General features: G+C 53.0%; 45 protein-coding genes and 2 rRNA genes (1 of these 47 running past the window's edge). 25 read left to right on the plus strand and 22 right to left on the minus strand.

The annotated features are described in order from the left end of the window. From P8N76_26520 to P8N76_26535, 4 genes are all read left to right on the plus strand, one after another. A 23S ribosomal RNA gene (locus P8N76_26520) occupies positions 1–401 on the plus strand; the annotation flags it as partial. Between the two features lie 101 nt (positions 402–502). Next, a 5S ribosomal RNA gene (rrf, locus tag P8N76_26525) occupies positions 503–610 on the plus strand. Between the two features lie 286 nt (positions 611–896). After that, positions 897–2,228: a DUF1080 domain-containing protein gene (locus P8N76_26530; GenBank protein MDG2385254.1), complete on the plus strand. Its 1,332-nt coding sequence runs from the start codon at positions 897–899 to the stop codon at positions 2,226–2,228. A gap of 277 nt (positions 2,229–2,505) precedes the next feature. After that, positions 2,506–2,706, plus strand: coding sequence for a carbon storage regulator (locus P8N76_26535; GenBank protein ID MDG2385255.1), 201 nt, complete (start codon positions 2,506–2,508; stop codon positions 2,704–2,706). Here P8N76_26535 and P8N76_26540 read toward each other — a convergent pair whose 3' ends face one another. Further along, positions 2,707–3,642, minus strand: coding sequence for a hypothetical protein (locus P8N76_26540; protein ID MDG2385256.1), 936 nt, complete (start codon positions 3,640–3,642; stop codon positions 2,707–2,709). It lies immediately after the preceding gene. Between the two features lie 70 nt (positions 3,643–3,712). Then, positions 3,713–4,591 (minus strand): UDP-N-acetylmuramate dehydrogenase, encoded by an 879-nt coding sequence (murB, locus tag P8N76_26545; protein MDG2385257.1) that lies wholly within the window; start codon positions 4,589–4,591, stop codon positions 3,713–3,715. Positions 4,592–4,771: 180 nt separating this feature from the next. Between murB and P8N76_26550 the strand changes: the two genes are divergently transcribed. Both P8N76_26550 and P8N76_26555 read left to right on the plus strand, forming a co-directional pair. After that, positions 4,772–6,031 carry a CinA family nicotinamide mononucleotide deamidase-related protein gene (locus P8N76_26550; GenBank protein MDG2385258.1) on the plus strand — a complete coding sequence of 420 codons (1,260 nt, stop codon included), beginning with the start codon at positions 4,772–4,774 and terminating at the stop codon, positions 6,029–6,031. Continuing rightward, on the plus strand, positions 6,028–6,981 hold the full coding sequence (locus P8N76_26555) for an aldose 1-epimerase (GenBank protein ID MDG2385259.1): 954 nt from the start codon (positions 6,028–6,030) through the stop codon (positions 6,979–6,981). The genes P8N76_26550 and P8N76_26555 overlap by 4 nt, the downstream gene beginning before the upstream one ends. A gap of 105 nt (positions 6,982–7,086) precedes the next feature. Here P8N76_26555 and P8N76_26560 read toward each other — a convergent pair whose 3' ends face one another. Next, a complete protein-coding gene (locus P8N76_26560; GenBank protein MDG2385260.1) occupies positions 7,087–7,506 on the minus strand; it encodes a hypothetical protein in 420 nt (139 codons plus the stop codon). Between the two features lie 437 nt (positions 7,507–7,943). On the opposite strand from P8N76_26560, the gene P8N76_26565 reads away from it, so the two are divergent. Further along, complete coding sequence (locus tag P8N76_26565; protein MDG2385261.1) at positions 7,944–9,698, plus strand: peptide MFS transporter; 1,755 nt, start codon at positions 7,944–7,946, stop codon at positions 9,696–9,698. Positions 9,699–9,785: 87 nt separating this feature from the next. Here P8N76_26565 and P8N76_26570 read toward each other — a convergent pair whose 3' ends face one another. The 6 genes from P8N76_26570 to P8N76_26595 all read right to left on the minus strand — a co-directional run bounded on the left by P8N76_26570 (position 9,786) and on the right by P8N76_26595 (position 18,750). After that, positions 9,786–12,506: a serine/threonine-protein kinase gene (locus P8N76_26570; protein ID MDG2385262.1), complete on the minus strand. Its 2,721-nt coding sequence runs from the start codon at positions 12,504–12,506 to the stop codon at positions 9,786–9,788. Between the two features lie 252 nt (positions 12,507–12,758). Next, positions 12,759–13,802 (minus strand): Gfo/Idh/MocA family oxidoreductase, encoded by a 1,044-nt coding sequence (locus tag P8N76_26575; protein MDG2385263.1) that lies wholly within the window; start codon positions 13,800–13,802, stop codon positions 12,759–12,761. Next, positions 13,799–14,605, minus strand: coding sequence for an acyl-ACP--UDP-N-acetylglucosamine O-acyltransferase (gene lpxA / locus P8N76_26580; GenBank protein MDG2385264.1), 807 nt, complete (start codon positions 14,603–14,605; stop codon positions 13,799–13,801). Before lpxA ends, P8N76_26575 begins: the two co-directional genes overlap by 4 nt. A gap of 148 nt (positions 14,606–14,753) precedes the next feature. After that, positions 14,754–15,632 carry a UDP-3-O-acyl-N-acetylglucosamine deacetylase gene (gene lpxC / locus P8N76_26585; protein MDG2385265.1) on the minus strand — a complete coding sequence of 293 codons (879 nt, stop codon included), beginning with the start codon at positions 15,630–15,632 and terminating at the stop codon, positions 14,754–14,756. 76 nt (positions 15,633–15,708) lie between these two features. Continuing rightward, positions 15,709–16,422, minus strand: coding sequence for an OmpH family outer membrane protein (locus P8N76_26590; GenBank protein ID MDG2385266.1), 714 nt, complete (start codon positions 16,420–16,422; stop codon positions 15,709–15,711). Positions 16,423–16,911: 489 nt separating this feature from the next. Next, a complete protein-coding gene (locus tag P8N76_26595; GenBank protein MDG2385267.1) occupies positions 16,912–18,750 on the minus strand; it encodes a M20/M25/M40 family metallo-hydrolase in 1,839 nt (612 codons plus the stop codon). 362 nt (positions 18,751–19,112) lie between these two features. Between P8N76_26595 and P8N76_26600 the strand changes: the two genes are divergently transcribed. From P8N76_26600 to P8N76_26625, 6 genes are all read left to right on the plus strand, one after another. Next, entirely contained in the window at positions 19,113–19,490 is a 378-nt protein-coding gene (locus P8N76_26600) for a response regulator (GenBank protein ID MDG2385268.1), read from the plus strand. A 102-nt stretch (positions 19,491–19,592) separates the two neighbouring features. Next, positions 19,593–21,344, plus strand: coding sequence for an ATP-binding protein (locus P8N76_26605; protein MDG2385269.1), 1,752 nt, complete (start codon positions 19,593–19,595; stop codon positions 21,342–21,344). Between the two features lie 647 nt (positions 21,345–21,991). Continuing rightward, positions 21,992–23,107, plus strand: a complete 1,116-nt coding sequence (locus P8N76_26610; protein ID MDG2385270.1) for a DUF1559 domain-containing protein — start codon at positions 21,992–21,994, stop codon at positions 23,105–23,107. Positions 23,108–23,221: 114 nt separating this feature from the next. Further along, on the plus strand, positions 23,222–23,611 hold the full coding sequence (locus P8N76_26615) for a hypothetical protein (GenBank protein ID MDG2385271.1): 390 nt from the start codon (positions 23,222–23,224) through the stop codon (positions 23,609–23,611). A 42-nt stretch (positions 23,612–23,653) separates the two neighbouring features. Beyond that, positions 23,654–24,682: a hypothetical protein gene (locus P8N76_26620; protein MDG2385272.1), complete on the plus strand. Its 1,029-nt coding sequence runs from the start codon at positions 23,654–23,656 to the stop codon at positions 24,680–24,682. After that, positions 24,679–25,905 (plus strand): hypothetical protein, encoded by a 1,227-nt coding sequence (locus P8N76_26625; GenBank protein ID MDG2385273.1) that lies wholly within the window; start codon positions 24,679–24,681, stop codon positions 25,903–25,905. The genes P8N76_26620 and P8N76_26625 overlap by 4 nt, the downstream gene beginning before the upstream one ends. 70 nt (positions 25,906–25,975) lie before the next feature. Here the strand turns inward: P8N76_26625 and P8N76_26630 are convergent, their stop codons facing one another. Further along, positions 25,976–26,653, minus strand: a complete 678-nt coding sequence (locus P8N76_26630) for an MBL fold metallo-hydrolase (protein MDG2385274.1) — start codon at positions 26,651–26,653, stop codon at positions 25,976–25,978. Between the two features lie 286 nt (positions 26,654–26,939). On the opposite strand from P8N76_26630, the gene P8N76_26635 reads away from it, so the two are divergent. Further along, complete coding sequence (locus P8N76_26635) at positions 26,940–27,878, plus strand: DUF1571 domain-containing protein (GenBank protein MDG2385275.1); 939 nt, start codon at positions 26,940–26,942, stop codon at positions 27,876–27,878. Positions 27,879–28,420: 542 nt separating this feature from the next. Here P8N76_26635 and P8N76_26640 read toward each other — a convergent pair. From P8N76_26640 to mraZ, 5 genes are all read right to left on the minus strand, one after another. Next, positions 28,421–28,624 carry a hypothetical protein gene (locus tag P8N76_26640; protein ID MDG2385276.1) on the minus strand — a complete coding sequence of 68 codons (204 nt, stop codon included), beginning with the start codon at positions 28,622–28,624 and terminating at the stop codon, positions 28,421–28,423. Between the two features lie 120 nt (positions 28,625–28,744). Next, positions 28,745–29,242, minus strand: coding sequence for a putative molybdenum carrier protein (locus tag P8N76_26645; protein MDG2385277.1), 498 nt, complete (start codon positions 29,240–29,242; stop codon positions 28,745–28,747). Between the two features lie 89 nt (positions 29,243–29,331). Next, a complete protein-coding gene (locus P8N76_26650; GenBank protein ID MDG2385278.1) occupies positions 29,332–29,649 on the minus strand; it encodes a hypothetical protein in 318 nt (105 codons plus the stop codon). A gap of 35 nt (positions 29,650–29,684) precedes the next feature. Beyond that, the gene (gene rsmH, locus P8N76_26655; GenBank protein MDG2385279.1) at positions 29,685–30,569 is read right to left on the minus strand and encodes a 16S rRNA (cytosine(1402)-N(4))-methyltransferase RsmH; all 885 of its coding nucleotides are present in this window, start codon (positions 30,567–30,569) and stop codon (positions 29,685–29,687) included. Between the two features lie 379 nt (positions 30,570–30,948). Beyond that, positions 30,949–31,458, minus strand: a complete 510-nt coding sequence (gene mraZ / locus P8N76_26660; GenBank protein ID MDG2385280.1) for a division/cell wall cluster transcriptional repressor MraZ — start codon at positions 31,456–31,458, stop codon at positions 30,949–30,951. Between the two features lie 249 nt (positions 31,459–31,707). Here mraZ and queA point away from each other — a divergent pair, with 249 nt between their 5' ends. From queA to P8N76_26690, 6 genes are all read left to right on the plus strand, one after another. Beyond that, complete coding sequence (queA, locus tag P8N76_26665; protein ID MDG2385281.1) at positions 31,708–32,751, plus strand: tRNA preQ1(34) S-adenosylmethionine ribosyltransferase-isomerase QueA; 1,044 nt, start codon at positions 31,708–31,710, stop codon at positions 32,749–32,751. 98 nt (positions 32,752–32,849) lie between these two features. After that, a complete protein-coding gene (locus P8N76_26670) occupies positions 32,850–33,476 on the plus strand; it encodes an NUDIX domain-containing protein (GenBank protein ID MDG2385282.1) in 627 nt (208 codons plus the stop codon). Between the two features lie 108 nt (positions 33,477–33,584). Further along, positions 33,585–34,781, plus strand: a complete 1,197-nt coding sequence (locus P8N76_26675) for an aminotransferase class V-fold PLP-dependent enzyme (protein ID MDG2385283.1) — start codon at positions 33,585–33,587, stop codon at positions 34,779–34,781. Positions 34,782–34,917: 136 nt separating this feature from the next. Next, complete coding sequence (locus P8N76_26680) at positions 34,918–35,250, plus strand: iron-sulfur cluster assembly accessory protein (protein ID MDG2385284.1); 333 nt, start codon at positions 34,918–34,920, stop codon at positions 35,248–35,250. A gap of 83 nt (positions 35,251–35,333) precedes the next feature. Then, the gene (gene cbiE, locus P8N76_26685; protein MDG2385285.1) at positions 35,334–36,581 is read left to right on the plus strand and encodes a precorrin-6y C5,15-methyltransferase (decarboxylating) subunit CbiE; all 1,248 of its coding nucleotides are present in this window, start codon (positions 35,334–35,336) and stop codon (positions 36,579–36,581) included. Between the two features lie 97 nt (positions 36,582–36,678). Next, positions 36,679–37,416: a PIG-L family deacetylase gene (locus P8N76_26690; protein ID MDG2385286.1), complete on the plus strand. Its 738-nt coding sequence runs from the start codon at positions 36,679–36,681 to the stop codon at positions 37,414–37,416. 21 nt (positions 37,417–37,437) lie between these two features. Here the strand turns inward: P8N76_26690 and P8N76_26695 are convergent, their stop codons facing one another. The 5 genes from P8N76_26695 to P8N76_26715 all read right to left on the minus strand — a co-directional run bounded on the left by P8N76_26695 (position 37,438) and on the right by P8N76_26715 (position 42,362). Continuing rightward, complete coding sequence (locus P8N76_26695; GenBank protein MDG2385287.1) at positions 37,438–38,439, minus strand: RluA family pseudouridine synthase; 1,002 nt, start codon at positions 38,437–38,439, stop codon at positions 37,438–37,440. A 144-nt stretch (positions 38,440–38,583) separates the two neighbouring features. Further along, positions 38,584–38,778 (minus strand): DUF5989 family protein, encoded by a 195-nt coding sequence (locus P8N76_26700; protein ID MDG2385288.1) that lies wholly within the window; start codon positions 38,776–38,778, stop codon positions 38,584–38,586. Positions 38,779–38,804: 26 nt separating this feature from the next. Continuing rightward, positions 38,805–39,242, minus strand: a complete 438-nt coding sequence (locus tag P8N76_26705; protein ID MDG2385289.1) for a hypothetical protein — start codon at positions 39,240–39,242, stop codon at positions 38,805–38,807. A 69-nt stretch (positions 39,243–39,311) separates the two neighbouring features. Further along, on the minus strand, positions 39,312–41,150 hold the full coding sequence (locus P8N76_26710) for a carbamoyltransferase (GenBank protein ID MDG2385290.1): 1,839 nt from the start codon (positions 41,148–41,150) through the stop codon (positions 39,312–39,314). A gap of 168 nt (positions 41,151–41,318) precedes the next feature. Further along, the gene (locus tag P8N76_26715; GenBank protein ID MDG2385291.1) at positions 41,319–42,362 is read right to left on the minus strand and encodes a hypothetical protein; all 1,044 of its coding nucleotides are present in this window, start codon (positions 42,360–42,362) and stop codon (positions 41,319–41,321) included. A 252-nt stretch (positions 42,363–42,614) separates the two neighbouring features. On the opposite strand from P8N76_26715, the gene P8N76_26720 reads away from it, so the two are divergent. The 5 genes from P8N76_26720 to P8N76_26740 all read left to right on the plus strand — a co-directional run bounded on the left by P8N76_26720 (position 42,615) and on the right by P8N76_26740 (position 52,299). Next, positions 42,615–44,711, plus strand: coding sequence for a UvrD-helicase domain-containing protein (locus P8N76_26720; GenBank protein MDG2385292.1), 2,097 nt, complete (start codon positions 42,615–42,617; stop codon positions 44,709–44,711). 170 nt (positions 44,712–44,881) lie between these two features. Then, entirely contained in the window at positions 44,882–46,108 is a 1,227-nt protein-coding gene (locus P8N76_26725; GenBank protein MDG2385293.1) for a DNA repair exonuclease, read from the plus strand. 38 nt (positions 46,109–46,146) lie between these two features. Beyond that, positions 46,147–49,479, plus strand: a complete 3,333-nt coding sequence (locus P8N76_26730) for an AAA family ATPase (protein MDG2385294.1) — start codon at positions 46,147–46,149, stop codon at positions 49,477–49,479. A 913-nt stretch (positions 49,480–50,392) separates the two neighbouring features. Next, entirely contained in the window at positions 50,393–51,157 is a 765-nt protein-coding gene (locus tag P8N76_26735) for a PIG-L family deacetylase (protein MDG2385295.1), read from the plus strand. Between the two features lie 56 nt (positions 51,158–51,213). Beyond that, a complete protein-coding gene (locus tag P8N76_26740; protein MDG2385296.1) occupies positions 51,214–52,299 on the plus strand; it encodes an alanine racemase in 1,086 nt (361 codons plus the stop codon). A 7-nt stretch (positions 52,300–52,306) separates the two neighbouring features. On the opposite strand, the gene P8N76_26745 is transcribed toward P8N76_26740, so the two are convergent. Then, positions 52,307–53,167 (minus strand): carbon-nitrogen hydrolase family protein, encoded by an 861-nt coding sequence (locus tag P8N76_26745; protein MDG2385297.1) that lies wholly within the window; start codon positions 53,165–53,167, stop codon positions 52,307–52,309. Positions 53,168–53,296: 129 nt separating this feature from the next. Continuing rightward, on the minus strand, positions 53,297–57,671 hold the 3' portion of the coding sequence (locus tag P8N76_26750) for an Ig-like domain-containing protein (GenBank protein MDG2385298.1). 890 nt of this gene lie beyond the right edge of the window; 4,375 of the gene's 5,265 nt are visible here — the last part of the coding sequence; its start codon lies beyond the right edge, outside the window; it ends in the stop codon at positions 53,297–53,299.

Raw genomic sequence — 57,671 nt, forward strand, 5'->3', positions numbered from 1 at the left:
CTCGATGTCGGCTCATCACATCCTGGGGGTGAAGAAGCTCCCAAGGGTTTGGCTGTTCGCCAATGAAAGTGGTACGTGAGCTGGGTTCAGACCGTCGTGAGACAGGTCGGTCCCTATCTGCCGTGGGCGTTCGAAACTTGAGGAGGTTCTTCTTTAGTACGAGAGGATTTGGAAGGACGAACCTCTGGTGTACCAGTTGTCGCGCTAGCGGCACGGCTGGATAGCTAAGTTCGGAAAGGATAAACGCTGAAAGCATCTAAGCGTGAAGCCCTCTCCAAGATTAGGTTTCGTATGTGCGTCAGCACGAGAGTCCCCTGGAAGACGACCAGGTTGATAGGCCGGATGTGTAAGCACGGTAACGTGTTCAGCTTACCGGTACTAACGGACGAAAGCTTGGCCACTTATATTCAACACTCTTGACGAAGATGGAGAGTCTTCGACATCAAGACGCCATTACCACAACCTTTTAAGTACGGCGAGCCGACAGGTTCGTCGTACTTTTTCCGGTGAACATATCGTAGTGGTCACACCTGTTCCCTTACCGAACACAGAAGTTAAGCACTGCGAGCCGATGATAGTACTGCAAGTGCGAAAGTAGGTATTGCCGGATTTTTTAAAGCTCTCTCTGACTTTGGTTAGAGAGAGCTTTTTTTTTTGATCCCACGCCTAGCGAGATAAGCCATTAGCAATGGGCTCGGAAAGACGGCCCGCGTGCGCAAAGTTGTAGCCGACCCATCGTCCTGATTTGTCGACCCATCGTCCTGATTGGAAGTCACGACCGATCGTATTTCTAGGTCATGAAGGGTGGTTGGGGGCTCAAACAGTTGAAACATGGCGGCCGGTTTTTGTTAGACTAGTGGCTAATTCGAATTTCTACTTGTTATGGAGCATCCCCCATGCCGACTTGTTTGACTCTTTTTCGTGTTGTGAACGTTTTCTGCATAGTGCTAGTGGTGCACTGTTCTAGCCACGCGTTTGGACAGGAAAACAATCAACCCCCCGAAGGCTATCGGGCCCTATTCAATGGGAAAGATTTGAGCGGTTGGTATGGATTGGAAACGATTGATCCCCGCAAATTAGCGGCGATGAGTGATCAAGATCGACAGACCAAACGGCAAGCCGATACGGCGAATGCGCGGAAGCACTGGACAGTCGAGAATGGCGATCTGGTGAATGATGGGAAAGGATTCTATCTGACCACCGACGATGATTTTGAAAACGTCGATTTCTGGATTGATTATGCCACGGTCCCCAAAGCAGACAGTGGAATCTATATGAGAGCCACGCCTCAGATTCAAATTTGGGATTACACGAAAGAGGGGGGGAAATGGAATATTGGTGCCGACAAAGGATCGGGTGGCTTGTGGAATAATAGCGCTGGCACGGCGGGCAAGGATCCGTCTGTCTTGGCCGATAAGCCTTTCGGCCAATGGAATCGATTTCGCGTTCAGCAGGTCGGTGCACGCACCTGGATCTGGCTGAATGGACAAGAAGTGGTCGACGGAGCGTTGATGGAAAACTATTGGGATCGAAAGAAACCCTTGGTTAAAAGCGGGCCCGTCCAACTGCAAACTCATGGTGGAGAAATTCGCTGGAAAAATATTTTTGCTCGCGACATTCCTTGGAATGAATCGCTGGAAATGTTGCGATCGCGAGACTCAGACGGTTTTGAAGCAGTTTTCAATGGCAAGGACTTTACCGGTTGGTCGGGGCCAACGGACGGATATGAAATTGTTGATGGGGCGCTCGGCTGTAAGTCGGGGTCCGGCGGAACCATCTTCACCGACAAAGTTTATGGCGACTTTGTCGTGCGTTTTGAGTTCAAACTTCCGCCTGGTGGTAATAATGGTCTGGCAATTCGCTACCCAGGAGCAGGTGACACAGCCTATGCGGGGATGTGTGAACTTCAGGTGCTTGACTCCGAACATCCCAAGTATGCCAATCTCGACGAACGACAATACCACGGCTCTGCCTACGGGATGGCTGCTGCCACGCGTGGTTATTTGCGACCTAGCGGGGAATGGAATTTCCAGGAAGTCACTGTGGAAGGTTCACGAATCAAGGTTGAGCTCAATGGGTACATCATCCTGGATACCGACTTGAGCCAGATCACCGAATACATGGCCAACAGTCCTCATCCAGGTAAGGATCGTAAAGAGGGCCATTTTGGTTTTGCGGGACACGGCGATTCGGTCCAATTCCGAAATATTTCGATTAAGCAAAAATAGGTCCGTTTAGGTGGAGCGGGTGGTCTAGGGTGACTATCTGCTGGTGTGGCGGAGGGGGTTGCGCGGCGACTGCTTGCAATGCTGGTGGTCGCCTGCTATGTTCCATGCGCAGTTCGGCTGACGGTCGGAAGAAAAACAGAGTCGGCTCGGGCTAACGGGGAGTGGCTTGATTGGGTGGTCGGAAGCCTGTGTCGCAGCAATGTGGCTCGATGGATTGTTTCACCACGTTTTAGTTTCGTGCTGTGCGAAACGGGTTGCGAAGTGCAAGGAACTAGCGATGCTCGTCCTTAGTCGAAAGGTCGGAGAGCGGATCTTGGTCGGTGACCAGATCACAATCACCGTAGTTCGCTTGACCAATGGCGGTGTGCGTTTAGGGATCGAAGCTCCCGGCGACTTAACCGTGGTTCGCGAAGAGGTATTGAAAGAGGATCGTCCCGTCTCCGCTAGAAAAGGATTGGCTTCTGATGCGGCGGGCTAACTAGCGAGACAACGTCGGCTGCTTGGCATAGCGAATACCGATTACCTCGGATAAGTCGGCCGTATCTCCCAGTTCGAGCGAGTCCAAATCCTTGTTGGCCTCAAGAATCTGTTTTAGTCGAGCTGCCTTGTCGGCGGCCGTATCTTCTCCACGCTGTTCTTCTCCGGGTGCACTGCCCCAGTCAAACTGCCGGCGATTTCGGGTGATCAGCATGAACCGTTTGGATGACGGTGCGGTGGCGTCGGCAGTCGATTCATTTGTGGGGACTTCAATGCGATGGAGTTTTAGCGGCTCCCAAATGTCTTCTAGCAGCGCGACGATACTGGCGGCTTTCACGACTCGATCATCGCCCCACGGATTGCCAGGTGGTCCGGCAGGTGATGTGTTGATGCCGGAAATCCAGGGATAGATGGCCGCTTCTTGCTCGGTCAATTCGACTGGCAGCAGGCAGCCATCAACGTCGATTGGAAGTAGGCCCGGTTCATCGAAATCTTCGAACATTCCGGCCGGTACCTCCACCATTGCGATCGGACGCCGATATTCTACTTGGACTTCGACAGCGGACGGAAATTGTTTGTTGACGAACTTGACTCGTTTGACCCAAGGTTGCACCCCGAATGCCTGTTTGACTTGAAGCACAAGTTTTTGGTCCAACAAGCTGGCGTTCTCAAGTTGGCCAAAAGCGATCGCGTTTTTTTTCACATCCGATCGAATCCACTCTGGCTGTTCATTGACGGTGAGTTTGGATGGGTCAAGGAGATAGGGGGTTTGGCGGAGTATTGTGTCGCTGTATCGATTCCAAAGATGGTAACTTCCAATCCCAAGAACGGTACAACCGAGCAGCGTTGCGGCAACAAACCACGCCTTACCTTCCAGGGGGCGGAACAAACGTCCGACGATTCCAACTGGCCCTTCTTGGGAGCGTTTGGCAGCCATTTTTGGACCTCCTTGTCCACAGTTGTGCATTATCTCAGCAGCGAAACTTTGCCCGGTTGGCAACTTGCCGCTACCAGATTCGTAACTCGCATTCAAGCGTCACACCCAGTCCCGCGTGCACTCGAGTCTTGGCCAATTCGATTAGTTTCTTCACGTCTTGGCTCTTTGCACCGGGGCTGGCGGTAACATAATTTGCGTTCTTATCGGAAATGCCCACGCCTCCAATTTGATAGCCGCGCAGACCTGCTTGATCGATTAACTCAGCCGCATTCATGCCTTGAGGATCCTTGAAAACTCGACCGGATCCAAGTTCCCCGAACGGTTGGGTTGATTTCTTAATAATCCAGGCTTTCTGCATACGTCGTGTGAGTTCGCTGGGGTCGCCTTTTTCCAGTACAAATTGAGCTTCCAGAATGGCGAGTTCGTCCAAATTGCTTTCCCGGTAGGAGAATCGCAAATCGGACCGCTCTCGGACTTTGATTTCTCCGGCATGGGTCACGACGGTGACTTGGTCCGTCCATTGACCGACGGATGCCCCGTGGCTATCCGAGTTTCCTTGGAGTGCGCCGGCGACAGAACCCGGTATGCCAACTAAAGATTCCATGCCCGCCAGTCCTTCACGAACGGCGGTTGAAACGACATGTCCGAGTTTCGTGCCTCCGCCGGTGATCAGGCGACAATCTTCCACACGGATTTCACTGAAGGCCGGAGCGGAGAGATGAATTACCAGCCCTGGAACACCCTCATCGGGCACCAATATTCGTGAGCCACCGCCCAAAAGACGGGTAGGGAGCTCGGCGGCCTGGGCGGCGCGGACTAATTCGACCAATTCATCACGACTCGTTGGTTCAGCGAAGTATTCCGCAGCACCTCCCAAACGCAGCCAGGTGTACGGCGCGAGTAATTCCTGCTCACGAACAATGTGTTCCAACCCTTGAAAAACCGACATGCAAGGTGCCCTTTTTCCACGTGAGCGAATCAACGCCCATGGCCTCCTACGAAAAAACTTCCAATCGGCGATAATAGGCGGGCTATGAGTGAGGTGTCAATGTGAAGCCGGCGAATGTTAGCTGAGTTGCTAGCGGTTTGCCGCTCTCTTGCCCTCTTTTTTTCTGCGGAGAGTTAAAAAATGCATGCTGAAATCATTGCAATCGGTGACGAATTAACCAGCGGAGAGCGGCTGGACACGAACAGCCAATGGATCAGCCAGCAGCTCGAGCAGCAGGGTATTCGTACCTTGTTTCATACAACGGTCGGTGATGATTTAGAGGCAATGATCGGCGTTCTTCGAATTTCGGCTCGTCGAGCTCCTTTGCTGGTGATCACGGGCGGATTGGGGCCTACCGCGGATGATTTGACCCGACAGGCGCTTGCTGCTGCGACCGGGACCGAGCTAAAACTGGATTCAGGAGTCCTTGAGCAGATTTCCCAGATGTTTTCATCTCGCGGCCGCCAGATGCCAGCTGCCAACGAAATTCAGGCCATGTTTCCCCAGGGCAGCCAAGTGATCCCGAATCCCTACGGAACGGCGCCTGGTATCGATTTGGAGATGCCTGGGGTCGAGCAACCGGCGTGCCGACTTTTTGCCTTACCGGGAGTTCCTGCGGAGATGAAGCAGATGTGGGTCCAAACTGTGGCGCCACGGATTCAAGGATCGATACGAAGTCAACAAGTCATTATGCACCACCGAGTGAAATGTTTCGGGGCCGGGGAGAGTCAGCTCGAAGGCATGCTACCTGACCTCATCCGCCGCGGTCGCGAACCGCGTGTGGGAATTACTGTTCATAAAGCGACAATTACACTGCGTTTGACCGCTTCGGGAACTGATCGGGAAGCGTGTTGGCTGAAAATGCAGCCAACCCTTTCCACGATCCATGAATGTTTGGGGGATTTAGTTTTTGGTACAGAGGACGACGAATTGGAGCATGCCGTCATTGGGTTGTTACAGGCAAATCGCCATAGCCTTGCCGTTTGTGAGTGGGGGACGGGAGGGATTGTCAGTCAATGGTTGCATGCCGTCTCCGCAGAAAACCATCCTCTGAAAGGTGCGACCGTTCTACGAGAACAAGCGTCTCTACAGTCGTTGCTCGAACTTCCGCCTTCCCCCTCGAAGCTCGGAGATGAGGCGGCGGTAGTCGGATTAATGGCCGAGGCCATCCGTCAGCGTAGCAACGCGGATTTTGGCCTGGCCGTTGGGCAGTTACCCGTTGAGAGTGACCAAATGCCCCGTGTTTATCTCGGATTGTCGGGACCACGAGGCACGGATGTCCAATCACGTTTATTTGCGGGACATCCCGATATCCTGCTGGATCGTGCGGCCAAACAAGCGCTCGATCTGTTGAGGCTTCATTTGATCTCGAACGAAAATGAAAATAAGGAGTTATCATGAGTGTCGAATCGATCATGATTCAAGACCCAGAGGGGACAACGTCAGCGGATGTGCTCGTCGGTTTTGGCTTTAATTGCTATCGCTTGCAAACAATCGTCAGCGGACAAACAATCGATGTTCTGTGGTCCGAACCTGGCTTTGAAACGGGAAGCAAGCGTGCTTCGGGCAGCGGTATTCCGATCTTATTCCCTTTTCCAGGACGAATTAAGGGAACTCAGTTTCATTGGAATGATCGGGCGTATCCCTTGGAGGAAGGCGACGGTTGTGGCAATGCGATTCATGGCTTTGTGCACCATCGACCGTGGCGATTGATTGACCGTGGTGCGGACTTTGTCACGGCTGAATTCCAGCCATCGATTGATGATGCTCGCTTACTTGACCAGTGGCCGTCGGATTTCTTCCTGCGAGCCACCTATCGTGCCAGCAAGGCATGCCTTGCATCTCATTTCGAGGTTGAAAATCGGGGTAATGAACCCTTGCCGATGGGACTGGGAACGCACCCCTATTTTCGATTGCCACTCCAGTCCGATTCCAACGCGGATGATTGCCGTGTGCAGGTCCCCGTGTCTTCGTCATGGGAATTGATCGAGATGAATGCCACGGGGAAATGTCTCCCACTTGCGGACGCGCTCGCCTATCAGACGGGATTGAGATTCGGCGACGTCCGTTTTGACAACGTTTTTTCTGGTCTAACTGGTCGACCCGGGCAGCGAGAAGCCCAACTTCATGATTCCAACCCTGGTTGCTCGGTTCGGATTCGTTGGAGCGACGAATTTCGAGAGTTAGTCGTCTACACTCCGCCCCATCGCGAAGCGATTTGTATTGAACCGTACACCTGCGTGCCGGATGCTTTTCGACTTGCTCAGCAAAATATTAATGCGGGAGCCCGCCTGCTCCAACCAGGAGAGTCTTTCCAAGCGTCGGTCGATATTCTGATCGCAGATTCTTAGGCCTGGGAAAGAGCAATCAATGGATGAGATGCTGATCGGGCCTAAAAAAACGACCTGCCAGTGCGGCAGATCGTTTGGAATTTGTAAAGCGTTGGTTTTGGCTAGCTACTTGCTAGGTAGCTCGCCCTTTTTCAGGTGATCGCCGTAGGCTTCACCGCTTTTGCTTTTCTTTTTGGCGACCTCGTCAAATGCCTTGTCGAGTTCCTGAAGCACTTTTTCCGTTTCGGATTTGCGTGCCGCGGAGCCACCTTCCTTGCCTGCTGCTTTGATTCGCGCGTTAGCATCACCGTCAATGAGCTTTGCCAATTCGTCACCGTAGCTGTTGCGGACGGTTTTCTTTTCGCCCTTCACGTGGCATGTATTGCAACTGGCTTTCTTGAATGAATCTTTGAAAGACTCGTTGTCGCTGGGGGTGACATATTTTTTCTGGAAAGCTTTCTTAAACGGCGCGATCGCATTGGCGTTGGGGCTGATCAACGTCACAGTTGCCGCACAAGCAATGCAAACCAATAGGAATCGTTTCATCAAGGTCTTCTCCTTCAACTAATTTCCGAAAAGGCTTGGTTGCCTTTGTAGGTTACCTGTCCGAAGCGAGGTTTGCCTACGAGGGGGGAATGTCCGGAAACGAGACCCCGGACAGGGTTTCGGCTTGAAAACATCTCTTTCGTTAGTAGAATCTGCCCGGTTTTGTCTGTCAAGGAAGGAAGGGGGGCAGGTGAGCGGCGTTAATTTACTGGAATATCGCCCCGTTTCAATCGCTGGCGTGTAGCAGTCGACACAACGACCAGATTTCTCTCGGAGTTGAAGCTCTGCCTCGTCTGCCTGCGTCGTCGCCTATCTGCTATCGTGTCAAAAAATCCTCGCAAAGCGAGGCGGAGTTTCAAGGCGGATATCCCGATAATCGGTTTTCCGTTCCCTGCCGTGCGGCTGGCAGCGGCGGATAGCATAAAGAGGGCGATTTCTTGGCAGATTCAAAGGGTAATCACGACAGCGTGTTCGGCCATAAGCCTGGTCTCTTTTTACTTTTTTTCACCGAAATGTGGGAGCGATTCAGCTATTACGGTATGCGGGCCTTGTTGGTCTTGTTTCTGGTCAGTGAATTTGCAGGAGGAGGTTGGGCCTGGTCACGTGCGGACGCACTCAATCTCTACGCGATCTACACAGGGCTCGTCTATTTGACACCAATTATCGGCGGTATCGCAGCCGACAAGCTGCTGGGATATCGAGGAGCTGTCTTGTTGGGAGCTTTGCTAATGACGCTGGGACATGCGTCGATGGCATTAGAACAGGAGTCGTTTTTCTATCTTGGGCTCGCCTTATTGGTTGCAGGAAATGGCTTTTTTAAACCCAATATTTCATCGATTGTTGGTCAACTGTACGCGGATGCTGTTGAGAAAAAGGATGCCGCGTACACGATCTTCTACATGGGGATCAATGCGGGTGCATTTTTGGGGATCTTGTTGTGCGGGTATATCGGTGAAAAAGTGGGGTGGAGTTTTGGTTTTGGCCTCGCCGGGATTTTTATGGCCTTAGGAATGGTGATGTTCTATTTGGGACAATCCATTTTAGGGGGGAGTGGACAACGCGAAGTGGCAGGTGGTCAAGTTGCTGACCAGACGAATAGTGCTGAGAGCGAAGAAGTACCGGGCGTGGTTCGTGATCGGTTGATTGTCATTGCGGTGCTCTCGTTTTCAACAATCTTCTTCTGGATGGCATTCGAGCAAGCTGGCGGTTCGATGACCATTTTTGCCAAAGATTACACACAACGCGTACTGAGTGGGGGAGCCGCCACTGCATTCTTTTGGGTCAATACGGCATTGACCATCGTTCCTCTTGCGTTGGTCACTTATGTCTTACTCCGCTTCTTTGGAAGTACATTCCGTCATATACCGCTTTCAAATGTTGCCATCGGTTTAAGTTTTGTGATTATTTGGGGGCTGGCGATCTGGATGTTGAATAAAGAATTCAACATGCGAGCCTACGAGATTGCTTACAGTTCGCCCATGGCGGATCAGCAGCCTGAAAGCGTGACAACCACAGTTCGTTGGGATCGAGAGTTGGGGGATAACGAGAAAGTGTTGGTGGTTGATCTGGAGGGCAAAGGCGGTGCTGGCAAATTAAGAATCATTACGGCAGAGCAAGCCGCCGATTATGAAACGGAGTTTCCGGCAACCGTTTTGCGAGAGAAGCAAAATGAAACAGAAGTGCCTGCTTCTTGGTTTGGTATTTTGAATTCGTTTTTCATTGTTGCCTTAGCGCCGTTGTTTAGTCGGATTTGGGAGAGTAATTTAAATCCATCCGCTCCTTTCAAATTCGGGCTTGGCTTAGTTTTATTGGGGCTCGGGTTCGGTGCGTTAGCGCTTGGTTGTCTTGGCATTGATCAAGGTGCGGAAACCGCAACGGTGAGTTTGTGGTGGTTGATCATTGCTTATCTGTTCCATACGCTTGGGGAATTGTGTGTCTCTCCCGTTGGTCTGTCCTATGTCAGTAAGCTCGCGCCCATTCGCTTGGTAGGATTGATGTTTGGTATCTGGTTCGGTGCTACGGCGATTGCGAACTATTTGGCGGGCTGGACCGGCAGTTGGATCGACAAAATCTCAGATGATTATGGCCTGGTGACTTTCTTCTTGTTGTACACGGCCATTCCGATCGTTGCTGGAGTTGTGATGTGGGCGATGACGGGCTGGATCAAAAAGAAAATGCACGGCATTCACTGACGAATGCTGTGAGGTGCTGGCTGCTTTCGCCACGTTGATGTTTATTCGAGGGGGGCGACTTTGGGCAGCGGTTGACGGGCAGCGGGTCTAGAAGGGATAGAAGGGGCGCGTCTTACGTGGCACAGTTTGTTCTGGCTCCGGTAAACGGGGCAGCGTTCCTTGTTGGAAGCCGGCATCCAGGCCGTTCTGGGAGGCACCCGTTGCTGGATTTGCCTCCGTGCTCAACGCGTATTCTGCCACCCGATGTTCATGCATGGGCCGATTTTTGTCAGGCGGGTTTTGCCATTTGGCCCGTTTGAAGCGTGGTAGATTCTCTGACCAGTGGCCACGCCACATTTCAAAATTAAATGCTTCCATTTGAGTTCGATCTTGAGGCGTGAGTTTCCAGAAGACGTCGATGCCTTCATAGAAATTGCGATCGCCAAAATACTCGATTTGGGCCATCATGGCCGAGAGTCGCTGGGGTCCGCTTTGGCTGATTAGTGGTGACCAGCTCTGGGTGAGCAGAATACTGTTTTTGCAGTAGATGCTGACATCGACCAGGTAGGGATTTTCAAGTGAGCTGGTAAATTCGCCTAAGCCTTGGTCCATCACAGCGGTGACATGATCCAAATCGATCATGATTTGCTCACCGCGTCCAGGCATTTCTGCGGCGCCGCCCATGCTGACCAGCCGTTCGGTTGTCGACAACAGGCCGTTATTCCACTTGAAGCTCAGTGGGGCGGCTTGATCGGCTCGTAAAACGGTAGTTTCGCCCCGGATCACGCAGTGATTGAGGTCAATTTCGGTCTGAAGTCGTTCGGCACCCGTGATTGGATCAAGCATGTCATCGATTGCATCTGGGATAATTCGAAACACACTGACGTTGTCCAAGTTGCTAAAACGTCCGCCGTAAGAGTTACGAACGGTAATCGTGCAATGGCGGACCGTGACGATAGGACTGTTTTCAAGAGCGAACAAAGCCCATTCGCCTTCCAAGGTGTCGTTGGGAACGACTAACTCGAGATGCAGCCCGAGTAGCTTCAATTCGCCATCCGAAACCTGAACCATATCTAATGTGTCAGCGTCGCTGACGCTGAAAGCGGTGCGGAATGAGAGTACGGGGGAGTAACCATCGGCCGCTGAGATGGTTAAGACGCGATTCGGCAAACTGAATTTCATCGCATCGAGTTCAACTCGCTCATTGTGACGTAGCTCAATTTTTTCTATTGAACCATCTTCCATTGCCAGTCGTGTGGCATCGGCGAGTGTCTTAGCGGCTAGGCTGCCGTCAATGAAACGACCTTCATCAATGCTGGGGTCGACGACAATGGTTTGCTCTTCGAGTTGATTGTTGGTTGGTCGTTCTTGAGTTGCCGTTGAGGTCGGGGATATTCCGACTCGATTGAGCAGTTCGTCGAGTCTCCGCATTAAAAGTGGGCCGTCGAGTTGTGTGCTGTTTGAGTTTGCCTCGGCAGCAGTCGCCCCCTCTTCGCTTGTTGGGGGGCTGGAAGCTATGGAGCGGTTCGGGCTGGCGGTGGTTGGAGACTGAGTGGCTGCGTTATCCTTGTCCAGCAGGCTTTGTCGTCGGGCCGATTCGGGGATCGTGAAGCTCGGTTGTATACCGCTTGTGTTCCCTTGCAGCCAGATTGGATCGATGAATAAGACAAAGGTGAGTAGGAAGAGGAGAGGAACGATCCAGGGTAAATGACGTTCAACCCAGCCAATGCGTGATGGCTCGGGAGCGATGTAGATAGGGTCGCCGTGGGGCGTGGTTTGTAAGCCGAGACGTTCCCCCAGCACGAGTAAATCACCGATCAGATCACTTGGTTTTTGATACCGGTCTGCCGGGCGCTTGGAAAGCATGCGTGAAATTACCGGGATCAAATCATCGGGGAGATCAGGCCTCAGCAAACGCGGATCTGGCGGCGCTTCTCCGCTGTGACTCAGCAGTTTCTGGAGTACGGTGCCGTCTGGAAACGGTGGTCGTGCCGTCAGCATGAAAAACAAGGTGCAACCGAGCGAATAGATGTCGCTGCGAACGTCCGCCATCCGTGGGTCCCGAGCTTGTTCGGGTGAAATGTAATCGAACGTACCCAGTGTCACTCCGCTGGCGGTCAGATCGTTTTCTTCTGCCTTCATCGGTTGTAGACGTGCCAAGCCCATGTCGACGAGCTTTGCCTTGCCGCTTCGAGTTAACAGCACATTCGAAGGTTTGATGTCCCGATGGACCACTTCCCGACGCGACGCATGTTCCAAGGCTTCGGCAACTTGCAGTGTGATCTTCAGCGCGTCTTCGACCGACATGGGGCCTCGGCTGGTAATCTGATCTCGAAGATTCTTTCCCTCAATGTATTCAAAGACGATGAAATACCAACCATCATCTTCACCCACAAAGTACACGCGAGCAATATTGTCATGATCGAGTCGCGCAGCACTTTGGGCTTCGTTCTGAAAACGCTTGACTGTTTCTTCATCCCGACCTTGGTCTCGAGATAAGACCTTCACTGCAACGATGCGGTTGAGCATCGTATCGGAAGCCCGGAAAACGGCTCCCATGCCGCCGCCGCCAACGAATTCAAGTAGATCGAAATGTGCCAGCTTTCGGCCGACGAGTGTTTGTCCTAATTCGCGGGGGGCGATTTGGCCGTCTGCTGTTTGCGTGTGGATGGGCGGACGAGCCGAGATGATCGTCGCGTCATTTGGCAATTGTTCTTCTACCGCGTCTGCGTGCTCAGTGAGCGGTGGCGTTGCGTCGGAGTCTTTCGAAGCACCTGCGCCATCTTGCGAATCGGGAGGTAATTCAGGGTCCGAGGACTTGTCGTTCATCGCGACGATGCCTGCGTGTGTTTGACGCCAAGAGAAATGAACCAGCCGAGGTCACCCCAAGATGAGGCGAGTCAACGGACTCGAACAACTGCACTCTTCAAGTTTAGTTGTCGCGCTGCAACGGGTCAAACATCGTTGGTTTGAGGCCGAGATTGGCCGAGAAATCGCCCCGATGTGGGCGAGAATGATTGATCCGTTCCAGCCATGTGCCCAGCTGGAATCGCGGAAATATTCGTCTTCGCCACCATTTGCTCACGCCGCGCGACGAATCGTCATCCGATCTGAGCGATGGAAATTGGCATGGCTGCGTTTCATCTGTTCGAGAATGTCTGTCGCCATTCGGACGGATTCAACCGCATCGCTACCGGGCACACGCGGTTGCCTGCCCTGTCGAATGCTATCGATGAAATCTTGTTGTTCATCAAGGAGAGGATTGTTTTCGTTGACCTCAATGTTCCGGACTGGCAGTAGTTGATCGAACACATGTTCTTTGTAGTGGTCGACATCTTCTGAGGACAGACCGTAAATGTTCCAAGAATTGTCTTGTACCAATGAGGAGCGACTCATTAAGGAGGCTTGTCGAGCTCCCATGTCTATTGAGACAGCCTGCTCCTCTTCGAAGACATTCATGTATCGCTGTGCCCGTTGAGACGTGCGCGATGCTTTTAAGTGCGCTACGCAACCGTTGGCAAACACGAGACGTGCTTCCGCAAAGTCTTCGTGGGGAGTTAGCGTTGAGATTCCCGTTGCGGTTGTCTGGACGACCGGACTGCCGGCTAGTGATCGAATCAAATCCAAGTCATGAATCATGAGGTCGAACACCACACCGACATCGGTCGATCGAAACGTAAAACCCCCGGTGCGTACTGCTTCAATAAAGCGAGGCTTTTGGATCTGCTTGCGTGCCTCAGCAAAGGTTGGGTTGAATTGTTCGACGTGGCCTACCGCCAACACCACGCCCTGTAGGTTGGCTGCCGAGGTCAGTTTTTCGGCTTCATTGAGATCGGTGGTAATCGGTTTTTCGACAAGTACATGAATGCCGTGTTGTATCAATTCGATTGCGATCGGGCAGTGCAGGGATGTGGGGGCGGCTAAGATGGCCGCGTCGATCGACGGGAGCAGGCTGCGGAAATCGCCCGTGCTTTCACAGTCGTTACTTCTTGCGACTTGTTCCCGAGCATGAGGGTCAGGATCACAGACGGCAACTAAGTCGGCTCCCTGTAATTGGGTTGCCAGTCGGGCGTGGATCCGGCCCAAGTGGCCACAACCGATCACGGCCAAATTGAGCTTGTTCACGCTGCTCTCCTTGATTCACGACCGCGTCCAAAACGACCCTCTTGTTGTTGCTGAACGAATCCCAACAGTTCATTGACTTGGGGGTGTAGTTTATCTTTGCCGCGAAGGATTTCCCGAGCTTGGTCGAGTCCCGTCTTGGTCCGATACAGCAAGCGATACGAATCGGTGAGGGCGCTAATCGCCTCTGCGGAAAATCCATTCCGCTTCAATGCGACGACATTGATACAGCGTGGTCGTGCGGGTGAGCCTTCCACTAGCATGAACGGAGGCACATCCTGAAGTACGCGGCTCATGCCGCTAATGAAGCTGTAACTTCCAATTGTGGTGTAATGGTGGACCGCAACGGCGCCTGAAAGCGATGCAGAGTCGTTGATGTGTACGTGACCCCCCAAGAGTGTTGCATTTGCCATGATCACTCGATTGCCCAAGCGGCAATCATGGGCGATGTGGCTGCTGGCCATCAAATAACAGTGGTTGCCGATCGACGTGATGCCGTCTTCTTTTTCCGTAGCACGATTTATCGTGACTGATTCACGAATGACGTTATGATCGCCGATGATTACTTGAGTATCGCTGCCACGATAACTTAAGTCCTGAGGTTCACCGCCAATGACCACACCGGGTGAAATGTGGTTGTAACGACCGATCGAAACGCGTCCGGATAAAGTGACGCTGTTTTCTAATCGTGTGCCACCGCCGATTGTCACGTTGGGACCGATCACACAGAAGGGTCCGATCTCAGCTGAATCAGCAATATTTGCTGATGCGTGGATGACGGCAGTGTCCGCGACCAGTGAAGCCATGTTGTCGCTCCGATTCAATGCAGGCTCGTGCTCGTGGGGCCTGACCTCAACGGTCGAATCCGTCGATGCCATCGGACAGCGGGCTTGCTAATGTATCTCGTAAAGGTGGGTGATGTTTGAGCCGGGCTAATGTCACTTGTGGGTGAAGTCAGGCCGATGCTCGACGACTATCAATCATTTGGCATTCAGCTAACAATGCTTGGACCATGTTAGCGTTCAATCGGTGACCGCTGCGGTTGGCTACGAATTGACCGACCAAATCGCATCCGGCTAAGGCCAGGTCGCCGACTAAATCAAGCACCTTGTGCCGAACACATTCATCTTCAAATCGCAATTCGTTATCGATGACGCACGTGTCATCAAAGACCAGGACGTCTTTGGGGGTGACTCGTTGGGCCAGTCCTTGTTGACGTAACCATTCTGCTTCTTGACGCAAAATGAAAGTCCTGGCAGGAGCCAATTCAGTCGCAAAAATCTCGGCGGTGATTTTCGTTTCGAGTGTTTGTCGACCGATTACCGTGTCATTGCCATAGTCGAGTCGGTATTTGACTCGCATGCCGTCGCCGCGGGTCGGTCGAGCCTCAATCCAGCTTTCATCGTCGCCGACACGCGTGATGTCAGTGACGTGCAAACAAGGGCGAATCGCCGTTTGTTGCTCAATTCCTGCGGATTGTAAGGCCGTGACGAATTGAAGGCTGGAGCCATCGAAGCCCGGGACTTCCGGGGAATCCAACTGGACCTCCGCATTGTCGATTTGCAAGCCGGCAAGAGCCGCCATCGCATGCTCGACCATTTCCACCTGAACGCCTTGCGCGGCAAGGATGGTTCGGCGTGGGGATTCAATCCGATGATTAACTGTGGCTGGAATGCGAACTGCTGGATTCAGGTCTTTGCGAACGAAAACGATGCCCGTATCCGCAGGTGCCGGCTGAAATTCCAGTTTCACATCTCGCCCGCTCCAGAATCCGAAGCCTGTAAGGGCAACGGAGCGGGCGATCGTGCGTTGGTGTCGATTAGGTCGAAGCAATGTTTGGAGTTTCCAGAATCAAGAGTCCGCGATATCAACAAAATTAAGTTGTCTAGCCACAAAGGTTGTAGCCGTGCTACTTGCGGATTGTGCCCTGAGCGGGACGTTTTTGTGCGACCCGATTCAGGCGATCTGAAATCTCTGCCGTGATGTCGAGATTGTTTTGGTAAACAATCGCGCGGTTGACACCTGCGAGTACCGAGTTGCGATCTTCGGGACTGATCTTTTCACCGTTGTAGCGTAGGACCAGGGAGATTTTGCGTGCACGAGAATATTCCGCGATGGCCTGAGAAACCTCTTTGTAGACCATGAAGTAAACGCGGGCTTCTCGTTCCAAGAACTCTTTCTTCTTGAGTTGGGTGTCGACGGACAGCTTTGCTGTTTCGTCCGCAACGCTTCGCTCAAGCTTGATGTAATCCGGTGAGCCAGCTCGGTAATTAGTGAGCTGTTCACGCTTCTTTTGCAGAGCTTCGTGACGCGTGCGAAGCGAGCCTTCGTAGGCTTGAACTTCTTGCTTCATACGCTCCATGGTCGATTTGAAGCCCGTGTGGTCTTTGAAAATCTGGGTGATGTCAACGACCGCCACGGGGCCGACCGATCGACTTTGGGTCGGTTGCCGTTGAGCAGCCGTATTGCTTGGCCGGCCCGGATTCACAGGGCGTGCTTGGCTGGTTGTGCGGGGTTGGTACTGAGTGGGTCGACCTTGTTGTTGGGCTTTAACCGTTGTCGAACTCAGGAAAAGGGCCGTGCACAAAGAAAATAAAAGAGTTGTTCTAGCGACAGCTTTCACGATCAGCGCTCCTTGCTGGTGGTGGTCGTCCGTGACCTCGTGACTGAAAATGTAATTCGGTTATCCGTACGGAACCGTATTTTGTTGGGTTCTGCCTTTTTTGGTATTTGCTCAAAAAGTCATCTGGGCGGACATTCTGCCGTGACAGTCGGTACACGTAAAGACCAGATTGCTATTCTTGTTGCCGTTTTTCCTATTTCGCAAACTGGGAAATGTCAGTGACAGCGTGTCGGCATGAACGGATTCTTGCGGACACTGTCGTGAATCGAGTTGAGCGGTAAGGGGAATCAGAACGACCTTGAGGATTATCGGGTATCGGCAGCGCTGATTGTTAAACTTTGTTCCGCTTTTCCTGCTCTCCGCAACGAATCGAATGGGGGCTGTCTGGCAAAGCCATCGTGTCAGAATATCGACTCGAATTCGGCCGGTTATGTGTTAGGAACTGAGCGATCTGATCAGCCATCGAAGGCTGAGGAGGAAAAAAGTCGGCTATTGACCGGGGAGGTCGTCCGCAGCCGATTGGCTCGCTTGCGAAGGGAGTGCTATCTCTGGGGAGTTTGGGTTATCGTCCGTTGGGAACTCCGATAATTCCGACGCGCCAGACGATTCCGGAGTGTCGTCGGTTGTCGGCGGCCCGTTGTCAGTGTCAGGTTTTTGGGGCGAAGGGGGCAGCTGCTTTGCGACTCGCTCGGGCGGTTCCGCTTGGAACGTCGGTCGGCGCTCAGAGTTTGCAATTTTCCACGCCAAGTCGCTTACAACATCTGTGATCTGTTGGATTCCCGCCAAGTCAATCTTTTCGACGTCGTCCGTTGGGCGGTGGTAATCGCGATGTAAGCCCGAGAAAAAGTGCATCACAGGGATTTGGTATTCGTAAAAGGAAGCGTGGTCACTTGGCCCGTTGCCGCCAGCTTTTTCACGGTATTTCAGCTGATTCTCTGCTGCAATGGGAGTAAACCAAGCTTCGAACTCGGCTGCCGTTTCGAGCCCTTGGATGGTCAATGCTTGATTGCCCAATCTCCCTACCATGTCAAGGTTCAGCATGGCGACTGTTTGCGACAGCGGATATCGAGGCTCACGGGTGTAATGCTGGCTTCCCAGAAGGCCGATTTCCTCGGCGGTGAATGCGATGAACAGAATTCGCCGTTGGGGCCGTTCCGGATGCGCGGCCAGCCTGCGGGCGATTTCCAGCAAGGCGACAACTCCCGATGCATTGTCATCGGCCCCGTTGTGGATCTCTCGGGTCCACGGTGCCAGCGAGCCACTTCCGCCCATTCCGACGTGGTCGTAGTGGGCGCCTAGGATCAATGTTTCTTCGGCAAGCGGCCCTTCTCCTTCAATTAGTGCCAGCACGTTTTTTGCTCGCACCGGATCAAGGCTTGCGCTGGCAACGACCCGCACGCCGTCAAGTTCTTGACTAGCTGGTCGAAGCTCGTCGAGCTGATCTTCCAGGCTTCTGAGGTCGGTCGCCAAGGATTGTTCCAGCAATTGGTTTGCGAATTCTCGCCGACAAAAGAAAACGGGTAAGTCCTTTTTGATCGGTCCTGTACCCGCTCCGTCAACCGCGGGGATCTTATCAGCTTCATCAAGTCGCTTGTCGAGATCGTTTAACCCTTGGGTGAGGCTTAAGACGCGATCGCGATGTTGGCTGAATGCGTCTGACTTTTGCACGTTCAGCTGTGCGAGCTTCTGCTGTTCATTCTGAAGTTGCTGCAGGCGCCGCTCCCACTTGGATTTCAAAGAGCGGGTCAACTTATCGACCCCATGTTGGTCGTTGACGAGGATCACAGCTGCGGCTCCGTGCGCAGCCGCATTGGTGATTTTCTTGCGGAAATGGGCGTGTTCCGTGTGCTTGCGACCTTGGAATATGCTTTTTCGATCGGTCTGTTGGGGTTCCTTGCGAATGATTAATACGGCCTTGCCATTGGCATCCAGCCCTTCGTAGTCGTCGTAGTTGTATTCGGGGGCCGTGATGCCATAGCCGGCGAACACGAGCGGAGCGTTGATCTGATTGGATCCACCGATCGCAAGCGGTCGAAAGTCTTGGTTTAAGAGCAGGTCCGTGCGGTTTGATTGAGAGGGTTCTTCTGCGTTTACCGCTTTCACCGTGAAGGCAAGTGTGTTTTTTTCGGGGGCTCCGATCGTGACACGGCCCGGTAGGTTGATGAACTGAAAGGGGCCTTGATCATAAATGGCCGTTTGCAGTCCCGCTTTGGCAAATTGCTCGCGGATGTAGTCGGCCGCTTGATCAAGTTCGGCAGTGCCGATGCCGCGTCCTTTCAGTTCATCGCTAGCGAGGTAACGGATGTGGGTCTCTAGTCGTTGGCTCACGCTGCTTGCGTCGTCGGCGCCAGCAGCAAATGTTGGCCAAAGCAAGACGGCGATCCAGCAAAAGCTGAATGTCAACCTGTTCGCGTCGCAACCGCCAATCAGCATGCGATGTTCCCTCTGCCTAACAGTCATTGAAATGATCTTTCTCAGCATGAATATTCTTGATTCTATCCACATTCTAGGAGGCTTGCCAAAAGGGGAGGCAGGTTGTGCAGCAAAGTTGAAGAAAGATTGAGCAAGAAAGGTTCCAAATTTCCCCATTGGAGAAAAGTTGCGGAGGCGATATTCTCCCTCTTGGTGGTGACATGGATGTTACCGAGGGGCCGTCGGTCGACGGACGCACAGGGAGGTGCGAGATCGCGATGATAAAGAGTGACGCGCAGCGGCGCGTGTTGATTGTTGATGAATCGGATGAATCCCGCGAGGTGCTGCGCACCATTCTTGAGCGGCGGGGTGTCGAAATTGTGGAAGCGGTGGAGGGCCGTCAAGGTTTGACGCTTGCGGGGAGTTGTTCTCCGGATCTGATTGTATTGGATTTGGAAACTTTGCCCGGTGAAGACGTTGAGCTTCGGGATCAATACGACCGTCAATCGAAATCGAATTGCACGCCAATGCTGTTGTTGGGGACGGTGCCAGCTAGCGACGCAACGTCATCCCAAGGTTCCGTGATGGCGAAGCCCTATCATTACGGCCCGCTGCTTCGTACAATCGAGGACATGCTTCGGGTAGTCGAACCATGAGCCATCGACCGACTCGTTGCCGCTGACGGCAACGATCAATTTCTCCGATCGGCAGGCTCGGGGGTTCGGCCAATTGGCAGAAACTTCAAGTAGGTTGCCGACGTGTCGTCACTGTTTGTCATTCAGGGTCGAGATCAGGGTAGACGGTTCGAACTGCGTGACAGCGTTTTAGGCGTTGGTCGGGACGCATCGAGTCGGATTCGATTGCATGATACGGAGGTCTCGCGGCGACACGCCGAGATCCGCAAGGTCGATGAGGTGTATCGGTGGATCGACCTGGGCAGTTCGAACGGATCCTTTGTTAACAGTGTGCGTGTCGATCAACAGTCGCTGCGCAGCGGTGACCGCGTGCAAATTGGTCGTACCTTGATGATCTTCACGGCCAGCTCGGATTCGCATGCATCCTCCGTCGTTCAGCATGATGTCGACATCATCGGCCACGCGGACGGCCAGTCTCGCATTATCAAATCAGTCAGTCATGAAGAAGGCAGTCAGTTTCTGTCTGGTCTCGAAGCGACGGGCAGTCCCTGGTTGGCTCGTGCTCGCAGCAATTTGCAGATCATGTATCGCACGGCTCTGGCGGTTAGCCACACACTTGATATTGATCAGCTGTTGCAACGCATCATGGAGCTTATCTTTGAATGGGTCGAAGCCGATCGTGGCTGTGTAATGTTGATCGATCGCGAGACTGACGGATTTGTACCCAAGGTGCGTCGTAATCGTAAAAACGCGGCGGACGGGAAGCAAGCTGACCCCGATGAACGCATGTCAATCAGCGGGACAATCCTCGATTATGTCCGCAACCACCAGGAGGGTGTGTTGACAAGCGACGCGCGGGAAGATGAACGGTGGGATCCGGGCGCAAGCATTGTCAAGCTTGGAGTGCGCGAGGCGATCTGTGTGCCGATGCAGGGACGTTACGGGATGGTCGGCGTGATTTACATCGATACTTACACTCCACCCGGCCGTCGATTACAGCAGAAGTCATCCAATCGCTTTTCTGACGAACATCTGAAATTGATGATTGCCATTGCTCACCAAGCGGCACTTGCGGTGGAAGATACGTCTTACTATTCCGCCATGTTACAAGCCGAACGTTTGGCTGCTATCGGTCAGACCATCGCCGGCCTGTCTCACCATGTAAAGAATATTCTGCAAGGAATTCGCGGCGGTAGCTTCTTGATTGAAGAAGGTCTGAAGTCGAAAGACTGGGATGTGACCGGCAAGGGTTGGGGGATCGTCGAGAAAAACCAGGAGCGGATTTCAGCACTCGTTATGGACATGCTCACCTTCAGCAAGGAACGTGAGCCTGAAATGGTTGGTTCTGACCTCAACGAAATTGTCGGTGATGTGATTGAGCTGATGCAGGCTCGGGCCGAACAGGCAGAGGTGACGCTTGTGGATTGCCGAGCGACTGACATTCCCAGCATGTATTTTGATCCCGAGGGGTTGCATCGCGCCGTTCTGAATGTGGTGAGTAACGCGATTGACGCTTCGGAGGACGTCGGCCAGGGGAATGTTGAAATCAAAACAGAATACGAAGAGGATGACGGCTTGTTGAGAATTGTCGTCAGCGATAACGGGGGAGGAGTGGATCCCGAACAGTTGCAACGGATCTTCAACGTGTTTGTGTCGGGGAAGGGGAATCGGGGCACCGGGTTGGGGCTGGCCGTAAGTCAGAAGATCCTGAAGGAGCACAATGGTGAGATTCGGGTCGAGAGTCAGCCTGGGCAAGGGAGTCAATTTTGTCTCGAGTTGCCTGCGGTGCTGATGGATCGGACAGCAGAGTTGCCCTTGCCGCTGCAACCACCTGGCGACGTCAAATTTCCGTCGGACGAGCCCGATCAGGGCTAGATATTCGTCGGGCCCGTTGAAATTCGGCGCTCGAATCGCCGATTCTTTTCGGTCAGCGAGTCCCTGACGCGTCTCGAGATCATGCAACACTTGGGGAGATCGCTGAACGGCTGCCCGCTCGTTTTGCCTTTTGACCGGCCGCGACGAAAGGGGAATCCACCCGCGAAATCAAGAATTCCGCGCTGATTGCTGATAAAGTTCATGGAATTTAACGGAATTCGGGTTAGAATCAGCCCCCAAGGAAATTGGAATCCAGCCTAGAATAGAGGGGCCTTGTCAGGGCTGGGGGATTTTCGCGGGTCGCGTGATCTCTCCGGTTTGGCTTGCCGGCGGATATTTAAGCGTTTTGGGATGTTCCAGGAGTCTAAGGGACGTTCCCAGAGGAGAAAGTTTGGCTCCTTCGCTGCCGGGGGGTCTGACCGAACGAGGGTACGAAATAGGCAAGTCTTGGTCGGGAAAATTGAGAGATACGAAGCGTTTTAAACATCCACTTCGGTGCGAAAATCGCTCCCAATGCCGCAGGTCGATCACTCGAAAAGCTTGCAGTGGTAAGCAGTTTGTGTTACTCTGCTGTCACGAAACATTGGTAGTCATGTTTCTTTTTATTTTCTCATCCGTCTTTATTATTTTTGGGAGAGGGAGGATTGATGAAGAATCCACGTAAGGCCTTCACTCTGGTCGAGTTGCTGGTCGTCATAGCGATTATCGCTATCTTGGTGTTGTTGCTTTTGCCCGCCATCAATGCAGCGCGTGAAGCGGCACGTCGTGCACAGTGTATCAACAAGGTTAAGCAGATTGCGTTGGCAATGGTGAACTACGAAAGTACGTTCCGGGCTTATCCTTCGGCGGTTCCAAGCTGCACGGAAAATGCTTGGGTTTCGACCGGAACGCAAACGGGAAACATTTGTGCAGGTCCAAACTGGGCCGGCCAAATCCTGGGTCAAATTGAAGAAATCGAATTGGATCGTTGGTTGGTCAAGTGCATGGACCATCAGTGGCAGGCTGCTGATGACTGCGAGCATGAGCTGGGTCAAGTCGGTCGGTTTACGCCAGAGTTTATGGTTTGCCCCAGTGCTCCTCAGCCCATCAAACTGCACGAGTCCGGAGCGACAGCTTACGAAAAACTGTCCAAAGGTAACTATGCTGCGGCCCTCGGTGCAGGAACCTATTACCAATCGATCGATGGTAACCCGAAGGTTGATGATCGACTTGAAAATCGAGAGAAGTTGCTGCGAGGCGTGATCACCGTCAGCATGCTCCCAGGCTGGAAAAGAATTAAGCAGACGGAGCAAGATGAGTCGATCAAGGGTACTTGGAAGTATGGTCGCGGTAAGGGAACGAAGACTCGCAAGCTTAAAGATGGTGCTTCCAAAACCATCGTGATCAGTGAAGTTCTCACAATCGACGGTGGACGTCAGTTCTCCGACGACATCCGTGGTGTTTGGGTGGCCCCCTCCATGGGTGCCAGTACCTACAGTCACTTGACTGGACCGAACTCGATCAAGCCTGATGAAATTAACGGCTGTGTCCGCGAAAGGGATTTACCGCCGAATTCACCTTTGGTTTGTGTGAACAAACGACCTAGTCGTTCGCCTTCGGCTGCTGCAACCTTTGCGGCCGCTCGAAGTAAGCACAATGGTGGTGTTGTCGCAGGTCGTGCTGATGGTTCCGTTGGCTTCTACGCTGACGACATCCAGATTAACATCTGGCAGAACCTCGCGACGCGAGCTCGCGGTGACCGCACCAACGGTGAGGAATTTTAGGAAACGGCCATCTACTGGCCGGTTGTATCTCAATACCCGAGTGCCGTGTTTTTCGGCGCTCGGGAGTTTTTTTTTGAGGGGAAAGGGATGAAGACGGATTCAGGAAAATTCGGAATGCAGTGGTTGTTGGGCATTCTGGCCGTGAGCGCCTTAGGGATGGCAGTTGGTTGTGGTGGAGGCGGTCAAAAAACGGCCGACCCGGCCAGTGGGATGGACGAAGACCAAAAAGCTGTGGACAATTTGGTGGGTAAGGTTTCGGATATCTCTGGAAGCTTGCCAGCTCTGCGAGCGATTTTTACCAAAGAGGCGTCGCCCAGTTCCGCGACGGCGGCCAAGTATGGCAAAAACATGTTCAGCGTGGTTGACGACATTGTCATCAGTGGGAGCACCGCTACGATGAATGTGGAGGTCTGTGGTTACGAAGAAAACTCCGTACCTTCCACGAAAGTCTGGAAAGCGCAAAAAGTCGACGGGAAATGGAAACTGTCTAACGCCCCCGTCTAGTCGCATCCCAGCGCAAAAGTCGACCGGGGGGTAAAAGGTAAGATGACGAGTACTAGGGCGAGTGGTCAGCGGAAGTGGATCATTTCGCCCTTTTTTGATCTTTGCTTCGTGATCAATTTGTGGTGGTTGCTGGCGCTTCTGCCTCAGCCCAGCTCGATTGGGATCACTCAGTCGACTTCCTTTGAGTTCTGGCAGGTCTACTTCCTGACCACGCCACATCGCTGGTTGACACTGATTCTCGTTGCGACCGATCCGGATCGACGGCAGGGACGGACCTCGCTGTTCATCAGTATCGCGATCATCGCGGCTGTATTGGTGACCGCGACTTGGCAGTTCTACGGCGCTTTTACCTGTTTGATCCTGGTGGATTTCGTCTGGAATGCTTGGCACTTTGCCTCTCAGCACGGAGGCATTTTGCGGATCTACGGTCGCATGGGAGGCGGTGGGCATCCCACCTTGGAGCGATATGCATTTCGGACGTTTGTCACCTACACCGCGCTGCGAACGGCTGGCTGGTTAACCGGATGGACGGAAGATGTGAGTTGGGCTCGAACGACCATGCTGTCGCTCGATTTTCTGGTATTGATTCTGCCCGTCGTGTTGCTCAGTTTGGAGTTTTTCAACCGTCCGCTGGAACGACTCGGAAAGGTTTTGTACCTCAGCAGCGTGCTAGGCATGTACGTGGCCACCCTGTTTGCGATTCGCAGTGGTCAGCATTATGCCGTGATTGCCTTGGTGGTCGCGTCGGCTGCCTTTCATTCGGTTGAGTACATGGCGATTGTCACCTTCTACGCTCGGCGGAGGTGTGATTCCGGATCAGATGCACCGTTCCAACGGATGGCACGCAATTGGCTCCGCATCCTCACTCTGTATATCATCTGTATTGGGGTGGTGTCTCGCTACACCGATAGCCACCTCAAGGATTTCTATATTGGCATCAATTTGTGGGCTGCTTTTCTACATTACGCCTACGACGGCATGATTTGGAAGCTCAGGCGACCTGAGACTGCGAAAGCGCTCGATGTGCAATTGAAGTCTAACAGGGCAGAAACGGGGCGGGCCAACGGATGAACGAATCAAGCACTGTTGCTGAAAAAAAAATCCGTTCGTTTGCAATTGGAATTGCATTTGGGAGTTTCGCCATTCCCTGGTGGGCGATTACCTGGGCGGGTGTGGAGCAATTTCAAGACTGGCCTGCCGCCGCGGCACCCTTTGGGCTAAATCGGATCCTGATTGCACATCTGGTAGCTGCGTTGCCGTTCTGTTTTTGGATTAGTTGGAGAGTATCTTCGATCCTCAAGCATCAGTTGGCATTTTTGATCTGTATCGCAGTGGGTGTATTGCTGGCTCTGCTTTCCTCAAGGACCGCCAACCAAATCGCTGAAATGATTCTGCTGTACGGTGGCGGTTTCAACCTTCTGTGGCGCACGCTGTGGGTAGTCGTCTTGGCCATTCCCTGGTGTCTGGCTACGGTCTTTATTCTCAAGAACAAGCTCGGCATCGAGAAGCCTTTCTGGTCGGATGGTCTCACCGCCATGCTCTTGCTTGTCGTGCCGTTTGTATACTCGGATTATGTCATCGAAAGACAGTCGATTTTGTTGCGGCATAGTCTGGTGATGGAGCAGTATTCGACAGCTCTGAAGCTGACTGAAAAACTAGCTGTGATCGGGAGTAAGCCGCTGCTCGAGCAGCCATCAGGGACCTTGTTAGAGCAGCTGCAGGCGACGGTCAGCCAATTGGAAACATCAGTATCGAAGCCTTTGCCAGACGATCCATCGCGTCAGCAGTTATTGCAGCGCGCTCAGGAATTGTTCAGTCTTGGACAATTTGAACCAGTGAAACAGCTGGTTGGTGCCCGGGCAAACGTTGATCCAATGGCCAGTTATCGGTTGGCCCTCACGTTTGAAGCCGAAGGGCAGTCTGCGGCAGCCGTCGACCAATACCGCACCACAGTGCGTTTGATTGAAGCCAATCAGTCTCCTGCGTGGATGCCTCTGCTTCGCATTTCAATCGAACACTTGGTGAACAATTTGAGACGCTCAGGTGATTATGCTGCAGCCGAAGATGTACTGCTGGGCGGGTTAAATGAGTCACCCGAATTACGTGATACTTTTCTGCTTCAGCTTGGATATCACTATTCAATGGCGGGGCGGACTTCTGAGGCGGTTGATTTTTTCGAGCAAGCTGGCCAGGCCAATCCTGAGATGCGGAAGCGGGCGGAAGCTGAAATCTCGAAAATGAATCATCAGGCGGCAGGTTGTTTGTTGAGAGCTGTGCCCGCCGCCTCTCGCTGATCCAGCACCGCTCTCTCTTTTCCCTCGATCGCTGCCGACTCGGCTGAATCGCAGCGCGTCATTCGCCGCTTCAGTCATTTGCTGTGAAGCCGGCCGGCATGCCTACGAACGGGTTGCTGCGGATTTCCTCGCCGATGGTGGTCGGACCACCATGGCCAGGTAGCACGATGGTATCCGGCGGTAGTGTGAACAATTTTTGCTGAATTGCAGCTGTCAGTTGTTGCAGACTGCCATCTGGAAAGTCGGTTCTTCCAATTGACCCTTGGAAAAGCACGTCGCCGCCGATGACAACGAAGGGCGTGGATTGACGACAGAGAAAAACGACGTGACCACAGGAATGTCCTGGCGCGTCAATCACCTCCAGTTGAATTCCACCAAATTCAAGTTGATCGCCTTCATTCACCTCGAGATCGGCAGCTGGACTGATGAGCTCCAGGCCAAACGGTGCGGACAGGTTTAATTGAGGGTCGCTCAGCTTGGGTGCATCGCCGCTGCCAATGATAAGCGGGCAGTCTGAGTAGGTTTGTTTGCAAAATTCGTTACCGGCGATGTGGTCGCTGTGTCCGTGCGTATTGAGGATGACGACGGGACGAAGATCTTTTTCCTTGATTGCTTGATCGATCTTCATTGGCTCCAGCCCGGGATCCACAATCAGGCACTCTTGCTTGCCAGGTAGGTGAATCAGGTAAGTATTTTCCTCGAAAGGTTGAGAAACCACACATTCACAAATCAAAGATGATTGGGCCACGAGTTGGTCTCCCGTGAGACGATGGTAATGGGTAGAATGGGTAAAAGTTGTCGGTTGTTGTGTCCCCGGTCGCAACGGTTGGAGAGTTCTAGCCGATGTCGGGACGCATTTTAATCGGCCGGGTCGGGAATGGCGATACATAGCAGGAGGCTCGGTTATCGCTGCGGCCCCCCCGAGCGGTTTTGCCAGACAGGATCATTGAAGAGTTTGTCTCGCGATCTTTCACTTAAGCGAAGTCACCATCACGCGGTAATGTGCCGGACGTGACGAAAAAGGAGTTTCACGCATGGTCAACCGTCGGGTTTCAGTCAATATGACCACTCATCATCATCCGTTTTGGGCCACCGTTATGATCGCAGGTTGCTCGTTGTTGATGCTCCCCTCTGTCGAGGCTCAGCAAACGCGGGACCGCTTGCACGAACCTGTTTTCCGCATTTCACGAGCCGCGAAAAACGTCACGACAGCTCGGGATGCTGCACCTGGCGCCGCCGCCAAAGTGAATAAGCCGCATCCACTTGATCCGGGACTCGATTTGGCGCGGAATTCGTTGGAGCACATCGAGCGAAATATTCAGGATTACACCTGTACGCTGGTTAAACGTGAACGCGTGAACGGCAGTCTTTTAGAACATGAGTTCATGAGCTGCAAAGTTCGGCATGCTGGGATTGTCAACGGTAAAAAAGTGCCCTTCAGTGTGTACCTGAACTTCCTTCGACCTGAATCGATGAAGGGCCGCGAAGTGATCTATATGGCTGGGACGAACGATGGAAAATTCACCGTTCATGAAGGGGGATTCAAAGGCCGCTTCTTGCCAACCGTATCCCTACTGCCCACCAGTACATTGGCGATGCGTAATCAACGCTACCCGATGACTGAAATCGGAATCAAGACGATGACCAAGCGTCTTATCGAAAAAGGCACCCGAGATCGCAAGCTGGGGTTATGTAAGGTTCGAATGATTAACGGTGCGAAAGTGAAAGATCGTGTTTGCACCATGTTGGAAGTAAGACACGACGATCGTCGGCCGCAGTTCGATTTCCATCTGGCACGTGTCTTCCTGGACAGCGAACTGAATCTTCCGATTCGCTACGAGGCCTACGACTGGCCGACAAGTCCCGGTACTGCACCGCAGTTGATCGAAGAATACACCTACATGAATCTGAAAGTGAATGTGGGGTTGCGTGACGCTGATTTTGACTCCAAAAACCCAAAGTATAACTTCTAAGACTGGGGCTTCAGGCTGTCGCTAACCGCAGGCACGAGTTCTGCATGCGGTTAGCATTCGCAGCGAAATCCTGCCCTGAGCCCGTTGCTTGTTCGCTTGGTTGAAGTCTTGTGCATATCCACTTTGATTCTTATCCATGCATGGCTGAGCGGAAATGATTTTCTTCGCGTTTTCTACGCGCGTCGACTGTGTTCTCAGGAAAAGGAAATCCGTACAGCCGTGCGCTATCGCCAATGAGCCTCGTGCGCCGGGCCATTTGGCCCTTCATTCATGGGACTCTTGGTTGGCTAATCGCGACGATCTTTGGACTCGATATGAATAGTCCAGGTGAGGTGCACGTCGTCGTATTTGGAATGAATGTAGCCGGCTTGATAGATTTCTTGATTTACTCTCCATCAGCTTTGATGATCACTGTTTCGACTGGTGGTGTTGGCTTAATCATCGAAAAGCATTGCTGCACTTCAAAAATAAAAACGAAAGATCATAGCCACGGGGTGGGCCTGCTGTCTTGGCTTTGTGCAGGGCCATTACCGGCCTCGTCGTTACGCCTTCGCGGAGTGCTCTGTGCGTCTGTTTTGTCGTAGCCAGTAGGCAAGCAGGCCTGAAATCACGAGTAGTACGGCGATTCCAAACGCCTGATGGACCGGTTCGCTTAGATAATGGAGTGGGTTTGATGCTTCCGTCCGACCGTGTCCTGGGTGACCCCAGCTGTTGGCCTGAATGTGCAAGAGTATCGCAGCTGCCATGATGCTGGTTCGCCGCAAAGTTGTTTGGTTCTTGATTTCGATTCTCCTTGATCCCGCGGATAAGCTTGACGTTTCCACTCGAGGTTTGACGGTCAGCCCGATTGTACGAAAGTTTTCCTGCTACGGAAGCTCGTGTCGAAGCAGCTGCTGTAGAAATCGTTGGCTTTGGGCTCCGATACCGATGGCCGTACTCTCACGGGGGCCGGCGACATTGAGGCAACTGATCTTATTTTGCAGCAGCCATTGGTGGATTTGGTCGAAGTCTGATCGGGTCGAAAGGTCAATGATTTTCAGTGGCCGTTGGTGTTTCATCGCCATGCGTTGGGTCAGGGCCGTACCCCCTGACAGTTGATCGCGGTAAAGAATGAGTGTTCCGTCCGAGTCGATCACATTTTTCTCGGTTCTAACCGAATATTTGGCAGACTGAGTTTCTCGTAAGAAAAACTGTTTCGGAATGGTGCCCGCTTCACAAATCCGTCCCCGGGGGCACCAGCCGCCGTGTTCGATCCGCAGCTCGATCGCGACCTGCAAGGCGGCTTGATCGACGCCGGTTTGGCCGCCAGATACGATGCGGCAGACCTTAGTGGCTTGCTGTGCGGTGTTGCGTTTGGCTTCCATGCTGCCAGCATAGCAAACAGGAACTCGGGCCGTTGACCGACGGAATGGGATCGGCCGATTTAGATGGTGTTGGTGGGGTTCCGCGGTTCTTAGCGGCGAAGCGTGCCTGAATCACTACTGTCTAAGGAGACCGGAGGGGTGAGAAAGGCGGTATCCTCGTGGTCACTCTCCAGGGTAGTGTGCGTTGTGACTTCATCCGCTTGGTTGCGATGTTTGTCCATCCAGTCGTCATTGGGACGCACGATCGTCGGGAGAGGCTCGTCCGCCACATGAAACGAGACGGGTGGCGAAATTTCGTCATCCGAGGCAAGTGAGTTTCTTCCTTCGAAGAAACGCATAACGAAAAGGGCTGTGCTGATGAATACACTGGCGACCAGAATAGTGCGTACGGCTTGATTGTTGAGCATGGAATGGCCTCCTCCGTGAGGCTTATTACTTTAAATCATGTCCGACGTGCAACCCGTAGTTTCGCGCTGCGACTGCGAGAGTTATGAGCCACCTCCGTTTCCGTCGGGCGGATCGGTTTTCGTGTGACTACATCCAGTCGCGAATCATTTCGGAATGATTGTTTTACGCGTCGGTCTTCAAGCGAATGAAAGCTAATGATTGCTAGTAAGCCGCCTGGTAGCAGGCAGTCTGGTAGCACTTTCAAGGCAGCATCTAACTCCTTTAGTTCGTCATTTACGGCAATTCGCAACGCCTGAAAGGTCCGAGTTGCAGGGTCGATTCTTTCATTTCGGCTGCGGGAGCCCATGGACTTGCGAATGATCTGGGCTAACTGTTGAGAACTACGAATCGGCTCTCTTTCTCGAGCAGCGACGATCGCTCTGGCGATTCGTCGGCTTTGCCGCTCTTCGCCAAACTCGTAGATCAAATTTGCCAAATGTTCGGCACTCATTCTGCTGATCATTCGCCACGCTGGCTCACCGGCTTGCGGATTGAAACGTAAGTCAAGCGGCCCGTCAACGTTAAAACTGAATCCTCGGTCAATTCCTGCCAATTGGTCGCTTGAGAGGCCCAGGTCGAGCAGGATGCTATCGACACCTTTGATATCAAGTTCCGACAGGAGATCTGGGATGCGGGCGTAGCTTGAGCAGGCAAAGCGGACTGGCAGCTCATTCTCAATCCCTTCTAGCCGTTCAATGGCAGCTGGGTCACGATCGACTCCGATGGCGAGGCCGTTGGGTGTCAAGCGTGCTGCCATTGCCAACAGATGGCCTCCTCCGCCCGCTGTGCCATCGACAAAGGTTTGGCCCGGGGAGGGAGCCAGTATTTCGAGCACTTCGCTGCTGAGGACAGGAATGTGTTCGGTAGGGGGAGTCGTCATGCGGAGATCCAGACGCCTTTCCTATGCCGCTGTCGGTTGCGTGGCGGCGGATGAGCGCGAGTAGATGCTGTCGAACCGAAGCTATCAGCATAACACGAATCGAGCATCGGACTGCAGGGTGGGCAGTCCAGCTGGCGTCTACCTGGGGCGCATCCATGCGCCCCAAGGGTAGGTGCCAGTTGGTACCTCGTCGCTGCGGGATGACGAGGTAACCATTTGTTCGCAGTTAAGATCGATCCTTGATCCTAACTCGCAGTCTTACACCTGGGAGATCAGAAGAGCTTCCAGGCTGGCGTCAGGTCAGTGGCCGCGACCCTACCGCCTCCGTTACCGCGCTGTGGCGAACGAACGGACGGACGTTTCATTGCCGTCTTGCGGACTACGATTCCTTTCGGTTTGGGGGCATGAAGGCGTTTTCTGCAAGTCGGTCGTAATTGTTTTGTTTTTCAAGCACGTAAGTTTGCCAACCTTGTCGATCCCAGAGCTCCAGGTGGTCTCGGACTCCCACCAAAACGACTTCTTTGGCAAGGCCGGCCAGTTCGACGAGTTCGGGTGGGATGCGTAATCTTCCTTGTCGATCGAGTTCGATTCGTTGAGCCTGGGAATAGAACAGTCGACTAAATGCGCGGACATCCTGTCCTGTTTGTGGGCTGGCCGAAAGTTGTTTGGCGAGCTGCGAAAATGATTCTTCCGTGTAAAGGGTAAGTGACCCATCGGTTCCCGGCGCAACATAGATGACAGCCTGCGTTTCAGCCGTTTGTTGAAACGCGTCTCGTAGTCGCTTTGGAATCGCAATCCGTTGCTTTTCATCGATCGTTCTGGGAAATGTCCCGGTTAAAAGCATTTGGTTTCCACTGACTCCCACTGACTCCCAATAACGCCCAAGCATATCCACAATCGTTCCCGCGTCAACACGGTTTGATCGCCCTGTTGGCCATGGGGTGAGATAAATTGAAGGGAACTTCGGGGAAAAAGGCTGAAATTCGGTGGAAATTTTTTTCGCTCAAATTTGGAGCGATTTGCTCCTCCGGTGGAAGCAGTAATTCATCGCGATTTTCTTTAATAGTCGATCCAGTGGAGTGTTCTTCGTGCGTCAAGACGCCGTGACCGAAGTTCACCCTGCGGGTATCCTGAGTTGATGAATGAACTGTCGGATTACGATTTTGAGTTACCGAAGACGCTGATTGCCCAGCGGCCCGTCCGCAATCGTGCGGACGCTCGTCTGATGATTGTTGACCGGCAGACGGGCCATATTGAACATGCCCATGTGCGAGATTTGGCCGATTGGTTAGCGACGAATGATTGCCTCGTGGTGAATGACTCGCGGGTCGTTCCAGCGCGTTTAGATGGTGTGAGGGCCGCCACAGGAGGGCGTTGGCAAGGACTTTTTCTATCGGACGATGGGGCGGGTAATTGGCAACTTCTATGCAAGACGCGAGGTCGTCTCCAGGAGGGGGAGCAAATTGTGCTGCATGATCGTCAGTCCCGAGCGGATTTGTCGCTGAAAATGCTCAGGCGCTTTGACGAGGGTGTGTGGGCCGTGAGGCCCGAGACGGATGAGTCGACCTGGGATGTGTTGGATCGAATTGGCCGTGTGCCATTACCGCATTACATTCGCAAAGGCGAAATGGTGGACGATGATTTGCGGTGGTATCAAACGGTTTTCGCTGGAAATCCGGGATCCGTTGCCGCACCGACCGCCGGTCTTCACTTGACCCAAGGATTGTTGCAGCGGCTTGGCGAGCATGGCATCGAGCTTGCGAAGGTGACGCTTCATGTCGGGATTGGTACATTTCGACCCATCGCAGTGAGCAAGTTAGACGATCATCGAATGCACTCCGAATGGGGGGAGATCGATGCGGAGACGGCTGCTCAAATCTCCAAATCACGTGAACGAGCTGCTCGGACAGTGGCTGTTGGCACCACTTCAGTCCGCGTGCTCGAAACGGCTGCGGCTCAGGGTGGAGGGGCCTGGAAAGGGCAAACCGATCTGTTCATTCGGCCCGGCTATTCGTTTCAGGCGGTGGATGTCTTGTTGACCAATTTTCACTTGCCTCGTTCTACCCTGTTGGTCCTGGTACGTACGTTCGGTGGTGATGAATTGATGAAGCGGGCCTATCAGGTCGCGATTGAGGAAAACTATCGGTTCTTTAGCTATGGTGACGCAATGTTGGTCCTCTAGCCGCCCCGTAACGCGGAGCTTTCACGTACGCTATACTGACGACTGTCGCTCGTGGCTGCCTGCCACTGTTCTCGTTCGTTATCCCGAAAGGAGTCACCATGTCGGTCGTACAGACAGAACATGTCTTGGTCGTACCAACAGCCGAATTTAAGAAAATCGGTTATTTCCAAGGGATTTGTACGGAAGTCGATCATTATCTTGGTCAGCTACTGACTCCTGAACTGATCAGCTATCGACCTCGTGATGAAATGGAGGAAAATCCGAGCTTCAAGCAATTGATCCCGTACGTGATTTTTCGGCATCTCGATGCGGACGGGCAATGTTGGTTGTTTCAGTACACTCGAGGATCGGGCCAGGGTGAAAAGCGATTGCACGCGAAACGGAGTATCGGGATTGGTGGGCACATCTCTTCGGACGATGCAGGGTTTGCCCAGGGAGCCAATCCTTACCACGAAGGAATGCGCCGCGAATTGTCAGAAGAAGTCGCTATCAAAACGAAATATTCCGACCGTTGCGTTGGTCTAATTAACGATGACGAGACTGAGGTGGGCAAGGTTCATTTGGGCATTGTTCATATTTTTGATGTGGAGCAGCAGGCCGTCACGCCGTGTGAAGACGAAATTCACGAGGCAGGATTTGTGCGAGTCGAGGAGCTATTTGAAAGCCGCGAAGGGATGGAAAGCTGGTCGAGAATTTGCATGGAAGGTTTATTTTCGCCGGCCTAGGCAGCATAAACTTCATGGCCTAGCCGGATTCAGTCGCGTAAAATCGATGGCCGGTTTTGAATTTTCTTCGCTGGCTCCAATCACCTGCCGAACGCGAACCACCGTGCTATGAAAACGCCTGTCTACCTGGACAATCATTCAACCACGGCGGTTGATCGTCGCGTACTCGAGGCCATGCTGCCCTATTTCTGCGAGCAGTTTGGCAATGCTGGTAGCACAAGCCACGCGTTGGGTAGCCAAGGCAAGGAGGCTGTCGATCGGGCACGCGATCAAATTGCAACGGCGATTGGCGCCACAGATCAAGAAATTGTCTTCACGAGCGGTGCCACCGAAAGTAATAACCTTGCCATTCGTGGTGTAGCTGACGCCCTCGGGAAAAAAGGGCGACATCTGATCAGCGTAGTCACCGAGCATTCTGCGGTGCTTGATCCGCTCGAACGACTCTCACGCCGCGATTTTGAAGTGACCCTGTTGCCGGTCTATCCCAACTCGCATCTGCAAGTTGGGCAGTTGGATCTGGAGCGACTGCGAGACTCGATTCGTGATGATACGATCTTAGTCTCTGTGATGTTGGCAAATAACGAGACGGGCGTGATTCAGCCCTTGTCGGAAATCGCGGAACTCTGCCAAAGTCGAGGGGTGATTCTGCACTGTGATGCGACTCAAGCGATTGGCAAGATTCCGGTTGATCTCAATGTGATCGATATCGATCTGATGAGTTTCTCGGCACACAAGTTTTACGGTCCCAAGGGGGTCGGGGCGCTTTTTGTGCGGCGTCGGACACCGAAGGTTCGACTCGTGCCCTTGCTGGACGGAGGTGGGCAGGAAGGGGGGCGACGGAGCGGCACCCTGAACGTGCCTGGCATCGTTGGGATGGGAATCGCGATTGAACTCGCGATTCTGGAGATGTCGGCGGATACGGCCAGGGCTCGGCGGCTTCGCGATCGGCTTTATCAAGGCTTGACTGAGCAGATCTCAGATTGTCCACTGAATGGCCCTTTTCTCGATGCTGGCCAGGGCTTGGACCGTCTGCCTGGAAATCTGAACATGGCTTTTCGATTCGTTGACGGGGAGTCATTAATGCTGAGTATGGGGGATTTGGCAGTGTCCAGCGGTAGCGCTTGTACCTCCGCTCGCCCCGAACCGAGTCACGTTTTGCGGGCTTTGGGGATCGCAGAGGATCAGGTTCGGGCTAGTCTGAGATTCGGGATTGGTCGTTTTAATACGGAGGAAGAGATCGAATTTGCCATCCAGACGCTGATTGCTGCCGTCGAGCGACTGCGAGATCTCAGTAGCATGGCATAACTGAGGCGAGGGAATGGCTCGCTGAAGAAGTTTAATTTGGCCTAATTCCCTTCCCATTTGGTTCCGAATTGTATAATTTAGACAGTTAAGTTTGTTAAAAATCCAGCAAACCCAGTAAATACGGGAGTGGTTCCGAATGGCAATCACGCTGAGCGAACGAGCGGCAGAAGAAGTTAAACGCATTATTGTTGATCAAAAGTTGACCGAATCGACCGTCCTCCGCGTCGGTGTTTCCGGCGGTGGATGCAGTGGTTTCATGTACAAACTCGCCTTTGATGAAAACTTTGACGAAGCAAAAGATTCTCGTTTTGAGCAGCATGGTGTCGCCGTGGTTGTGGATAAGAAGAGCGCCCTTTATTTGGACGGGACGACCGTTGATTTCTACGATGGTCTTGATAAACGCGGCTTCACGTTTGAGAATCCAAATGCCGTGAAGTCATGCGGGTGCGGCAGCTCTTTCCAGGCCTAGCAAAGTGATTGCCTAGCGTTCATGAAGCACCTTGAGGTTGGAGGTAGTGTTTGGCTACCTCCTCTTTTTTTAGGGAAAGAAAGTTGGCGACGGAACGACGCGTACAAATCATCGGGATTGGAGATGATGGACTGGAAGGGCTTACTTCCGCGGCCAGGGATCTGCTTGGCAGTGCCGAACTTGTCATGGGGCCGGCTGCGATTCTCTCCACGCTGGATCGCCAACAAGGATTGTTGCCGGTGCCCGGTGACCTGAAAACGCTCGTCGAGCTTGTTAACGAGCATCAATCCAAGCAGCTTGTTGTCCTGACGACCGGCGATCCTCTTTTCTATGGTGTGGCTCGTTATCTTTGCGACAAATTGGGGAAAGATCGTTTCGAGGTGATCCCGCATGTCAGTTCGATGCAATTGGCGTTCGCCCGTGTAAAGGAAAGTTGGGACGACGCCTACTTGGTGAATCTCGCAGCTCATCCGCTCGATCGTGTGGTCGAGAAAGCGCGCTTGGCAGAGAAAGTCGGCCTGTTTACGAATGATGAGCATACCCCGCGACAGGTAGCCCGCGCTCTGCTTGGCAAACAAATCGACTACTTCACCGCTTACGTTTGCGAGAATCTCGGTTCGCCTGACGAATGCGTAACGCATGGCGAATTGCAAGATATTGCGGAGCAAGATTTTTCGTTATTGAACGTCATGATCCTCGTTCGGAAGCCGTCGATTCCGGATCGGCCCGCTGAATTAGTGGGGCAACGCCTCTTCGGAAATCCAGATAAAGTGTTTCTGCAGTCCGTGCCGAAACGTGGTCTGCTCACTCCGATGGAAGTCCGAGTTGTCGCGCTCGCCGAAATGGACCTTGGCCCCGCCAGCATCGTCTGGGATGTAGGAGCCGGAAGTGGTGCAGTCGCGATCGAAGCGGCAAGAATTGCCGCTAAGGGCGAGGTTTATGCGATTGAAATGGACCCTGATGACCATCAACTGTTAACAGCGAACGCCGAGCGTTTCGGAGTCGGCAAGTCGCTCAAACCCGTACTTGGCCAAGCTCCTGAAGCTTGGGCGACTCTGCCTGATCCCGATACGATCTTCGTGGGAGGGACAGGGCGATCGGTCGGCAAGATCGTCGAACTGGCATTAGGTCGGCTCAAGGTAGGTGGACGACTTGTCGTCAACGTTGGCAGTATCGACAATATTTTGGCGGTCCAAACGGCGGTCAGCTTGATTTCTGGTGAGCTTTCGGTTCGCATGATCCAGGTTTCGCAGGGGAATGACCAGCTTGATCGTCTGCGATTTGAGGCGATGAATCCCACCTTTCTCGTCAGTTTCGTCAAGCAGAAATAATTTGCTCGCCTTGCTTGATTTCGGGCGGAATCTTCTCCAGTGATGCTCGCTAATTGGAGACCCGTCGCGCGATTCCATGTTGGGAAAGGATGGAAGCATGAATCTCGACAACCGACCGATGGATGTCGTTGCCGTAGGCGCTCATCCCGATGATATCGAGATTGCCTGTGGTGGAACACTCGCCCGACTGGTTCGTCAGGGCTATCGTGTTGGCATCGTTGATCTCACCGATGGTGAACCGACGCCTCGCAGTCCCGGGCCGGACGTACGTCTTGCAGAAGCTAAACGAGCTGCGGAGGTGCTTGGTGTTCACGAACGACTCACGCTCGATTTTCCCAATCGTCGATTGTTTGATTCGTTTGAAGCGCGAGTCGCATTGGCAAAAGTGTTTCGGCGCTGGCGGCCTCAAGTTGTGATCGGTTTTGGAGATCGTACGCCCACAGCATCGCCTGATCATTGGCAGGCGATGCAAATTACCGACGCAGCCGTGTTTTACGCCAAGCTGACAAAATGGCCTGAGCACTTCGATGGGCTGCCAGAACATACGGTCTCCTCGCAACTCTACTTCAGTTTGGGAATGGAGACGACCGTGGTGAATCCTGCCATGACGCAGTTTGTTGTCGACATTGGGGATTCACTCGCGCTGAAAATGAAGAGCGTTCGCTGTTATCAGACCCAGTTTCCGCCCGAGAAAGATTTGTTCCTGAAACGAATTGAAAGCATCGCGGTTCAAGTGGGGGCAGCGGCCGGATTTCTTGCAGGGGAAACGTTTATTTCGACTCGTCCGCTGGGTGCCCCAGATCTGATGCAATTCCTTTTTCCGCCAGCAAAGTGAACCCCTTCGGCGGACGCCTGACTAGCGTCGTGTCGGGGGAAGTCGTTGTTGAACGTCGTCAAGAAACTTGTCGAATTCGGTTGGGAGTGGCGCTGAGAAATCAAGGCGGGCACCGCTCGTAGGGTGGTTAATCTGCAAGCGATAAGCGTGTAGTGCCATGCGATTCAGTAGGACCGCACCGCCGGGTGAGCCACGAGTGATCTGTTGTTCGGTGATCGTGCGTTGGCCTGTGTAAAGGCTGTCGCAGACGATTGGATGGCCGAGGTAGCCGAGATGCACGCGGATTTGATGCGTTCGTCCCGTCTTGGGAAACACGTGGACGGCGGTGAATTTGCCCACACGCTGTTTCACTTCGTAAAAAGTGGACGCATCACGACTCGTTGGCTGTCCGTCTCGGACGGCCATTTTTTCTCGATGATGCGGATGCATGCCAATGGGAGCGTCGATTTGATCTCGGTCTCGGTCGATGCGGCCATGGCAGATTGCGTAGTATTCTTTTTCGACCGTTCGCTGCTCAAACTGTTTGGCGAGTTTCAAATGAGCCGAGTCATCCTTGGCGACTACGATGACTCCACTCGTGTCGCGGTCCAAGCGATGGACGATACCCGGTCTCGTCTCGCCACCGATTTGGCTCAAGCGTTCGAAATGGAACGCCAAGGCCGACGTGAGGGTTCCTTGCCAATGCCCTTTGGATGGATGCACGACCATGCCATGTGGTTTGTTGATCACAATCAGATCATCGTCTTCATGGAGTACATCTAACGGAATGTCCTCCGCTTGGGGGCCCGCATGTTCGAGGGGGAGTAATTGAACAGATGCTAAGTCATTTAAACGCATGCGATAGGAGGCTTTGCGATGGCTAGCATTCACCGTTGCCGTGCCGGAGGTAATCGTCTGACGTAATCGAACGCGACTGTGCTGAGGGATTCGCAAGGCAAGAAATGCGTCGAATCGCATGCCAACCTCGTCTGCATTGACGACGAGTTCGATGGGAGACGCTTCTGATTCAGGTGGCGAAGTCATGGAGGCTAACGCGGCTCCGGTCATACGTCTGGCGACGAAAGGAGGAATCGGCCGGCAGTCTTACTTTAGCAAGCGGAGGTGGCTCCTCGCTCGAAAACGCGTTGTTTGCTGACCGACTCTCCCCAGTGTGGTGGAAAGCGTTGCTTAAAACAACGTGTAGATGAATGGGGCTACACCTGATCCGCTCAAGAGCACCAGTAATCCGAGCAATGCAAATGCAAGGATGATCGGGGTCAACCACCACTTTTTGTTGGTCTTCAAGAAATAAACGAACTCGCTGGCGAGCGAAGTTCGGCTTTCCGAAGCAGCGTCTTGAAAAGATTTTTCGTCGCGTTTCATGGGGAATGTCCGTGTGATGGATGATTCTAAGACTGACGAAAGTAGCTCTTGATATCCGAGTTGCTGTCGCGTGCCTGCCAATAGGATTTGCAGTTTCGATCGACACTCCGTTTTAATTCGTCACGTCCGATCAGTCGAAAATAAATCGCAATTGGCGTAAATAAGCCTAGGAAAATAATAAGTAGAATCACTTCTCCAATCACTAGGCCGATCGGAAAGGCCAACATGCAGGCCCCGATAAACACGAGTCGGATTGCTTGGGGGGTCAAGAAGCTGAGGATTGCCAACAGGAGGCCTACTGCGGCAGCCGCGCCAATGACTATCGTATTTGCTGAAGTCCATTCCGCAACGGGCGGCCGACCAGAAAAAAGAAAAGCGACGAAAGGCAACGCTGGTAACGCTGCAAATCCAAATTGTCGCAATTGTCGGTCGGTCGGATTCCAGTTGAATTCAATCGTAGCCATTAGTCTGTGAATTATCCGTAAAGTTTCGTGATCCGAAATGACGCCGCCAACGGGGGCTTAACCTGACGCCTAATCCAAGGGGAACTGGGAAAGATGTTTCTCACGTTGTTGGTCATCTGTTGTTTCTTGATTGGCTTTCAACACAATTGCCTTCCCCAGCACGAGCACGTCCATGTCCGTTGCCAGAAAGCAACGCAACGCATCGGCAGGTGTGCAAACAATGGGTTCACCGCGAACATTGAAGCTCGTGTTGATCAATACGGGGCAGCCAGTCTTCGCGTGGAACTGCTCCAGCAGCTGATGCAGCAACGGATTTCGATCGGAATCCACCGTTTGGACGCGAGCTGAATAGTCGACGTGAGTGATCGCTGGCAACGTGGATCGCTCAAAATGCAATTTGTCGATACCGAAGGCTTGTTCGTATTCGGGCCCCGGGTTTTGCTGAATCTCCTTTGCGACAGGGGCAACCAATAGCATGTAGGGGCTGTCTTCCTGGGGCCGCATCTGGAAATAGCGGTCCACTTGGTCACGGAGTACGACAGGGGCAAAGGGGCGAAACGATTCTCTGAACTTTATTTTTAGATTCATAACCGATTGCATTTTACGGCTACGCGGATCGCCCAGTATGCTTCTCGCTCCTAAAGCACGAGGGCCAAATTCCATTCGACCTTGGAACCAACCGACGACTTTTTCTTCCGCAAGCAATGCGGCAACTTCATCGCACATCGACTGATCGGTGGGGCAGGCTGTGTATTCGATTCCTTCCTGATCCAGCAACTGGAAGATTTCCTCGTCTGAAAACTCTGGTCCGAGCAGTGACCCATGCTGGGCATCGCTGCTGCAAGTTGTTCGCGAATTGCCCAAAAGCTGGTGCCAAGTGAGCAGGGCCACCCCCAACGCTCCGCCAGCGTCTCCAGCAGCTGGCTGAATCCAAATCTGTTCGAACGGCGACTCTCGTAATAATCGTCCGTTGCCCACGCAGTTGAGTGCCACGCCGCCAGCCAATGTGAGCTTCTTAAGCCCCGTCAGCTTGTGGGCATGTCGCGCTGTTCGCAGCATTACCTCTTCAGTCACCGACTGAATCGAGGCTGCTAAGTCCATCTCGCGCTGTGTGATTTTTGATTCCATCTCGCGAGGCGGACCACCGAAGAGTTGGTGGAACTTGGCAGACGTCATTGTCAGTCCCTGACAATAGTTGAAGTAACTCATGTCCAGGCGATAAGAACCATCTTCCTTGAGATCGATCAAGTGCTCCAGAATTGCGTCTCGATAGATCGGTTCTCCGTAGGGTGCCAGCCCCATGACTTTGTATTCGCCACTGTTGACGCGAAACCCGGTGTAGTAAGTGAACGCCGAGTAAAGGAGTCCGATCGAGTGCGGAAAGCGAATTTCTTGAGTGAGTTCAAGCTTGTTGCCGTGTCCGGTCCCAATGCAGGTGGTTGCCCATTCGCCCACGCCATCGAAGGTGATGATCGCCGCTTCGTCAAACGGAGATGGGAAAAACGCGCTGGCCGCGTGTGACTCATGATGGTCGGCGAACACGTAACGACCTTTGTACTGACCGTGAAGGCCGCGATCCATTTCGCGCGGAAGATGCAGTTTTTGGCGAAGCCACAAAGGAATCGCCTTTCGGAAGGAGCGGTAGCCAGCGGGAGCGTAGGCGACGTAAGTTTCCAGCAGCCGCTCAAATTTCCGCAATGGCTTGTCGTAGAATCCGACGTGATCTAGCTCGCTGGCCGTCATTCCAGCTTCGCTTAAGCAATAGTCGATCGCCTGTTGGGGAAAGCCATAGTCGTGTTTCTTGCGAGTGAATCGCTCTTCCTGAGCTGCCGCTACTATCGCACCGTCTACCACCAAAGCGGCACCGGAGTCGTGATAAAAGGCTGAAATTCCAAGAATCGACGTCATGTCGTAATTTAGCATATTGTTCGACCGTTGCGGTCGAACTGCAGTTGCTGCCCTGGAAGCCACCAAGACGAACTCTTACTGCGCCAGTCGAAACAAAAGGCGCCCAACGCGGAAAGGGAAGAAGATCGTGCTGATGTCAGTTTGAAACGAATGTAGGGCTTAATGCACTCAAGGAGTATCTGCCGAGGAATCGGCCTCGGTTGCTGCTTTCTCTGCCGGCTCGGTTGCTGCTTTCTCTGCCGGCTCGGTTGCTGCTTTCTCTGCCGGCTCGGTCGCTGCTTTCTCTGCCGGCTCGGTTGCTGCTTTCTCTGCCGGCTCGGTCGCTGCGTCAGAATCAACATTGTCAGAGGCTTCTGAGCTCAATGGCGAGGTCTCAGTTTTTTCTTCCACGGATGAATTACCCGGTTGGGGTGCGTTCGCCGGATCTACCAACGGTAGAGCTTGGATATTGCTCGCTTTGGAATCTTCGTCATTGGTTCCCGTGCCGGGCACTAACTCGCCTGGGTTAGGCAGGTTGAGATTGGGTTGTTCTGGGAGGTTGGGTAGGTCCTGGAAGAGTCCTGGACGATTAAGCGGACTTTGGATCGGTTTTTGTCCAGCAAACCACTTATACCAATTCTCAACGGTAGGTTGTTTCAAAGCGTCCAACCGTTGCTGAGCAAGTTGGGCGACGATGGAACTAGGGAATTCCCCGTTAGGCTCAGAGCCCTTTACGATTTCTGAATACTTTTCCTTCGCACCGTCGAACTCTCCCAGTGCCTCCATTGCTTGGCCGGAACCGAAAATCGCACGCGGTTTGAGCATCCTCCCTTTGGAAGATTCGGCGACCTGTGCGTAGATTTGTTTGGCATTTTCGAGACTTTCTTTGGCAGCCGACTGGTCTCGAAACAGCTGTTCGGCTCCCGTTGCCAATTCGCCGTCACCTACCGATTGGAGGGCCCACATGCCTGGTTCGGTATTTGGGAACCTATCGGCAACATCTCGAAATCTTTCGGGATTGTTGATCGCATACGCCTCAAAATACTCGGTCCAGGCATCACCTTCGCCGGTTTGGTTGCGGCCGTTCACATAGCCAACGGCGCACACAATGGTCACGGCCAATATGGCTACGCCTGCAATTGCCTTCGAGTACGGTTTGATTTTCTCGATCCATCTGGCGAGCCAGACGGCGAGTTCGTTGGTTTGAAGTTCGTGGCGTCGTTCGTTTTTCATCGGAATTTCTTTCTAACAACTCGATCAGACGTTAGCACGATTCATTTATTACGTGCAAAAACGCAGCTTTCGGATCGCAAGTATAGATGTCAAAACAGGATAGCGTCAAGGTCGGCTCTAGCCACCGACCTGTTTGACCTGCGATAATCGAAGCGACCCCTTTGCTCGATCTGGGTTGGATTATTACGATCGGTTGATCGCGCCGGCAGAACGGCGCCGTTGGTCTTTGATGTTGCCCCGGTGTGATTTGCGATGAGAACGGATTCCCTTTTAAACGGACTGAACGATCCCCAGCGGAACGCTGTGGCAACCAATTCAGGGCCGCTATTGGTGCTTGCTGGAGCCGGCACCGGCAAGACGCGGGTTGTGACGTACCGCATCGCAAGGTTGATTCGTAAAGGAATTTCTCCCGACCGCATTCTGGCCGTCACCTTTACCAACAAAGCCGCGTCGGAGATGGTGGAACGCGTTTCGGAACTAATTGGTCGCAAACGGAAGGTCATTCCCGAAATCTCGACGTTTCATTCTCTTTGTGTACGCGTTTTGCGTCGCCACATCACCAAAATCGGCTATCCGGCAAAGTTTGCGATTTATGATCGAGGTGATCAGGAAAGCATGGCAGCACGGGTTTTGCGGGAAATCAACATTTCAACCGCTCAGATGAAGCCGAGCGAATTATTGTATCTGATTAGCAGTTGGAAGATGCGAAGTATTCCACCGGAAAAGGCTGTTGGTCATGCACAGACGGATAAGGAACACTTGGCAGCAGTGGCTTATCGTCGTTATCAAAAATCGTTGAAGGCAGCGGGGGCCGTTGATTTTGATGACCTGTTGCTTTGTACGGAGCAGTTGTTTGAAAAATCTCCCGAAGCAAGACGCAGTGAAGCGGGACGTTTTGATCACGTCTTGATCGACGAGTATCAGGATACAAACGGAAGCCAGTACCGCATTATCAAGGCGTTAGCTGTTGGGCATCGGAATTTGTGTGTTGTCGGCGATGACGATCAATCCATCTATGGTTGGCGTGGTGCAGAAGTCGAGCACATCTTGCGGTTTAACGTCGACTGGCCTGATGCCAAGGTGGTGCGGCTGGAGGATAATTATCGATCGACCGCCGAGATCATCGAATTGGCAAATCGACTGATTCGATATAACCGTGTGCGACATGATAAGAAACTGAATGCAGCACGTGCCGGTGGTGAGCGTCCCAAAATCTTGCAGTTTCCGACGGAGACCGACGAAGCTGAGCAGGTCGTCGCTGATATTGCTCGTAAACTTGCTCGCAAAGAGTGTGGAGCGAACGACTTTGCAATCCTTTTTCGTACCAATGAACAACCTCGATTGTTTGAAAGCGAGTTGCGACGAGCAAAGATTCCGTATGTTTTGATAGGAGGAATGTCTTTCTTTGACCGCAAGGAGGTGCGCGATATTTTGTCCTACTTGCGTGTTCTTGTGACTCCGGAAGATGAGCCTTCGTTGTTGCGGATTATCAATACGCCGCCGCGCGGGATTAGCCAGAAGGCCGTGCAGGCATTGGTTGATGAAGCCGTTTCGCGTGGATGTCCCGTCTGGGATGTGCTGTCTGATGCAGGTCGTTTGCCGGATTGCAGCTCAAAGTCAGCCGAGGGAGCGCAAAAGTTATTGAAGCTCGTTCGGGATTATCAGTCGCGAGCCGAAGGCGGCAAACTTTCCCAATGCTTGACGGACTTGATCGGCGATATTCAATACGAAAACGATATTCGTCGCCGTTTCAAGGAGGATCCGGAAGCACAGCAGGCACGTTGGAGTACTGTTGAGGAGTTGGTCAATGCGTTGGCTGAATATGAAACACGGGCCAAGAAACCGACATTAATCGGATTTCTTGACGATATTCTGCTGTCCGGGCGAGACCAAGACCGTGACAAGGACAAGCAACTGGGACGAGATGCGGTTGTCTTAATGACGCTTCACAGCGCTAAGGGATTGGAGTTCCCCCACGTCTATATGGTTGGAATGGAGGAGGGGCTCTTGCCGCATCATCGTAGCGTCGCTGTGGAGGGAGACGCGATCGATGAAGAGCGGCGACTCTGTTACGTCGGAATCACTCGCGCCGAAGAGCGTTTGACTCTCTCGCTCGCACTGACGCGACGAAAATGGGGTAAGCCGCGTCCGACAGATCCCAGCCGATTTCTCTTTGAAATTGCTGGGCAGGCCGATAATCCCCACGCAAATTCTAAGCATCACGATGCGCCCCAAGCCGGCCGCCCCAAAGCCGGCCGCCCCAAAGCCAGCCGCCCCCAAGCCAGCCGCCCCCAAGCCAGCCGCCCAGCGAAGAAGAAGCCGAAGACCGACCCAGGGGCCCGCCCGTAGTCGGTTTGATGGGGCCTGCTTGCGGATGCTAGCGGCCTGTCTGTTCCAAATCGACGGCTGAGTGAATCAACGTAGGCCCGATCAGCCGGCACTGCTAGACTATCGCCTAAGTTGCGAGCGACAGCCAGTGTCGCCAGCGAATCTTTCTCGACGAGCGCAAGGAGGTGCGAATGGCACTTGAACGTGTTCGCTTTTTGCATACCAGCGATTGGCATTTAGAAGAGCCCCTGGGTGGTATTTTCGAAGTTCCGAGTGAGCTTCGTGATGATTTGATGGAAGCGCCCTATCAAGCGGCCGAGCGAGTTGTGGAATCGGCAATTCGTGAGGCAGTGGACTTTGTCTTGCTTGCTGGCGATATTTTACCCATCGAATCCGCCTCCCCCTACACCTTGGAATTTGTGTTGCAGCAGTTTGAGAAGCTTCACGAACAGGGTATTCAGGTTTATTGGGTGGGAGGGGGGGAAGATGATCCGGATCTCTGGCCCGCGCAGTTATCGTTATCGAAGAACGTGCACACCTTTCCGGTCGGGATGGTGGACACCTATCGATTCGACCGGGATGGCGAACCAATTGCTGAGATTGTCGGCCAAAGTGCGCGTCGCCAGACGAAACTATTGGCCAGTGACTTTTCGGGGTCGAACGACCAAATTACACGAATTGCTTTAGGGCACGGCGGCATCGACCCCAAGCTATTGGATTCGCAGGGAGTCGATTATTGGGCGTTTGGCGGAAAACACATTTACGAGCGGTTGGGTCGGAAGTCGGCAAACGCTTTTTACTGTGGAAGTCCGCAGGGACGTTCACCGGCTGAGGTCGGACGTTTCAGTTGTAATCTAGTCGAATTGAAGTATGGCGACGTCGAAGTTCGGCGGATCGATGTGGCGGCTGTTCATTGGTATCAGGAGCGTCTGCATCTTTCCCCGGCGACTGAACTCAGGCAGCTCGAAACAGAAGTTTTGGAGCAAATGCGTCAAAACTCATTGGGTGACGAAACGCTGGCTTTATGGACTTGGGATTTGGTTCGGGACGAGCCGTGGGCAACTCCATTAGGCCCGGCCGAACTGCAGCGATTGATGCATACTTGGCGTACTGATAAGAGTCGATCCCGCCAGCGAACCGTCGGGATTAATCTGTTGTCAGGTGAAATTCCGGCTGGCGAGTGGGACGAAGACTCGATTCTTGGCGACTTTTTGCGAGTTGTGCGTGACTTGCAGCAGCAGCCGGAAGCCCACCGGCAATTGGAGACCTACTTACCGGACTCATCCTTGAAAGAGATTGTCCTGGCGGAGTTAAAAGGGGCATCCCCCGAATTGCACCAACAAATGTGGCATGAAGTGGCTGCCCTGGGAGCTGGTTTGCTTCGAGGTGATGTGTCGCTTGATCCAGCGACGTCGTGATTATCCAGCAGACCTATTAATTCTGAGGAGTGATTCCCGTGAGGATCACCGAGATCACTGTTGACAGTTTCGGTCACTGGAAAGGGTTGCGCGTCCCGAACGTTTCCTCGGGCGTGACCGTTGTCTATGGGCCGAATGAAGCCGGAAAGTCCACGCTGTTACAATTGATTCGGGCTGTGTTGTACGGTTTTTCGCCGCAGCACCATCACCGATTTGTGCCGGCCTTATATGAAGGTCGCGTGGGAGGCACGCTGCATGTATCGGCGCCCAATGGTCGTTTTGAAGTTCGTCGTTGGCTGCCGGAATCTGGCTTGTTAAAGGATCATGAAAACAGTGATCTGAGTGTGCACTCGGTCGATGGTTCGCTCAAAGGGCGCCACCTGTTGACGAGTTTGCTTGCCGGTGTTGACCAGTCGATTTTCCAAAACGTGTTTGCCGTGGGGCTGAGTGAGATGCAGTATCTCGGCACGCTCAGCGATACAGAGGCAGCCCATCAGTTATATGGACTTGCCTCAGGGACCGATCGAGTTTCGATCTCAGAAGTGTCGCGGCAATTGGAAGCGGCTCGCGATCGTCTTCTTCATGAACCGAATGCCGTGGCGGCCATCGGGCAACTTGCTGAACGTAAGGCGGACTTGCATCGCGAATCTGTACGAAAAATTGCGCCTACCGATCGGTGGTTCAAGCTGAATGAAGAGCGGCAGAAGATTACCGCAGAACTGGAGCAGCTGGAACGCCAGAAAGATGATTTTGGGGAGCACATTGATGGAGCAAATCCGAATCAAGTGATTCGCTCTCAATGGAAAGAATGCCAGGGTTTGCAGAAGCGGTTAGAGGCGATCGGGCCCGTGCCGGATGTGCCTGGGGCGGCCTTGAAGCGTTTGGATAAGTTGGCCACTGAAATTGCTTCCTTGCGAAAACAGTGGGAGTCGCTGCGAGAACGACGAAAGCAATTGAAGAAAAGGGCAGGGGGTGGACGCGGTAAGCTGAGGTTGTTGCGGCATGCTGAGCCCATCGATGCACTGAAGCAGAAAGCCCCTTCGCTGATTCAAGCTCTCGAGGAAGTTGAGAAACAGTCGGTGAAGCTGGAGGAATTTGAATTTGAGCTCCAAGCTGAAATGGAACGTTTGGGTGTCAAGGCCGATTGGAGTGTCGGGGCGTTACCGGTCATCACCAATGGCATGATCGATACCTTGCGAGAGCCTGCCCGTGCTGCACGCGATGCGCGTCAACGAATCCAGGCAATCGATGAACAGGGTCAGTCATGCTTGAAGAAGGCTCAAGAATTAAAGCAACAACTTGATGAGGCTCTGGAAGGTACACCGTATCGCACGGTGTCCGAATTGCTTGACGAGACACGGCAGACTGCCGGTCAATTACAAGATCGGATTGAGTTGGATAATCAGCTGAACAAGCTGAAACGAAATCAAAAAGAAGCACGCGAGGATGCTAATTATTGGACGCAACGTCAGGTGCTTCCCTGGAAGGGGCTGATGTTCATTGGTGCTGTTTTTACATTGGGCATTGTGGTCGCACTCACCGCTCTCTTTGGAGAGACTTTTGGAATTGAAGCCGATGAACGTTTGATGGTGGCGGTGATTGGTGGAGCGATCAGCTTCGGAGCGATTGTGATCAAGAATGTCGCATCATTTGCAGCCTCCAAGAGCTTGCAATCTTGCCATCATGAATTGGATGAAGTGCGAGATCAAATGAGGGAAGCTGAAAGCCAGATCAAGAATCTCGAGGCGAACTCAACCGTAAGTTCCGAGCCGCTTGCCGTGTCCCTGCAAAACAAGCAGGATGAATTGACTCGTTTCCAAGAACTCGAACCGATCGAAGTTCAACGAGTGGCTGAAGAGCAAAACGCAGAGGCGATTTCCGCTCAAAAACAGCATGCCGAAAAGGATTTGAAGCAGGCGCGCCAAGACTGGCGCGGTCGTTTGCGCACGTTGGGTCTGCCCGAAACGATCACGCCAAACCAGTTTAGGCAGTTGTCCCACGCCGACGGGAAACTCGCCACTCTTCGTAAGGGCCACGGGGAGCTCCGTGACAGCGTTGAACGAAACCGCCAAGAAGTGGATTCCCATCGTCAGCGTTTGCACTTGATTGCGGAGCGGGTCACTTTTGTTTTCGAGGCGGATCGTATCGAAGAACAGATCGAAGAGTTAACCGGTGCGCTACACGTTGCGCGGCAACGCCGAGAAGATCGTGATTCTTTGCATCGCAAATGGCGACAGCTTGGGCGAGAGCAGGAAAAGATTGCTCGAAACGCAAAACGGTTGACCGAGAAAAAATGCAATCTGGTCGGAAAGTATGGTGGCATTGACACTCGCGATTTTAAGTCAATTGTGAAACGACAAAAAAAAGCCGCCAGCTTGCAAGCCGATCGTGATGCGAGACTTGCAGAGATCGCATTGCAACTCGGAGCCGGCTGCGCGGAACAGGACTTGGTTGAACAGCTCGGTAGAGGTGATTTTGAATCGAAAATCTCAAAGCTCGAGTCCGAGCACAAGCAGGTGTCCTCACGGGTCGCTAAATTATTGGAGCGGCGGGGCGAATTAAATGTCCAACTCAAAAACCTCTCGAAGGATCGGCAGCACTCGCTGGCGCGGTTGGAAGAAAGTCAAATTGATCGGGAGATGGAAAAGCAAATTCAGAGTTGGGCGACGCTGGCTGGCATTAGCCGTGCCTTGGATACCGTCCGCACCTCCTATGAGTCGGATCGTCAACCAGAAACCTTAGCAGAAGCTTCTGGTTACCTGAAACGCTTGACGGGCGGCCGTTATCGGCGAATTTGGACTCCGTTTGGTGAATCGTCGCTTTGCGTCGATGATGAACAGGAAAAGACCTTTCGCATTGAGTCGCTGAGTCGAGGGACACGCGAGCAAGTATTCCTGAGCCTGCGGCTCGCCTTGGCTGCTGCCTACGGGCGACGAGGCGTCGCCTTACCGGTTATTCTCGATGATGTCTTTGTGAATTTTGATGCCAAACGCGCTCGGGCAGCTGCTGAAACAGTTTGTGAGTTCGCCGCTGCCGGTCATCAAGTTTTTGTCTTCACCTGCCACGATCACATTCAAGATGTGTTCCACTCACTCGATGTCGATGTGCGAACGTTGCCATCGGTCCAACAGGTTGTTAGTGAGGGGGTTGCCGTCCTGCCGGATCAACGGTCATCGCCTACGAGCGAATATCCAGTCGCTGTAGATCATGGATCCGACGCGGAAGATGTTGATCCTGAATTGGATTACGAACTGATGTATGGTGCTCCGGAGTACGATCCGGGCTATGAGCCAGCCATGCGTCAAGATCGCAGCGGTCGCGTTCCGGCGACTGCCGCCTGGACCGGGCCAAGTGAGCCCGCCTGGAATTAGCTCGCCGTTGTCCTGTTGAATGCTTTAAGATGGACGGCTCAGACTCACTTTCGAGGGGGCGGCTCTCGCAAACTTTCTGTGATCGTCACAGGTCGACTCGGTCGTCAGTCATTTACGATGAATTTATCGCTTCGACGGTGTTGCGTGTTGACGATGTAATGGGAGATTGGTTAAACCGGTAAATGTTGGGTGTGAACGAAAGCATCAACTACCGACCCACAGCCTCGAATCACATCACCGCATTTTGAATTCGAGCGCAACGTACAAGAGACGTTTTGATTAGGAGGGCTCGCCATGTTAGATCCGCCATGCAGTTTCCGGCGAGTTTGTTACTTCGCCTAGGCGGCCGTCAAGATTGGGCAACATTTATCTATCGCCCGTTAGCATCTCTTAAGACAGGAGGATCTCGGACTCGACCACCCGACTAACATTGCCGATCGGGAACGCCACTGAAACGACGAAGCAATCAGAGGGTTTACTGCTAAACAACAAAGCAGAGGATTCAGCGAAGCGTCGATTTTAGTCCCGTTCGACGCAAAGTGTGGTGGTGTTTGCGACTTGCCGTCGCAAAGGATTGGCCCGAGTCGGTGAATAACAGACTCAGTGTTTTTCTCACTGGATAATCAATCGAAACCCTTAGCCGAGCCCTCGGGCTCGGCTTTTTTTGTGGTTTTCTTAGGCAGTGTGTCTGAATTCTTGCTGCCCTGTGGTCGGTTTCGCTGATCGGATTTCGGGGGTTTTTGGCTCAGGGTAAAGAGTGGCTGCCGGCCATTATTGAGTTGCAGTGGTTTGCGAAATTTTCAGCTTATCAAGTTCTTCTTCGATTGAGGTTCGCTCGGAATGGTGTAGGTTACTGGTCTTGTTTTCGGTTGCGGGCCTGTTTCGTTCCAGATTGATTGCGAAAGGAGTTGAAGTGGGTGATCGAGTCTTCGCCATTGCCGCGCACCCGGATGATATCGAGTTTGTGATGTCCGGTACGATGATGCTACTCAAGGACGCGGGTTGCGAATTGCATTACATGAATATCGCGAATGGTTGTTGTGGTTCAACGGAACATGATGCCAGGACGACGGCAAAGTTGCGACGTCAGGAGGCCATGCGGGCAGCAGACCATTTGGGGGCCGTATTTCACGAAAGTCTGACTGACGATTTAGCCATCTTTTACGATAAACCCACCCTCGCACGTCTTGGCTCGGTGGTTAGGAAGGTTGCGCCCTCCATGCTACTTGTGCATTCCCCGCAAGATTACATGGAGGATCATATGAACGCTTGTCGTCTTGCGGTCACGGCTGCCTTTGCACGTGGAATGCCGAATTTTTGCGTCGACCCTGTCTGTCCGCCAGTTGAGGAGGAGGTCACGATCTATCACGCTCAGCCTCATGGTAATTGTGATGGATTGCGGCTGCCGATTGTGCCCGATCTTTATGTTGATGTGACTTCCAAAATCGTACAAAAGTCAGAAATGCTGGCCTGTCATCAGACGCAAAAACGTTGGCTCGATGAAAGTCAGGGGATGGGATCCTACATTGAGACGATGAAGACGCTGTCGCAAGCAGTTGGTAAACTGTCGGGAAAATTTGAGTATGCCGAAGGCTGGCGGCGCCATTCTCATTTGGGCCTTTGTGCCGAGGATCGTGATCCGCTGCGTTACTATCTGCAACCCTTTGCAACCGATTAACGCCTCGAAGGCCGATTTTTACGTTGTTATTTTTTTCTGAGCTGATTGAGGCTGCTATGTTTCATCCACCAACACCTTGTCTTGTTGTTAATGCTGAGATTGTCCGGCGTAACATTTCTAGTATGCAAGCGTACGTGAATCAGCATGGTCTCGAATTGCGACCGCATACGAAAACTCACAAGTCAATCCACGTCGGAACGCTGCAGCGTGAAGCGGGAGCGTATGGGCTAACGGTTGCAAAGGCTGGCGAAGCGGCCGTGATGGCTCAGGTCACGGATAACGTGATGATGGCCTATCCGCCGGTCGATCTGCCTCGCTGTGAACGTTTGGCCAAACTGGCCCGTGACGCATCCTTGGTAGTCGGGCTCGATTCTGAATTAGCGGTTGAGAGACTTGCGGAGACGACGCAATCGGCAGGAACTAATGTGGACGTGTTAGTGGATGTTGATATCGGTTACCAGCGGACGGGGGTGCAATCCGATGAAGATGCGGTTCGACTGGCTCAATGTGTTGAACGATCGAAGTCGCTGCAGCTCAAGGGGCTTATGCTCTATGCCGGCAAGATTACTGGCAGTGCCGCTGAACAGACTGCACAGATGCAGCAGTTGAATTCTCGCTTAAAAGCTTTACTGCCAAAATGGGATGCGGCAGGGCTTTGTCGGGAAGTGATATCGAGTGGTTCGACGCCTTCTGCCAAATATTCGCATTTGGTTCCTGCCGTGACAGAAATACGACCGGGTACCTATGTGTACAACGATATGAATATCGTTCGTGGTGGTTACTGTAAAATGGAAGACTGTGCAGCACGGATCCATGCGACGGTGGTTAGCACCAATGTCAAGGGTCAGGTCGTGATCGACGCGGGAAGTAAGACGTTAACGAGTGACAAATGTGGTCCGGACCCCGATTCGGGATTTGGCCATATTGCTGAGTATCCTGCAGCAAAACTCTTTTCCTTGACGGAGGAGCACGGTCAAGTGGATATTTCGAAGTGTGATCGAGTTCCCGAATTGGGTGAGCGAATGACGATCATTCCCAACCACATTTGCGTTTGCGTCAATATGCAAGATTCATTCTGGTGGTGTGATGCTGGAGCCGAACCGCGGCAATTACCCGTAGACGCTCGGGGCTTACTGATTTGATTGCCATCTAGTTGTGGGGATGAGGACGGCCTGGCGGGGTGAGCGTGTGCGTTTGAGTGAGCGGCTGATAAAGCGCTGGACGTCGGTCAGCTAAGCGGTGGATTTCATGCTTTTGCGGAACTCGCACGACATGCTTTTGGCGGGCGCGATTAGGATCGATGTCGGCAAAAAAGACTTCTTCGCGATTCTCGGATGCGCGATAAATTGTTTTTCCGCCAGGATCGCAGATTTGGCTTTGTCCGATAAACGAAAAATCACCTTCGGTTCCAATTCGGTTGACAACGATGAAGTAAACGCCGTTCTCCATGGCCCGACAGCTGGCGATGTTTTGTGCGGCACATTGCGCACCTTGTGGCCAATTGGTGGGCATGGCGACCACGTCCGCTCCAAGGAGTGTCAAGCAGCGGGCTGATTCAGGGAATGATCCGTCGTAGCAAATATTCATGCCCACGTTGGCTTTCCCGGCGGAGTGAACGGCAAATGGACGGTCCCCCGGGGTCGTGAACCGATCAACTCCCAGAAAGGGAAGGTGGATTTTTCGGTATGGATGTACTTGATTTTGAGGGCCGACGAGCACTGCCGTGTTGAACAGTTTTCCTTGGTGAATTTCCAGAAGTCCACAGACAACATGGGTCTGGTGGCGTTCGCACATGGTTGCGAGGCGATCGGTGAACGGACCCGGAATGGTTTGCGCGTGGGGTAGCGCTTCGGCCTCTGATTCAAAGCAGTAGCCGGTAAGTGCACACTCGGGAAAAACCGTGAGGTCGGCACCTTCTGTCGCAGTCTGGTTGATGAATTCCTCGATGCGCTCGAGGTTTTTGTCGGGTTGCCCCAAGGCAACGTCACACTGAACACCTGCCAATTTCACGGGGCGTCTCCCGGTTCTGGAAAAGAATCCTGCGCTCGTCACACGGAAGACCGAAGAATGGAAGATTTGTTCCGTTCTTCATGGGGCCGCCCGAATCGGGGCAGCCATGTCTTTCTTGCGAATCCTATCTTACAGGTCGTTGGTGAGTTGAGCCAACAGCTCTTCGTCCACGATCTGGTCATGGTGATCGATCGAATGCGTGTCCAAATCGTCGAATAGGTTGTCTCGACTTTGGATGAGCAGATCGAGTTGAGCGGTGTCTTCAAAGGGAATTCGATTCTCTTGGCCTGATGATGGGCGTCCGGGCTTAGCCAGTACTTGTGAGATCAGAAGAGACGCGGCAACTTCATTTCGTTTTAGAGACGGATGGCCGAGCAAGGTTTTCTGGGTTGCAGCTCCATCCGCATAATTGCCTTCCTGGAAAGCGTAGACAAAGTCACTGGAGTCGAATTCACCATTGCCATCCCAGTCACCTTCTTCAAAGGTTGTGTTATTGGGGACGCCATCTTCGTACTTGCCTGCTTGGAAAACGAAAACAAGATCACTGGAGTCAAACACACCGTCGTGGTTCGAGTCGCCGGGTGGGGGGGCTACACCGCCATCTGCTGTGCCCGGGGATCCGCCAGGTTGATTGCTGGGACGCCAGCCGGCTTGTGTTTTCCATGCGTTTAGGTCGGCCGCTGATTCGTTGACAACCTGCAGGGAAGGCCCTTCACCATCGGTCGTGGGGTGCCAGGCTTCGTCATAGGTCAAGTCGTGCAAGACCGTATCGCCGGCAACAAACACGATTTGTTCAGAAGAATTGCTGAGTCGCCCGCTCCATTCGCCTGCCACGACGATATCGGAACCATAGCGAGTTTGAAATGCCTGCAGGTCCTCGACAACGACCAGCCGGGCTCCTGCTGCGATTTCGGTGTGCTCACTATCGGAAAATCGGAAGTCGATACCTTCCACATCATTTCCGACGACAACCTTCTCGAAGCGAACGTCAGCAAGATCAACTGGGGATTCGGAGAGGTTGACGATTTCGATGAACTCGAAATCGCTGGCAGAATCGAACCCTGCGGCTATTTCCGAGTTCGTTGGATCGCTGGGATGGTAGTGCACTTCGCTGATGCGAAGATTGTCAGTGGTTGCTTCGACGCTTGTAGTGAAGCGAGCTTTGTTGGCAGCGCTCCAAGTGCCGTCGGGTTTGCGTAACCTTGCGGTGATCATCGTTGATTGACCGATGGTGATCGGACCGTCGAATGACAAGGCCCCGTCGGCCACTGCGCCGCCAGCGACCCGCGGGTCAGTTTCATCCGTTGTGTAATAAATGTCACCATCGGGTGCCGTCATGGTTAGCTGGCCGCCAATGTTTACGAAGCCACCATGCTGAGCAATTCCGTCGATCACCATCTCGGGAGCTTCGTCGGGGATGAACAGGTCCGTTTTTCCGAATTGTGTGATGACGGTCGCTGTGCGCTGGGGGAAATAGTTCTCGTACAAGTCGTTGCGGACATCTGTCCAATCAGGTCGTGTATAGCGTGTCTTGTCACCATTGTCGATTTGGTTATCACCCCAGCGGGCCGACTCGGCTCGCATTACCAAATCAATTTGATCAGATCGATCGGCGTAAAGTTTTGCAGCCGCCTCGGGGGTCATTGCACCACCGTTGTGAAAATGTTGCTGCACACGATCCGCAAACATCAGCACATACTCGGGATGCGTGCTCAAGCGACGATGCATGCCAGTGGGTGCATTTCGGTTGTTGGTTCGTGTTTTGTCGTCCCTGGCACCTTCGAGGACTTTTTCGGCATCCCAGCTATGGAATCGCCAGAGTCCCTCTTCTTTGTGTTCGGAGGCATACCAGTTGTGGTGGTCCCAGTCACCGTTTCCACCGTAGAAGTTGACCAACATGTAGTCGATGAAACTGTTGATGTCCAAGCGGGTCTGAATTTCGCTCCATTGTTCGTCGGTCAAGTCACCACGGGTGCCGACGACAGTGAACATATCACGGTAAGTCTGATTTGATCCGTTGATTATATCGTTGGAGCTGAGCCCATGTTTGATTACGTTGTAATCTTCGCTGTTGCCACCCAAGTAACTGGCGACAAAGTTGTCGTCTGGACGCTCGTGGAGCGTGTGGAGTCCCCAGTAGATACCGTTGATGTAAACATTCACATGTTGTGCATGGGTTGCCGTGCCGCCGACCGCGTTTTGCAAGTCTGCAGCGAACTCGTCTCGCATGTATTGTGCACGACCGCGTTGGGAAGCAGGGCTGCTCCCACCGCCGTAATGCCAGACGTTGTTCAAGCGAGCATCAACGACCAGGGTATCGAAGGCGCTGATGGCATCCGTCCCGAAAATTGGATAATTGAGATCCGAGGGACCTTGGTCTTCCGTGAAGCGGACACGCATCGAGAGCTTGTCGGTTTTCCATCGGTTGGGACTGCTTCCTCCGACAATCTGAACGGTGGAGTTTGCCTGCACTCCATTATCGGGTTTGTGCGGATCGAAGAATTCGAACGACACCGGACGCTCGACGTTCTCACCTCGAATATAGATTCCCTTTGAACCGAAAAATTCATCAAAGTTCAAGGACAAGGACACGGTTGGGATTCGCATCAGGTCGTCTACTTCGGGGCGTATTTCCGGGTCAGTGTGGTTCACGATGATGGGGTCCATTGCCCAGTCGGCGCCACGATGTCCCCAGCGTGCACCTCCCAAATCGGCACCATCTTGTTGCAACACATCCGCTGCAAAAACGTAAGTTTGTGCATCCACGTTAGAAGGCAAAAAGCTCTCTTTGAATGCGATTGCCTTCAAGACAGTGGTGGTTGAAATCGTGATGGGGTTGCTGTAGAGATCGCCATGAGTGGCCGACGGATTGGAACCATCGGTGGTGTAACGGATTGCAGCGCCCTCGAATGCAGTGCTGATTTCAACCTGAAACGCTTCGCTGTAATAGCCTCGATCCACGCTGAAAGCCGTGTCCGTCACGACCCCTGGATAGAGGCCGCCGTTGGCAGCGCCCGGCGTGACGTCGAGCAAGAAACCCGTCTCTCCGTTGTTTCCAATACCAAAGGACACATCGGCGCGTTGATCGGGAGTGTTCGTTACTTCGTGGAAAATATCACCTTCGGCCGAAGTGATCGCCAGGTATTCTCCAGACGGGTTTAATTTGAAATTCGTGTGCAGCATGCCCTGTTCATCAAGATTGGGATTGCTGATATCGAGCCGACTCGCGGCCACCACCAAGTAACCAGCGGCAGGTAGGGTCGTACCAGCGGGCAATGCCCATTTCGTAAGGTTGTCGCTGTTGTCGGTGAGGTGATATCCCGAGAGGTCAAGTTCCGAAGACGTCAGATTGTGAATCTCAATCCAATCCGGAGTCAGCGGATCGCCTTTGTACGAATCCTCCGTGTTTGCTCGCACGCGGGTTTCAATCGACGTCGCATTCGCCGACATCACCTCGCTGATTTCAATGGGCGCCGCTCCCACAAACAACGAGACATCAGCAGTTGTTGATTGACTGTTGCCATCACTGACCACATAGGAAAACGAATCAACGCCAATGAAATCTCCATTGGGAGTGTAAACGAACGATCCGTCGTTCATCAGTTCTAATTGCCCCTGGGATGGTTCTGTCGAAACGGCGGCTGTGAGGTCGGTGCTGTCAATGTCTGTGTCGTTGGCCAACAGACCATCGGCAGCTGAAATCACAAAGTTGTCACCCTTGGGGGCGAAATAGGCATCCGCATTTGCGGACGGACTGTCGTTTACCGGGTCGATCGTTAAGTTCACCGTCGCCACATTCGATTCGTCTTCGCCGTCGAACAAGATGTATTGGAAGGAATCGCTTCCAAACGAATCCGGATTCGGAGTGTAATTAAACGAACCGTCTTCATTTAGGACTAGTTCACCTTGGCTGGTTCCGTCGACTAGCCTCACGACCCACGTGTCCCCATCCGCATCGCTGTCATTCGCGGAAACCCCGCTGCTCGTCGTCGCGTTGAAGCTCACATCTTCCGTTAGCGCGAAGCTGTCGTCCTGGGCTGTAGGCGGCGTGTTCACAATTAGAGTGACTTCGGCTTCTGCTGAAGTGTTGGTGCCATCGTTGACCTGATATCGAAAACTGGTTGTGCCGGCGAAGCCTTGCGGGTCATAGATAAAGGAGCCATCCGCATTTAGGCTGAGACTGCCGCTGCCAACGTTTTGACTGAGTTGAACACTCAGGTCGGTTTGGTCGGCATTTTCGTCATTGGCGAGCAATCCGATGGACGCATCGATAATCAGCGATTCAGCGGGAACTGCCTTGTAGCTGTCAGCGACTGCGATGGCTGGATCGTATACGTTGGACACATTGATTGTGACGGTGGCTGTGTTGGATACTTGCGAATCGTTAGCGGTGTAAGTAAACGAGTCCTCGCCAAAGAAGTTCGAAACGGGGGCGTAGGTGAAGCTACCGTCAGGGTTCAGTGTCAGGGCGCCATGTTTGGTTGGGGACACAAGCACAGCCGAT

Source organism: Pirellulaceae bacterium (assembly GCA_029243025.1).
Classification (GTDB): domain Bacteria; phylum Planctomycetota; class Planctomycetia; order Pirellulales; family Pirellulaceae.

What these genes read in the sequence shown, in the direction of transcription:
- P8N76_26705 (MDG2385289.1), bottom strand. Translation starts at nt 39,242, where the DNA reads ATGGCTACGATTGAATTCAACTGGAATCCGACCGACCGACAATTGCGA.
- P8N76_26645 (MDG2385277.1), bottom strand. Translation starts at nt 29,242, where the DNA reads ATGGAAGCCAAACGCAACACCGCACAGCAAGCCACTAAGGTCTGCCGC.
- mraZ (MDG2385280.1), bottom strand. Translation starts at nt 31,458, where the DNA reads ATGCTTGGGCGTTATTGGGAGTCAGTGGGAGTCAGTGGAAACCAAATG.
- P8N76_26570 (MDG2385262.1), bottom strand. Translation starts at nt 12,506, where the DNA reads ATGAACGACAAGTCCTCGGACCCTGAATTACCTCCCGATTCGCAAGAT.
- P8N76_26555 (MDG2385259.1), top strand. Translation starts at nt 6,028, where the DNA reads ATGAGTGTCGAATCGATCATGATTCAAGACCCAGAGGGGACAACGTCA.
- P8N76_26675 (MDG2385283.1), top strand. Translation starts at nt 33,585, where the DNA reads ATGAAAACGCCTGTCTACCTGGACAATCATTCAACCACGGCGGTTGAT.
- P8N76_26695 (MDG2385287.1), bottom strand. Translation starts at nt 38,439, where the DNA reads ATGACTTCGCCACCTGAATCAGAAGCGTCTCCCATCGAACTCGTCGTC.
- P8N76_26610 (MDG2385270.1), top strand. Translation starts at nt 21,992, where the DNA reads ATGAAGAATCCACGTAAGGCCTTCACTCTGGTCGAGTTGCTGGTCGTC.
- P8N76_26535 (MDG2385255.1), top strand. Translation starts at nt 2,506, where the DNA reads ATGCTCGTCCTTAGTCGAAAGGTCGGAGAGCGGATCTTGGTCGGTGAC.
- P8N76_26650 (MDG2385278.1), bottom strand. Translation starts at nt 29,649, where the DNA reads ATGCTCAACAATCAAGCCGTACGCACTATTCTGGTCGCCAGTGTATTC.
- lpxA (MDG2385264.1), bottom strand. Translation starts at nt 14,605, where the DNA reads ATGGCTTCACTGGTCGCGGACACTGCCGTCATCCACGCATCAGCAAAT.
- P8N76_26635 (MDG2385275.1), top strand. Translation starts at nt 26,940, where the DNA reads ATGGTCAACCGTCGGGTTTCAGTCAATATGACCACTCATCATCATCCG.
- murB (MDG2385257.1), bottom strand. Translation starts at nt 4,591, where the DNA reads ATGTCGGTTTTTCAAGGGTTGGAACACATTGTTCGTGAGCAGGAATTA.
- P8N76_26670 (MDG2385282.1), top strand. Translation starts at nt 32,850, where the DNA reads ATGTCGGTCGTACAGACAGAACATGTCTTGGTCGTACCAACAGCCGAA.
- P8N76_26600 (MDG2385268.1), top strand. Translation starts at nt 19,113, where the DNA reads ATGATAAAGAGTGACGCGCAGCGGCGCGTGTTGATTGTTGATGAATCG.
- P8N76_26560 (MDG2385260.1), bottom strand. Translation starts at nt 7,506, where the DNA reads ATGAAACGATTCCTATTGGTTTGCATTGCTTGTGCGGCAACTGTGACG.
- queA (MDG2385281.1), top strand. Translation starts at nt 31,708, where the DNA reads ATGAATGAACTGTCGGATTACGATTTTGAGTTACCGAAGACGCTGATT.
- P8N76_26615 (MDG2385271.1), top strand. Translation starts at nt 23,222, where the DNA reads ATGCAGTGGTTGTTGGGCATTCTGGCCGTGAGCGCCTTAGGGATGGCA.
- P8N76_26625 (MDG2385273.1), top strand. Translation starts at nt 24,679, where the DNA reads ATGAACGAATCAAGCACTGTTGCTGAAAAAAAAATCCGTTCGTTTGCA.
- P8N76_26530 (MDG2385254.1), top strand. Translation starts at nt 897, where the DNA reads ATGCCGACTTGTTTGACTCTTTTTCGTGTTGTGAACGTTTTCTGCATA.
- P8N76_26640 (MDG2385276.1), bottom strand. Translation starts at nt 28,624, where the DNA reads ATGGCAGCTGCGATACTCTTGCACATTCAGGCCAACAGCTGGGGTCAC.
- P8N76_26700 (MDG2385288.1), bottom strand. Translation starts at nt 38,778, where the DNA reads ATGAAACGCGACGAAAAATCTTTTCAAGACGCTGCTTCGGAAAGCCGA.
- P8N76_26540 (MDG2385256.1), bottom strand. Translation starts at nt 3,642, where the DNA reads ATGGCTGCCAAACGCTCCCAAGAAGGGCCAGTTGGAATCGTCGGACGT.
- P8N76_26740 (MDG2385296.1), top strand. Translation starts at nt 51,214, where the DNA reads ATGTTTCATCCACCAACACCTTGTCTTGTTGTTAATGCTGAGATTGTC.
- P8N76_26690 (MDG2385286.1), top strand. Translation starts at nt 36,679, where the DNA reads ATGAATCTCGACAACCGACCGATGGATGTCGTTGCCGTAGGCGCTCAT.
- P8N76_26620 (MDG2385272.1), top strand. Translation starts at nt 23,654, where the DNA reads ATGACGAGTACTAGGGCGAGTGGTCAGCGGAAGTGGATCATTTCGCCC.
- rsmH (MDG2385279.1), bottom strand. Translation starts at nt 30,569, where the DNA reads ATGACGACTCCCCCTACCGAACACATTCCTGTCCTCAGCAGCGAAGTG.
- P8N76_26710 (MDG2385290.1), bottom strand. Translation starts at nt 41,150, where the DNA reads ATGACGTCGATTCTTGGAATTTCAGCCTTTTATCACGACTCCGGTGCC.
- P8N76_26550 (MDG2385258.1), top strand. Translation starts at nt 4,772, where the DNA reads ATGCATGCTGAAATCATTGCAATCGGTGACGAATTAACCAGCGGAGAG.
- P8N76_26715 (MDG2385291.1), bottom strand. Translation starts at nt 42,362, where the DNA reads ATGAAAAACGAACGACGCCACGAACTTCAAACCAACGAACTCGCCGTC.
- P8N76_26680 (MDG2385284.1), top strand. Translation starts at nt 34,918, where the DNA reads ATGGCAATCACGCTGAGCGAACGAGCGGCAGAAGAAGTTAAACGCATT.
- P8N76_26725 (MDG2385293.1), top strand. Translation starts at nt 44,882, where the DNA reads ATGGCACTTGAACGTGTTCGCTTTTTGCATACCAGCGATTGGCATTTA.
- P8N76_26720 (MDG2385292.1), top strand. Translation starts at nt 42,615, where the DNA reads ATGAGAACGGATTCCCTTTTAAACGGACTGAACGATCCCCAGCGGAAC.